We start from the raw sequence: 40,848 nt of genomic DNA, 5'->3' as shown, positions 1-40,848 counted from the left end.
ACTTGGATGACCTCGCTCAACTCCTGCGACGCTCATGCCGCATGCCAAAAGATGCCCCAAGCAGATGACGAGGCAAGCTGAGACCTTAGTCATCTCCTTGCAGACCAAGCTTTGGTGCGTTTGCTATATAAGGCCGGATATTTTCGGACAGGAAAAGTATGGGGCGGATCGGGAAAGCGCGGCCTTGGCGTCGAAGCCTCTTTTCGCCGCGCTGCAGGCGCGGCGCCCGGCCCAACGCGAGGACGGTTGTGCGCAAAGCGCACAGCTTGACGAGCGGCGGGAGAACCTCCGTTGCCCCGGTCTGCCGGGCGAGTATTTGTGCGGGGGCGGCGCCGTTCAGGCTTTTTCGAGTCGCAGGAAGGTAAATAGGCCCAGCGGCGCCAAGCGGCGTTCTTCGGTCACCTGCAGGGAGGGCTCGCCCATGATCCGCGCGCGGGCGAAGTCCGGGTGCCAGCCCAGCCGGTCGGCGAGCGGGGCGAAGCGAAGTTCCAGCCAGGCCAGCCAGCCCTCGTCGCGGGCGAAGTGGTTGACGATGATCACCTGCCCGCCGGGTTTGCAGACGCGCGCGATCTCGGCCATCACCCGCTCGGGTTCGGGCACGACCGAGACGAGGTACATCGCCACCACGGTATCGAAATGGCCGTCGGGAAAGTCGAGATGCCGCGCGTCCATCTGCCGCAGCGCACGGACTTGGGTCAGCCCCTCGGCCGCGACCCGCTTGCGGGCGCGGTCGAGCATGTCCTCGGAATAATCGATGCCGGTCACGTCGAGATGCGGCGCATAGTTCGAGAGCGACAGCCCGGTTCCGACGCCGACCTCCAGCACCCGGCCCTGGCTGCGATTGATCACCGCTACCGCGCGCTCGCGGCCCATGCGGGTGATCCGTCCGAAGGTGCGGTCGTAGACCGGCGCCCAGCGGCGGTAGGAGGATTTGACGGCTTCCAGATCCATGCGCGACGGCTCCGTTCCCTGCTGCGGCTACCGGGCGACAAAAGCAGGGGGTTGACCGCGGAAGTCAACCCCTGCGCGAAACACGCTTGCGCCAGAAGCGTCAGGTGTCCAGGTTTTCGACGCTGAGCGCGTTGCGCTGGATGAATTCGCGGCGCGGCTCGACCACGTCGCCCATCAGCTTGGAGAACAGGTCCTCGGCCTCGGCTAGGTCGTCGATCTTCACCTTCAGGAGCGTGCGCGCATCGGGGTCGAGCGTGGTTTCCCAGAGCTGGTTGGGGTTCATCTCGCCCAGGCCCTTGTAGCGCTGAAGCGAGAGGCCCTTTTCACCCTCGGCCAGGATCGCGCGCAGGAGGTCGAGGGGGCCGTGGATGCCGATACCGCGCTCCTTGCGCATCAGGCGCGCGGGGCGCCCGTAGGTTTCCTGGAGCGAGCGGGTGAAACCGGCGAGGCGCCGCGCCTCGCCCGAGCGCAGGATCGGCCCGTCGAGAACGCGCACCTCCTCGACCCCGCGGAGCATGCGGGACATGCGCAGGCCGTGGTCCTGGGTCGGACGGCCCTGCCAGCCCTTTTCGTATTCGGGCGCGATCAGGTCGAGCCGTTCGGCCAGGCGGTCGGCCACGCCCTGCGGGTTGGCATCCAATTGCCCCGGTTCCAGCGCGCCGGCGATGGCGGCCTGTTCGAGGATCGCCTGGGCGTAGTGCGTGGGGAAGGATTCCAACGCGCGGCGGACCTGGCGTGCCTCGGCCACGACGCGCTGCAGGTCGGCGCCGATGATCTCCTCGCCCGAGCCGAGCCGCAGCATCGCCCCTTCGACGCCCTGGGCGATCAGGTAATCTTCCAGCGCGGGCTTGTCCTTTAGGTAGACTTCCGATTTGCCGCGGGCGACTTTAAACAAGGGCGGCTCGGCAATGTAGAGATGCCCCTGTTCGATCAATTCGGGCATCTGCCGGAAGAAGAAGGTCAGCAGCAGCGTACGGATATGCGCGCCGTCGACGTCGGCATCGGTCATGATGACGATCTTGTGGTAGCGCAGCTTCCCGAGGTCGAATTCGTCGCGCCCGATCCCGGTGCCAAGCGCGGTGATCAGCGTGCCGATCTCCTGGCTGCCGAGCATCCGGTCGAAGCGCGCGCGCTCGACGTTAAGGATCTTGCCTCGGAGCGGCAGCACCGCCTGGTTCTGGCGCGAGCGGCCCTGCTTGGCCGAGCCGCCGGCGCTGTCGCCCTCGACCAAGAAAAGCTCGGACTTGGCGGGGTCGCGTTCCTGGCAATCGGCGAGCTTGCCGGGCAGCGAGGCGACGTCGAGCGCGGTCTTGCGCCGCGTCAGGTCGCGCGCCTTGCGCGCGGCCTCGCGGGCCAGTGCCGCCTCGACGATCTTGCCGACGATGATGCGGGCGGGGCCGGGGTTTTCCTCGAACCATTCCGAGAGTTTCTCGGAAAGGAGCGATTCGACGGCCGGGCGAACTTCGGAGCTGACCAGCTTGTCCTTGGTCTGGCTGGAGAATTTCGGGTCCGGCACTTTCACCGACAGCACGCAGGTCAGCCCCTCGCGCGCGTCGTCGCCGGTGAAGTTGATCTTTTCCTTCTTGGCGATACCGCTTTCCTGGGCGTAGCGGGTCAGCGTGCGGGTCAGCGCGCCGCGAAAACCCGCGAGATGCGTGCCGCCGTCGCGCTGCGGGATGTTGTTGGTAAACGGCAGCACGGTCTCGTGGTAACTGTCGTTCCACCACATCGCGGCCTCGATCCCGATGCCGTCACGGTCGCCGGTGATGAATATCGGCTCGGGCATCAGGGGGTGCTTGTGGCGGTCGATGTAGCGTACGAATTCGCGCACGCCGCCGTCGTAGTAAAGCTCGGACCGCAGGGTTTCGGCGGGGCGCTGATCCTCCAGGATGATGCGCACGCCGGAATTGAGGAAGGCGAGTTCGCGCAGGCGGTTTTCCAGCGTCTTGAAGCTGTATTCCAGGTTCGAGAAGGTGCTCAGCGCGGCCATGAAGCGCACTTCGGTGCCCTTGCGGCCGTTCGCGTCGCCGACGACCTTGAGCGGCTGGACAGTTTCGCCGCGCTCGAACCGGACGTAGTGTTCCTTGCCGCCGCGCCAGATGCGCAGGTCCAGCCAGTCGGAAAGCGCGTTGACGACCGAGACGCCCACGCCGTGCAGGCCGCCCGAGACCTTGTAGCTGTTCTGGTCGAACTTGCCGCCAGCGTGCAGCTGGGTCATGATGACCTCGGCCGCGCTGACGCCTTCGCCGGCATGGATGTCTGTGGGAATGCCGCGCCCGTTGTCGCTGACCGAGACGCTGGAATCGTCGTGGATGATGACGTTGACGGCGTCGGCATGGCCTGCCAGCGCTTCGTCGATGCCGTTGTCCACAACCTCGTAGACCATGTGGTGCAGGCCCGAGCCGTCATCGGTGTCGCCGATATACATGCCGGGGCGCTTGCGCACCGCGTCCAGGCCCTTGAGAACCTTGATCGAATCCGCGCCGTAGTCGTCGCGCGGGGCGGGGTTTGCACTCATGCCGGCTGTCCCTGAATTTCCTGCGCCACTTATAGGCGTCCGGCGGGGGATTGTCACGCGCCGACCACAATATTTGGGGTTTCAGGCCAGCGCGATGGCCGCCGCGACGCCGATCATCAGAACCCCGGCGACGCGGTTCGTGCGCGCCAGCGCGGCGGGCGAGCGCAGGAGCGCGCGGACGCGCCCGATCATGCCCGCCAGGATCAGGTTGCCGGCCATCGGGATCAGCACCGAGATGGCGAGGATCGCGGCGATGTCGGGCAAGGTGATGCGCGAGAGATCGAAGAAGCCCGGCAGCATGCCCATGTAGAAAAGGATCGCCTTGGGATTGGCGAGGATCGCGGCGACTCCGGCGAGAAACCCCGACCAGTGCCCCGGCCGGGTGAGCTGGCTGTCGGTCGAGATGCGGCGCCAGGCGTGGCGGATGAGTTGCAGGCCCATGACCAGGAACATCCCCACCGCGACCCAGCGCAGAACCTCCATGAAGCCGGCATAGACCGAGATGATCCAGGCCAGCCCGAAGATCGCCGCCAGCGGCCAGACGATGTCACCGATCGCCACGCCGACCGCCAGCGGCGCGGCCGAGGCGAAGCCGCCGGTCAGCGCCCGCGCAGTCAGCGCCACCCAGACCGGGCCAGGCGTCATGAACAGCAGGAAGATCGCGCCCGCGTAGAGGGTGAGTTGCCAGAGCGTGACGGTCATGGCGCAGTGTCTTCGGGTGGGGCCAGGCGACCGTTGGCATCGAGCGGCCAGAAGGGGTTGTGCGCCAGTTCCCAGACATGGCCGTCGGGGTCGGCGTAGTAGCCGGAATAGCCGCCCCAGAAGACCGCCTCGGGCGCCTTCAGCGGGGTGGCGCCGGCCGCGAGGGCGCAGGCGAAGGCGGCGTCCACGGCGGCACGGTCGGAGAAGTTCTGCGCCAGCGTGATCGCGCCGGTGCCGAGCGCGGCGCCCGGACGGCCCTGATCGGCGGCAAGGTCGGCCAGCCCGAACAGCGCCAGCTTCATGCCGCCCAAATCGAAGAAGGCGACGCCCTCGGCACGCTCGCTCGGGTGCCAGCCGAGGGCGGCGTAGAAGGCGAGCGCGCGATCCAGATCGGCGGTGCCGAGGGTGATGAGCGTGAGGCGTTGCGGGGTCATGACGGCTCCGACGGTTGGAGAAGGGACAGCCCGCCGGTGTCGGACAGGGCGAAGTGCTGTGCGCGCGCGCCGAGGGGCGCGAAAAGGTCGGGTTCGGTGCCGGTCAGGAACGCCTGCGCGCCCAGATCGCAGAGCGCGTCATAGAGCGCGGCGCGGCGCGTGGCGTCAAGATGGGCCGAGACTTCGTCCAGAAGCAGGATTGGCGGCGCGCCGGTCGTCACGGCCAGCGCGCGGGCATGGGTGAGCACGGTGGAGATGAGCAGCGCCTTCTGCTCGCCGGTGGAGCATTGCGCAGCGGGCATCGCCTTTTCCGCCCAGAGCGCCGCCAGATCGGCGCGGTGCGGGCCAGTGAGGCTGCGGCCGGCGGCCATGTCGGCGCGGCGCCCCTCGGCCAGCGCCGCAGCGAGCGCGGCCTCGTCCCCCGGGGAGGGATCGTCCAGCGTCAGGTCGGCCACCGGGAAATCGCCGCCCTGCCCCGCCGCCGCCGCAAGGCGGGCGAGCGTGGCGCGACGGTTGGCGCTGATCTGCGCACCAGATTGGGCCATTTGCGCCTCGAGTGCGCCGTACCAGGCGCCGTCGCGCGCCTGGTCGCGCAAGAGCCGGTTGCGCTGGCGCATGGCCTTTTCATAGGCGAGCGCCGCCTCGGCATGATCGGGGAAGAAGGCCATAGCCATCCGGTCGAGGAAGCGCCGACGCCCGTCGGGCGCCTCGGTCCAGAGCCGGTCCATTGCCGGGGTCAACCAGAGCATCGGCGCGATCCGCCCCAGCGCGGCCTGCGGCGCGGCCTTGCCATCGATGCGCAGGAAGCGGGGCGCGTCCGGGTCGGCGCCGGTCTCGACCTCGTGCAGCGTGTCCTGCCGGATGATCGTGGCGGCAAGCCGCCAGCCGATCGCCTCGGGCCGGCGGATGAGGTCTTCAGGCGCGGCACGACGGAGGCCGCGACCGGGCGAGAGAAGCGAGATCGCCTCGAGCAGGTTGGTCTTGCCGGCGCCGTTGGCCCCGGCGAAGGCGACCGGGCGGCCGTCGAAGTCCAGCACCGCGCGCCGATGCGAGCGGAAGTGCGACAGTGAAAGCGTGGTCAGGTGCAGCGCCATGGTGCAGCATTCCCGAAGAAAGGGGGGCGCTGCCCCCCTCCTGGCTGCGCCAGTTCACCCCCCGGGATATTTCCGGACAGATGAAGGGGCGCGGCGGTCAGACCCGCATCGGCATCACGACATAGACGGCGCTGGTGTCGCCGCCCTCGCGCACGAGGGCGGGGTCGCCGGCGGAGTTGAAGAGGAATACGGCGTTTTCGCGGTCGATCTGGCTGGCGATCTCGACCAGGTACTTGGCGTTGAAGCCGATCTCGAGCCGCTCGTCGCCATAGGCGACGACCAGTTCCTCGGTCGCGGCGCCGCTGTCGGGGGCGTTGACCGACAGCGTCAGGGCGTCACTTTCCAGCACCAGTTTGACCGCGCGCGAGCGCTCGGACGAGACCGTGGCGACGCGGTCGACGGCGCGGGCGAAGTCGTCGGCGTCGACCTCCAGCCGGCGGGTGTTGCCGACGGGGATCACGCGCGTGTAGTCGGGGAAGGTGCCGTCGATGACCTTGGAGGTGAGCGAAATCTCGGGCGTGGCGAAGCGGATCTTGGTCTCGGACACCGAGACCGCGATGCGGGCGTCGTCATCTTCCAGCAGCTTGCGCAACTCGTTCACCGTCTTGCGCGGCACGATCACGCCGGGCATGTCCGCCGCGCCCTCGGGCAGGGGCGCGTCGATTCTTGCCAGCCGGTGCCCGTCGGTCGCCACGCAGCGCAGTGCGCGGCCTTCCTCGCCCTCGGCGACGTGAAGATAGACGCCGTTGAGGTAGTAGCGGGTTTCCTCAGTCGAGATAGCGAATTTCGACTTTTCGAAAAGCCGCCTCAGATCGGCGGCGGGGGCCGAGAAGTTGGACATGTATTCGGTCGAGGCCATGACCGGAAAATCCTCGCGCGGGAGCGTGGCGAGCGCGAAGGAGGAGCGCCCAGCCTCGACCGTCAGGCGGCCGGTGCGGGGATCGTCGGCAAGGCTGACCAGGGCGCCATCGGGCAGCTTGCGCACGATCTCGTGCAGCATGACCGCCGAGACGGTGGTGGCGCCGGCGCGTTCAACCTTGGCGGGTGCGCGGTCGATCACCTCGATGTCCAGGTCGGTGGCGCGGAAGTTGACGGTGTCGCCTTCGGCCTCGATCAGGACATTGGCGAGGATCGGGATGGTGTTGCGCCGCTCCACCACCGATTGCGCCTGGCCCGCGGCCTTTAGAAGCGCCGCCCGTTCGATGCTGAGTTTCATCCCGTCCCGTCCCCTGGCGTCCGTCCATCGGTGCGACAGGCCGGCGCTGGCCCGCGCCAGCCCGGCCTGTCCGCTTTTGTTCACTGTTTGCGGCCCTTTGTGCCCGGCGTCAAGTTCAGCTTTGCAGAAGCCGGCGCAGCAGCTCCAGGTCCTCGGCCAGCTGGCTGTCGGTGGTGCGCAATTCCTCGACCTTGCGCACGCCGTGCATGATCGTGGTGTGGTCGCGCCCGCCGAAACGCCGGCCGATATCGGGCAGCGACCGGGTGGTCAGGCTCTTGGCCAGATACATCGCGATCTGCCGCGGCCGCGCGATGGTGCGCTGGCGCTTTGGCCCGATCATGTCGGACAGTCGAATGTTGTAATGCTCGGCCACCTTGCGCTGGATCTCCTCGACCGTGACCTTTCGTTCGGAGGTGCGCAGGATGTCGGCGAGCGTGTCCTGCGCGAGGTCGAGCGTGATCTCGCGCCCGACGAGGCTGGCGAGCGCGAAGAGCCGGGTCAGTGCGCCCTCAAGCACGCGGACATTGGTGGTGATCCGGTGGGCGAGGAATTCGAGCACGCCGTCGCCGATCGGCACATCGCCATAGCTGGCCCTGGACAAGGCGACCTTCTGCTGCAGGATGCCGAGGCGCAATTCGTAGTCGGTCGGATGCAGGTCGACGACCAAGCCGCTTTGCAGGCGCGACTTGATCCGATCCTCGAGATCCTTGATCTCTCCGGGGGCGCGGTCGGCGGAAATCACGATCTGCTTGTGATGGTCGACCAGCGCGTTGAAGGTATGGAAGAATTCTTCTTGCGTGCTTTCCTTGCCGGCGATGAACTGGACATCGTCGACCATCAGCACGTCGACCGAGCGGAAGAGGTTCTTGAAGTCCATCACGTTGCGTTCGCGCAGGGCGGTGACGAAGCGGTACATGAACTGCTCGGCCGAGAGATAGAGCACGCGCAACTCGGGGTTGCGGGCGTTGAGTTCCCAGGCGATCGCATGCATCAGATGCGTCTTGCCGAGCCCCACCCCGCCGTAAAGAAAAAGCGGGTTGAAGGTGACCGAGACGCCCTCGGCCACGCGCCGGGCCGCGGCATGGGCCAGCGCGTTCGGCTTGCCGACGACGAAGTTGTCGAAGGTGAAGCGCCTGTCCAGTCCCGCGGTCGGTTGTTCCACTTCCTCGGCGACGCGCCCGGCGTTGACCAGCGGGACCGCGGCAAGGGTGCGCTGGACCTTGTCGTTCGGGCGCGCGGCCGCGCCGTCGACGCTGATCTCGACCCGGCTGACCGATTCGCCGGCGGCGAGGATGCAGCGGAGGATCTGGTCGGCGTAATGCCGGTTCACCCAGTTCGCGACGAAGTTTGTCGGAGCGGAGAGACGCACGACGCCATCACGCGCCCCGTTGAGTTTCAGTGGAGCGATCCATGTGACGTAGTTGTTGTCCCCGATCACACCCTTGAGCGAGTTGCGTACCGTACTCCACGCCGCGTCTGTCATCCTGTTCGACCCCATCGCCGCCCGTTCGATGCGGGCGGGCTTTCTGCCCGTCTCGATTGCCGGCGCCCCAAGGCGCCGGGTGCGAGACACAGGATTCCTGAGAGGTGCTGCCGGGCATTGCCGGACAAACCCCTGTCGCGCGTTCGGCACGCGGCATTTGGATACGGGCGGTCGAATGTAGGCGCCGAAAAGACACCCAGCCTGTCAAGGCACGCACAACCCAAAAGCGATCGGACCAATATGGCCCAATTGCGCCTTACGGGACTCATGCGTCACATTCATCCCCCCCAGGACCATGTGAATCGCAGGCTGACGCTAGCAAGTCCGGTGCATGCTCGGCAACTGAACATGTCGCTTGACTCGTCATCAAATCGAAAGAATCGGCGGCGGCGTGGGCTTCTTGCCACATCTTAAGGTTGTGATAATTGCCGGACCGCACAAGCGAAAGGCGCACCGCGACGGTGCGCCTTCATCAAGTTCAAGCAGTGTTTGCTGGGCAGAAGCCGTCAGTTCGCCAGCGTCTTGAGGCGCGCGGACAGGCGCGACATCTTGCGGGCGGCGGTGTTCTTGTGCAGCACGCCCTTGGTGACGCCGCGGGCGAGCTCGGGCTGGGCGGCGCGAAGCGCTTCTTTCGCGGCGTCGGAATTGCCGGCGGCGAGCGCCTCTTCGACCTTGCGCAGGAAGGTACGGATACGCGAGCGGCGCGCCTTGTTGACGTCGAATCGCTTTTCGGACTGACGGGCGCGTTTCTTGGACTGGGACGTGTTGGCCATGGGCTTTTGAAACTTTCGGGTCTGTTGCGTTTCGTCTGCGCATATGACCCAAGCCCCGATCACGATGACCGGATAGATTCTTGCCTAAGCGGGCCCACGCGCATGTGGCGGCAGCCTATACGGCAAGGTGGACAGGAAGGAAAGAGGGAATCCCACCCAAACGCACCGGCAACCCTACCTGTCGCGGAACTGCGGCTCGCGCTTTTCCAGAAAGGCGTTCATGCCTTCCTTCTGATCTTCGGTGCTGAAGACCGCATGAAAGACCCGCCGTTCGAACAGCACACCCTCGCGCAGGGTTGTTTCGTAGCTACGGTTGACCGCCTCTTTCACCACCCGGGTCGCGATCAGCGACTTGTCGGCGATCTTCTGGGCGGCGGCCATCACCTCGTCCATGAGTTTCTTCGCGGGCACGACGCGGCTGACCAGGCCCGAGCGCTCGGCCTCCTCGGCATCCATGAAGCGGCCGGTCAGATGCATGTCCATCGCCTTGGACTTGCCGACGAATCGCGTCAGGCGCTGCGTCCCGCCGATCCCGGCCACGACGCCCAGGTTGATCTCGGGCTGACCGAACTTGGCGTTGTCGCCGGCGATGATGAAATCGCACATCATGGCCAGTTCGCAACCGCCCCCCAGCGCATATCCGGAAACGGCGGCGATGATCGGCTTGCGGACCGACAGGATCGCTTCGGTCGGCGCGGTGAAGAGGTCCTCGTCGAAGACATCGACGAAACCCTTTTGCGACATCTCGGAGATGTCGGCGCCGGCGGCAAAGGCCTTTTCCGATCCGGTGATGACGATGCAGCGCACCTTCTCGTTGCGATCGGCCGCCTTCAGCGCCTCGGCCAGTTCGGCCAGGAGTTGCGCATTGAGCGCATTCAGCGCTTCGGGGCGGTCGAGCCGGATCAGCGCGACGTGCTGCGAAATCTCGACGATGATGGTTTCGTAGGCCATGGGAGCCTCCGTCAGGGCGATGTCGAGCCGTGTCTAGCAGGATGAATTCGGGGATCAAGCTATCTCTGGCAGCGCGGACAGTAGTGAGAGGAGCGCCCGGACTGGACGATTCTCCGCACGGTGCCCGTGCAGCCGGGCGTCACGCAGGGCAGGCCCGCGCGATCGTAGACACGGAAGGCGTGCTGGAAATAGCCCAGTTCGCCATCGGCCTGGCGATAGTCGCGCAGGCTCGATCCGCCGGCCTCGATCGCCTCGACCAGCACATCGCGCACCGCTGCCGCCAGGCGCTCCAGCCGCGCCGCACTGATCCGCCCCGCCGGCCGAGCAGGATGGATGCCCGCGCGAAAAAGCGCCTCGCAGACGTAGATATTACCCAACCCCGCGACGATTCGCTGGTCCATCAGCAGCGCCTTGACCGGGGCCGAGCGGGCGCGGAAGAGCCTGCGCAGATGATGGGCGTGAAAACCGTTGCCCAAGGGTTCGGGTCCCAGCGCGACCAGCAATGGATGCGACTCTGCGCTCTCGGTCGCAAGCAGATCGAGCGCGCCGAAGCGGCGGGCATCGTTGAGCGTGACCCGCGCACCGGACTCCATGTCGAGAACGACGTGATCGTGGCGCGCAGGCGCGGGATGCGCATGGTGGAACTGTCCCGGCATCTGTGGCGTGCCGAGACCGGAAACGATGATGCGCCCCGACATGCCGAGATGCAGCAGCACCGTTTCGCCCGTATCCAGATCGCCGAGAATGTATTTCGACCGCCGCCGCAGGCGCAGGACGCGGGCGCCGGTCAGCCGCTCGGCCAACTGCGGCGGAAACGGCCAGCGCAGCCCCTCGCGGCGCACGTCGGCACGCGCGATGCGCACGCCTTCCATAGCGGGCACAAGGCCACGGCGGACGGTTTCGACCTCGGGCAGTTCGGGCACGGGCGGGGCCTCGGCGTCGCATTGTGCAGGGGGCGCAGCATCCTGTAAGGAAGGGCCAGACGCAAGGTCCGACAGGAGCGCCGATGACGACCGAAGACGAGCGAGCGACGCATTTCGGCTTTCAGACGGTCGAAGAGGCGCAGAAGGCCGGTATGGTCCACGACGTCTTCACGCGGGTCGCCGCGCGCTACGACCTGATGAACGACCTGATGAGCGCGGGCATCCATCGGCTGTGGAAGGACGCGATGATGGACTGGCTGGCACCGCGGCCGGGGCAGCGCCTGCTGGACGTCGCGGGCGGCACCGGCGACATCGCGTTCCGGTTCCTGCGGCGGGCGGGACTGGGCGCGACGGCGGTGGTCCTGGACCTGACCGAATCGATGCTGGAGGAAGGCCGACGCCGAGCCGAGGCCGAGGCGCTGGCCGACCGGCTGGAGTGGATCGCCGGCGATGCGATGTCCCTGCCCTTTCCGGATGCAAGTTTCGATGTCTACACGATCAGCTTCGGCATCCGGAATGTCACGCGCATCGACGCCGCGCTGTCCGAGGCGTACCGGGTCCTGCGTTCCGGCGGGCGGCTGATGGTGCTGGAGTTCAGCCACGTGACCAGCGCGCCGCTGCAAAGCCTCTACGACCTTTATTCCTTCAACGTGATCCCAAGGATGGGTCAGGCGGTGGCGGGTGATCGCGACAGCTATCAGTATCTGGTCGAATCGATCCGCCGTTTCCCCGATCAGGAAAGCTTTGCCGCCATGATCCGCGAAGCCGGTTTTGATCAGGTGAAGTACCGCAACCTGTCGATGGGTGTCGCCGCGCTGCATTCCGGCTGGAAGATCTGATCGTATGCGGGGGCCGCACAACCTCTGGCGTCTGATTCGCACCGGCGCCACGTTCGAGCGTACCGGCGCCATGCGCGTGGTACTGGTGGCGATGAACGCCCCGCCCCGTCTGCGGATGCTGGCGCGGATCCTCGGCTGGCCCTTTGCCTGGCTGGGGCTGAGGGGCGATCCGGCGTTGCCGCCGGTAACGCGCGCGCTGACCGCGCTGGGTCCGGCCTATATCAAGTTCGGCCAGCTTCTCTCGACCCGGCCGGATATCGTGGGCGCGGAACTTGCCGAGCAATTGCGCTACCTTCAGGACAAGCTGCCGCCGTTCAGCCTGACCGAGGCGCGCGCGATGGTCGCTGACGAATTGGGCCAGCCGGTCGCGACCCTCTTCTCGGAATTCTCCGACCCCGTTGCCGCCGCCTCGATCGCGCAGGTGCACCGCGCACGGATCGCCGACAGCGGTCAGGACGTCGCCGTCAAGGTCCTGCGCCCGGGGATCGAGCGCGCGTTTCGCCGCGACATCGACGCCTTCTACTTCGCCGCCGGCATGATCGAGTGGCTACTGCCCAAGACCCGACGCCTGCGCCCGAGCGACGTGATCACGCATTTCGAAAGCGTCGTGCTGGGCGAGCTGGATCTGCGTCTGGAAACCGCCGCCGCGGCCGAGTTCGCCGCGAACACCGAATCCGACGCCGGTTTCAGCGTGCCGCGGCCGATCTGGCATCTGTCGGCCAAGTCGGTGATGACGCTGGGATGGGCGGAAGGCGTTCCCTTGGGCGACAACGCGGCAATCGATGCGCTGGGGGTCGACCGGAAGGAACTAGGCGAACGCGTACTCCGGCTCTTTCTCAGCCACGCGCTGCGCGACGGCTACTTCCACGCCGACATGCACCAGGGCAACCTGAAGGTCGCGCCGAACGGGGACCTGATCGCCTATGACTTCGGGATAATGGGCCAGATCGACGAGTACTCGCGACGCGTCTATGCCGAGATCCTGATGGGCTTCATCCGCAAGGACTACCGCCGCGTGGCCGAAGTCCACTTCGAAGCCGGCTATGTCCCCGCCGACCGCGACATCGATGAATTCGCCCGGGCGCTGCGGTCGGTTGGGGAGCCGATCTTCGGCATGGACGCCACCCGCATATCGATGGCGAAACTCCTCAACTACCTTTTCGAGGTGACGGAGCGCTTCGGCATGGAGACGCGGACGGAGTTGATTCTGTTGCAACGCACGATGGTCGTGGTCGAGGGCGTGTCGCGCTCTCTCAATCCGCAGATCAATATCTGGAAGGTCGCGCGGCCGGTGGTCGAAGACTACATTCGCCGCAACCTGGGTCCCACCGCGTTGGCGCGCGATCTGGCGCGAACCGCGCAGGTGCTGGCCCGCTTCGGCCCGCACCTTCCCGCCACGGTCGAGGCTGCGCTTCTGCGCGCCCGCGACGAACACCGCGACCAACGGCAACCTTCCGGCAGGGATACGCGCGCCCTATGGTTTCTGACGGGCGCCGCGACCACAGCGGCACTGGCCGCCGTCCTTGCCGCCCTGAACTGAAGTGAACCGACGTCGCGCGGCTCAACCTTCGCGCGGACGGCGCAGGCCGCTGACCGAGGCGCTGTCCAGTAACGCACCGTTGCCGACGACCAACTCGATCCTCTCGCCTTCCCGCCGCGCTTCGACGACGGTCTGGTAGGCGGCCACCGGAACCGCATCGATCAATTCGTCGCCGCGGTAGGATTCCAGCGTGAAGCGATAGACGCCAGGTGCCGCCCTCACACCTTCCAGCGTCAGGCCGTCCCAGGTCATCCCGCGCGTACCCGGCGCCACCTCCAGCGTGGCAACGATCGAGTCGCGCTCGTCCCGGACCAGCACGATCCCGCGTTCCGCCCCGGCCGGAAGCACCGGATCGAGGTCCACGGGCGCCTCCTCGAACCAGGCGCCGGCATCGCTGCGGACCTCCATACCGACCCAACCGCCCAGATCGGCCAACCCCATCCGGCCCATTAGCGTCTGCAACAGTTGGTTAGTCTGCGTCTGCTGTTCGACGCCCGAAAAGGTCGCCAGCTGGACCGCGAAATCGCTCGAAGACATCGGATTCAGCGGGTCCTGGTTCTGCATCTGCACGGTCAGCATACGCAGAAAGGTCATGTAGTCCGACTGCGCGAAGTTGTTGGCCGCTGCGCCCTGACTGGCGCCGCCGCGCGCGCCGTTCGCCTGCGTGGCCGAGGTGATGTCCATGTCCAGTCTCCGTTCAGAGGCGTAGATCCAGGTGGTCGCGCCCGACCGCCGTTGAAATGGTGGCGCCAGTTGCGGTGTCGGCAAGGGCATCGCCGGCAGGCTGTGTCCCGCTGCCGGAAAGGTCGTTCTTGCCGTCCCGGTTGCCCGCACCCAGGCCACCCGCGCCCAGTTGCAGCGTCAGTTCGCGCTGCGCGATCTGGCGCAGTTCCTGCGCCAAAAGATCGATGTGCCGGCGGATCAGGTCCAGCGTTTCGGGGCGTTCGGCATTTACGCTCAAGGTCATGACGCCGTCGATTTCGCGCAGGGTGATCTCGAGTCGGCCCAACTCGGCTGGCGAGAGCGCCAGTTCGAACTGGCCGCGCGCGAGGGGCGTGATCCGCGCGCCGATCTGCTGAGCAACCTCGCGCGGCAGTTCCGCCGCGGCGGGCGCCGCGGGGCGCAGCAACCGGTCGGCCGATGCTTCGGTCATCATCGAAGGTGTCAAACCCTCGGTCGAGAACCCAGAGGCTAAGCCCTCGAAGGTGCGGAAGGAAGACCCATCGGGCAGCTTCCTTCCGGAAAGCTGCGCTTCCGAAAGCCGCGCCTGAAAAAGCGCAACGGTTGCCGCAGGAACAGGCGCGCCGGCAGGCGGTGCCTTCTGCCCGACCGATAAAGGTGCGGCTGCCTGCGCGTCTGTCACCGCGGGGACGGGTCGGTCCGCAGACATTCTTTGCGTCAGTTCCTTGCCTGGCGAGTCGACCTGAGCCTTGGCGTCCGCAGCCTGACGCACAGTCGCCGGATCGACAGGAGTGGGCGACTTGACCGACGGCTCCGCCCCGATCAGTCCCGCTGCGCCGGATCGTGTCCCGGCGACATCCGGATGGGCGGCCCGGAGTGGGGTCGGGTCGACCGCAGCCTGAGATGGGAAACCCCGCTGCCCCTCGATGGGCAGTCCCGCTGAGGCAGAAGTAGTCGCCACCCTGCTTGCCAGGGCTGGCGTGACCTCATTGGCTACGGCAGGCGCAGCCGTGGCAGGTGGGCTCTCCTTGCCCGGCGGATTAATCACGCGGACCGAAGACACGTCCTGATCATCTGGCGGCGTCTTTGCCGCAACGGGCCAAGCGGCGGTCTCGTCCCGCGTCTCGCCGGGAAGCGGCAGCTCTTTCTCGGGTTCGGTCGCCACAGAGCCCGCTTCTTCAGGCGGTGGCCAATCCGCTGTCGTCTCGGCATCACGCCCGCGGTGCATCGCCCCCTCGGCCTGCGCCAGAACGGAGCGGAATGAACCGGCTTCGTCGCCCAGCACGCCGGTAGCTGCCGGATTTGCGCCCTTGGCACTACGCGCGCCGGGGCCAGGATCTGGTGCGAAGTCGATCAGCATGGCGGGCCTTCTGGACGTTGCTGTCTTCGTGGTCCTAGCACGCGCCGGGTTACCGCTTCTTTACCGAAAGCGGAGAGTCTGTGAAAACACGCGCCCTGGTGACGGAGAAACCGATGATCCAGCCCCCTGCCCTGCCGGCCCTGTCACCGGCATCCACCGCACAGGCATCGACCTCGACCGACGCCCGCGCCCTGCGCGCCAGCGCCGAGGCCTTCGAGACGGCCTTCCTGGCCGAGATGCTCAAGTCCGCGGGGATCGGAAAGCCGCAGGAAGGCTTCGGCACGGGCGGCGCCGGAGAGGACACCTTCGCCTCGTTCTTCGCGGACATCCACGCCCGCGCCCTGGTCGCCCGCGGTGGCATCGGGCTTGCCGACCATATCGAGGCCGCGCTCGTCGCCCGCAACCGCAAGGACACGCCATGACCTCACGCCTCAAGGACCTTCGCCGCCTGGTCAGCCTTCTGGAGGAGGAACGCGCGGCCCTGCGCGAGACCGATCTTGCGCGACTGGATCGGCTTGCGCCGCGCAAGGCGCAACTCCTCGAGCAGATCGAGGACGAAGCCGATGTGCCCGCCTCGGACGACGAGATGCAGGAACTATCCGCCGTGCGTCGATTGGCGGGGCGCAACGCCCGGCTGATCGAGGCCGCGATGGCCGGACTGCGCGAGGTGCAGGCCCTTCTCGACCGGGCGCGCAACCCGGTTCAGCATTCCACCTATGGCCGCGACGGCCGGCGCGCGGCGCTAGGCCAGACGGCCGGACGGCTGGACGGACGCGCCTGACCGGACAAACCGCCTAACGCCCGGACGATCACGAAGGCGCAGCGCCCCGGGCATTGCGCCTTTCTTCATTTCCGGCCCCAAAGCGGCCGAAAACTTGCCTGAAATTTCATCGATTTTGAGCGATTCAGCCGGATCGCCGCCGCCGCGAGTTAAACCGCCGTTAGCGATTCGCGACCAGTCTGGCCGGGCACCCACCAAGGTGGCGCGCTCTCCGGCAATCGGAAGGCTGCAGGTCCAGAAAGGGCTTGATCCGTTCGAAAGCGAACGGCCTCTCAAACCGGCGCAAACGCGCCCAGCATGTAGGAATAAACATGTCCTCGATTCTGACGAACAACAGCGCCATGGTCGCCCTGCAGACCATGAAGCAGATCAACAAGAACATGGGCCAGGTTCAGAGCCAGATTTCGACCGGGATGAAGGTCGCCACTGCTAAGGACAACGCGGCGGTCTGGGCCATCGCGAAGGTCATGGAAACCGACCAAACGGCGTTCAAGACCATCCAGTCGAACCTCAATGTCGCCGATGCGACCGTCTCGGTCGCTCGCAATGGTGCTGAGCAGATCACCAACATCCTGAAAGAGATGAAGGAATTGGCAATCGGTGGCGCCAACGACGCCGCCGATCATGTCAAGATTGAGACCGATATTCTGGCAAAAAAAGCGCAAATCACATCGATCATCAACGCATCTCAACTTAATGGCGTCAACCTTCTGAAAACGAACCCCGTCGCGGGTGAAACGTCATACAACGTCCTCGGTTCGCTCGATCGTACGAACGGCACGGTCGCAACGGCACCCGGCAACATTACGGTGGCTTCCGCCAACTTTGAAGGCGGCTTGGACCTCACAAGCGTCGCCGCAATCACGGACCGTGCGACAGCGCTAACAGCAATCGGCACAATCGAAGCCCTTGTGGACATTGCAATTGTCGGCGCTGCGAACCTCGGTTCAGCGGGCAAGCGGATTTCGGATCAGGCCGAATTCATCGGCAAGCTGTCGGACTCGCTCAAGGCGGGCATGGGAGCGCTTGTCGATGCCGACATGGAGGAGGCATCGGCCCGTCTGCAGGCGCTGCAGGTGCAGCAGCAGTTGGCAACGCAGTCGTTGTCGATTGCCAACCAGCAGCCGCAGAACATCCTCGCGCTGTTCCGCTGACACTCCGGACGGGGCTCTGCGACGGAGCCCCGTCCCTCCCTTCAGCTCCCTGACCTCGCACCAAGGGGATTTCCATGAACGCCCACGCCTTCGCGCAGAATGCCTATGGGGCCAACGCGCGTACCGTCAAGACGCCGCGCGACATTGAATATGACGTCCTGGCCCGGATCACCGGGCAGCTACAGACCGCCATCGCCGACACCAGCTACACCGGCTTTCCCGCCCTGGCCGCCGCGATGGTCGAGAACCAACAGCTCTGGTCCACCTTCGCCGTCGATCTCGCCGATCCCAACAACCAGTTCCCGAAGGACCTGCGCGCGCGGCTCTTCTACCTCGCCGAATTCGTGATGCAGCATACCCGCAAGGTGCTCAACGGCACCGCGAAAGCCGACGCGCTGGTCGAGTTGAACATGGCCGTGATGCGTGGGCTGCGTGGACCGAGGAGCGTCGCATGACCGGACTCATCCTGAAACTCGCGCCACATGAGCGCGTGCTGATCAACGGGGCGGTCATCGAGAACGGCGACAAGCGCAGCCGTTTCTCGATCATCACGCCGGGCGCGAACATCCTGCGCCTGCGCGACGCGATCCATCCCGAACAGGCCACCACCCCCGTCCGGCGCGTCTGCTATATCGCCCAGCTCGTGCTTTCGGGCGATGCCGAGGCCGACGGCGCGCGCCAGCAGCTTCTGCGTGGGATCGAACAGCTCAGCCAGGTCTTCACCGATCATGACAGCCGCGCGCTCCTATCACGCGCGACCGAGGCCGTCTTGTCGGAAGATCACTACCAGGCCTTGCGCGCCCTCCGTGCCCTGCTCCCGCGCGAAGAGCGGCTGATGGCGGCGACACGTCAATGAGCTTCCAGCCCGTCATACCCATGACCGGTTACACGGGCTGGCGCTTTCTTCAGCGCACCATCGACAATCAGGCCGCGCAGCACGCCAGTACGCCGGTCGCGCAGCGCGACGAGGCGTATTTTCGCGACAACATCGGCAAGATCGACTCTGCGGCCGACCTTGTCGCGGACCGACGCCTGCTGCAGGTCGCGCTGACCGCCTTCGGCCTGGCCGACGATCTGCCCAATCACGCCTATATCCAGCGCGTGCTCGAAAGCTCGCTGGACGAACCGCGCAGCTTTGCAAACCGTCTGTCCGACAAGCGCTACGCCGAACTCGCCAAGGCGTTCGGCTTTGCCGCCGCGGACGGGCCGAAGACCGCGAAACCGGGTTTTGCCGACAAGATAATCGCTGATTTCCACGACCGCCGGTTCGAACTCGCGGTGGGCGAGCAGGACCAGACCATGCGCCTCGCGCTCGCACTCCAGCGCGAGCTCGCCGAACTGGCGACCAGCGATCGCAGCGACGAGGCGAAGTGGCTGCGCGTGCTCGGCACGCCCAACCTGCGCATGGTGTTCGAATCGGCGTTCCAACTGCCGAAGGAATTCGGCAAGATCGACCTCGACAGGCAGGTGAGCATCCTCAGCGACCGCACCCAGCGCCTGTTCGGCGAGGGCGGCCTCGCACAGTTCGCGGACCCGGACAAGATGGCCGCGCTGACGCGTCGATATTTCGTCGGCGAACAGCTGCGCGAGATCCAGTCGCAGACCGGCCCCTCGGCAGCGCTGACGTTGCTCATGGATGGGCAGGCTTCGTTCGCGCGGTTCCGCCAGGGCTGAGCGTATCGCCAGTCAGCCCAGCAGACTTCGCCAAAGCAGGCTCCCGCGCCGTTGAAACTCCGACTGGCCAAGGGTCCCTTCGCCAACCTTCGCAGGGTTTCGCGCCGCCTGTTTCAGGATCGCCCGGGAACGCCACGCCGCCAACAGCGCCGGGCGCGCCGCGGATGGCACGGGCCCGGCATCATCCAGCCGTGTCAGCCCGTCTCGCGCCAGCGCCGCAACAGCCTGCGGCCGTCCGTCCGGCAAGGGAACCCGCCCCGCCGCCTCCAGCGCCGGGACCGCGAGCAGATAGTTGGCAAGCCCCTGCGCTGTCCCATGGGCACGGGCCAGATCGTCGTGCGCATCGCTGACCGTCCGCACGGCCAGCGCCATGAGGTCGCCTGAGCTGGCCTCCAGATACCGCCACAGCGCGGCCTCTTCGTCAAACGGCACGCGCTCGGAATCGGTTGTGCGCGCGTCAATGATCGACTGGAAAACCGACGCCGGCAGGGATCTTTCGACGATCAGCGAAGCAAGCGGTCCGGCGACCTCATGCGCGCGCGGGGTTGCGTTGCCCGCCTCGGCCACGACATCGCGCCAGAACTGCAGACGCATCCCGGCGATCAGTGGCTCCGCGGTGATCCAGGCGGCACGCGCAAGTTCCAGGTTGAACGCATAGAGCACCATGAGGCCCGCGCGCAACTCGGGCCGAACGGCCATCACCGCCAGAAAACGGTCGGGATCCCCCCGGCGCACGAGTTCTGCGCAGGCATCGACATGAGCATCCGGCGTCATGGGCGGGCAGATAGTCCGCCAATCCCGGCGCCGCCAGTGCGCGATGCTGAATTCATCGCGGCGCGCGGTCGCAACTCATCCCACCGGCCTGACGTCATCGCGCAGCAGTTTCCAGACCATCGCCTCGCGCAGCGCCTCGAACGACGCATCGACGATGTTCGGAGAGACCCCCACCGTCGACCAGCGCAGCCCCGCACCATCCTCGCTGTCGATGATCACGCGGGTCACGGCCTCGGTGCCGCCCTGCGTGATGCGGACCTTGAAATCGACCAGCTTCATGTCGTCGATCGCCGCCTGATAGGGGCCGAGATCCTTGGCCAGCGCCTTGGCCAGCGCGTTGACCGGCCCGCGGTCCGATCCCGCCGGATCCATGCTTTCCGACACCGACAGCATCTTCTGTCCGCCGACCTTCACGACCACCACCGCCTCGGACAGGCTGACCATGTGGTTGTACTTGTTCTTCCGGCGTTCGACCGTGACGCGGTAGCGCTTGACCTCGAAGAAGTCGGGCAGCAATCCCAGTTCGGCGCGCGCCAGCAACTCGAAACTGGCCTGGGCGCCGTCGTAGGCATAGCCCTGTTCCTCACGCTCCTTCACGATCTCCAGGATCCGCGCCAGGCGCGGATCCCCCGGCTCAACCGTGATTCCCGCCGATTTCAGACGAGCGCGCAGGTTCGACTGCCCGGCCTGGTTCGACATCGGGATGATCCGCGCATTGCCGACACGCGCGGGGTCGATGTGCTCGTAGGTTGCAGGGTCCTTCAGGATGGCGCTGGCATGCAGCCCGGCCTTGTGTGCAAAGGCCGAGGCGCCGACATAGGGCGCGGACCGCAGCGGCACGCGGTTCAGGATGTCATCGACCTGACGCGAGACCCGCACCAGTGCCGTCAGCGCCTGCGGCGTGACGCCGGTCTCGAACCGGCCGGCATAGGGCTCCTTCAGCAGCAGCGTCGGGATCAGCGACACCAGATTGGCATTGCCGCACCGCTCGCCCAGACCGTTGAGCGTGCCTTGGATCTGACGCGCCCCGGCGTCGACCGCGGCCAGCGAACCCGCGACCGCGTTCCCGGTGTCGTCGTGGCAATGAATGCCCAGCCGCGCGCCCGGGATGCCCGCGGCGATCACCTCGGCGGTGATCCGTCCAACCTCGGCGGGCAAGGTGCCGCCGTTGGTGTCGCACAGCACGATCCAGCGCGCGCCGGCCTCCAGCGCCGCGCGCAGGCAGTCCAGCGCATACTCCGGGTTGGCGCGGTAGCCGTCGAAGAAATGCTCCGCATCGAACAGCGCCTCGCGCCCCATCCCGACCAGATGAGCGACCGAGGCGCGGATATTCTCCAGGTTCTCGGGCAGCGTGATCCCCAGCGCGGTCGTCACATGATAGTCATGCGTCTTGCCGACCAGACAGATCGAGGCCGTGCCGGCATTGATCACCGCCGCCAGCACCTCGTCATTGGCGGCCGAGCGCCCGGCCCGCTTGGTCATCCCGAAGGCGGTCAGCACCGCCCGCGTCTGCGGCGCCGCCGCGAAGAACTCGCTGTCGGTCGGGTTCGCGCCGGGCCAGCCGCCCTCGATATGGTCGACCCCCAATTCGTCCAGCGCGCGGGCAATCGCCAGCTTGTCGGCGGTCGAGAACTGCACCCCCTGCGTCTGCTGCCCATCGCGCAGGGTGGTGTCGTAGAGGAAAAGGCGTTCCTTCACGGCGCTTCCCTTTCCAATCGCTTCAACTTCTCATAATCAGCCTCTCGCGTGGAAAAGACAGACGCGCCAGCCTTTTCAATCTTCACCTCAAATCCCGCCGTGATGGCGGCGTCGCGAATTCGGTCCGACTTCGCGAAGTTTCGCTCAGAACGCGCAGCATCGATCATGTCCGCGATCCGCCGGGTGAGATTCAACTCTTCGAAATGGCGCTTAACGTCACGTGGTAAGGATGCCGCGTTTTGGCGAACGCCATCTAGTCCAAGAAGCCGAAGCGTCCGCACGAAAACCGCGACATCATCGGCTGAAATGTTCACACCACGCAGCCTTTCTTTTTCGAACTCCCTGAGGATTGTAAGCGCCTTGGGCGTGTTGAGATCGTCCGCCAAAGCGTCAAGAAAACCAGATACGACTGAGACGCTGTCAGCGACCCCTTGACCGAATGGCGAATGGACATACTCGCTTATCCAGCGCTTGAGCGTCTTCTCAGCGGTTCGCGCGCGGGATTCCGTCCAATCCATCGGCTTGCGGTAGTGCGTCTGCAGCATCACGAAACGGATCACCTCGCCCGGCCAGCCCTGGTCCAGCAGGTTGCGCACCGTGAAAAAATTGCCCAGGCTCTTGGACATCTTCTTGCCCTCGACCTGCACCATCTCGTTGTGCATCCAGACCCGCGCGAAGCCGGCGTCGGGGTGGGCGCAGCAGCTTTGCGCGATCTCGTTCTCGTGATGTGGAAATTGCAGGTCCAGACCGCCCCCGTGGATATCGAAGGCCGGCCCCAGCAGGTCCTGCGCCATGGCCGAGCATTCGATGTGCCAGCCCGGCCGGCCGCGGCCCCAGGGGCTGTTCCAACCCGGCTCGTCGTCGGAGGACGGCTTCCAGAGGACAAAATCCATCGGGTCGCGCTTGTAGGGCGCGACCTCGACCCGGGCGCCGGCGATCATGTCGTCGACCGACCGGCCCGACAGGCGCCCATAGTCCGGATAGGCGCGCACGTCAAAGAGTACATGCCCCTCGGCCGCATAGGCGCAGCCCTTCTCGATCAGCGCCGCGATCATGGCGATCATCTGGCCGATGTATTCGGTCGCGCGCGGCTCGTGCGCGGGGCGCAGGGCCCCCAGCGCGTCCATGTCGGCGTGATACCAGCCGATCGTCTCGTCGGTCAGCGTGCGGATGATCGCGTTCAGATCGCGGCTGTCGCCCGCCACCTGCATCTCGCGCGCGCGGGTGTTGATCTTGTCGTCGACGTCGGTGAAATTGCGCACATAGGTGACCGCGCCCTCGCCATAGACATGGCGCAGCAGCCGATACAGCACGTCGAACACCACCACCGGCCGGGCGTTGCCCAGATGCGCGCGGTCATAGACGGTGGGCCCGCAGACATACATGCGGACGTTGCCGGGATCGAGCGGCTCGAAGACCTCCTTGCGGCGGGTCAACGAGTTCTGCAGCCGGATCGTGACCATTGGAAGCCTCCGATAGCCCCAGGCAGCACCCCCTGCGCGGGATCGGGCTTTTCTTTCCAAGGGAAGAGAGGCGCCCCGCGCGACCGGTCGGTCAGCGGGTAATGCAGCGGCGGGACGTGATGCGCATGCGGTTCATGGCTGATCGCCTAGCATCCGGCGCGCGCCCGCGCAAGCGGCGAAACTCAACGGCGCCGCAGGCGCGCCTCCCGCCAGGCCATGAGCAACCCGCCCGCCATGATGATCCCCGCGCCGGTCAGGCTGGCCGCATCGGGCAGGATGCCGAAGACCAGCGTGTCGAAAATGGCCGCCCAGACCAGCGTGAGATAGAGAAACGGGGTCACATAGCTTGCGTCGGACCGCGAGAACGACAGGAGCAGCAGCATCTGCCCCGAAACCATCAGCAACCCGACCCCGACCAGCGCCCCCCATTGCGCCGCCCCCTCGGGCCAGTGGAAGAAGGGGATCGCCGCGGCGCTGGCGATCAGCGCGCCCATGGCGTTGTTGATCGGCATGATCTGCCGCAGCGGCTCGCGCCGGGTCAGGCGCTTCATCACCACGCCTTCCAGCCCCATGCAGAACGCCGCCCCCAGCGCCAGCAGCGCTGCGGGGTGGATCACGCCGTCACCCGGCCGCAGCAGCACCAGCGCGCCCAGCAGCGCCAGGATCGCCGCCCCCCAGCGCCACGGCCCGACCCTTTCGCCCAGGATTGGCACGGCCAGAAGCATCGTCGCGATCGGGCTGAGAAAGCTCAGCGCATTGGCATCGGTCAGCGGGATGCGCGCCACCGCCGCAAAGATCAGCACGCCGCTGAGCCAGCCCAGAACGGTGCGGAAAAGGTGCAGGCCCCAGGCCGGCCTGGGCGGCTTGACCGCCAGTTCCGGCAACCGCCGTGGCATCAGGCAAAGAAACGCCACGACCACCAGGAAGCCGACCACGAACCGCGCCTGCCCGATCTGAAGCGCATGGATCGGCGTGCCCAGCACACCCGACCCCAGCGCCTTGGCCAGCAGCGTGGTGCCGGCAAAAAAGCACGTGGCCGCCGTCATCGCGACGGCTGCCTGCGCGGCAGGAGAGGGCATTCAGAACCTCAACCGGAGTTTCAGCCAAGCCTAGGCGCTTCACAGGTGAAAGACCAGCACGCTTGACCGTCCGTGCGCCGCCGGTAACGATGCGGCATGGGTCAGAGTCGCGAAACCGTGCGCGCGATCTGCCGCGCCTTGCCGGGGACCGAGGTCAGCGACCCCTGGGGCGGCGGACACGATGCGTGGAAGGTCGGCGGAAAGCTCTTCGCCGTGATCGGCACGATGGACACGTGCGTCGCGGTGAAATGCGCCGATATCGACAGCGCCGAACTGCTGATCGACCTCGGCCGGGCCGAACGCGCGCCCTATTTTCACCGATCCTGGGTACACTTGCCGTGGGATCGGGTCGACGATGCGGAACTGCGCGACCGCATCGTCGGCTCCTACCAGGTCATCCGCGACAAGCTGCCCAAGAAGGTCCAGGCAGCATTGGCGCCCGCCCCTACTCGGCCGAGTCCGCCGGCGACGCGTTGAGCAGGCCGTATTTTTCCTCGCCCAGCTTGTCCATCAGTTCCAGCTGCGTCTCGAGGAAGTCGATATGCCCTTCCTCGTCGGCGATCAGCGCCTCGAAAAGGTCCTTGCTGACGAAGTCCGCCACCTTCTCGCAATGCTGGCGCGCCTCGATATAGAGGTTGCGCGCGTCATGCTCGCCGGCCAAGTCGCATTCCAGCGTCTCGCGCGGGTTCTGCCCGATGCGCAACGGGTCGAGCTTCTGCAGATTCGGGTGGCCCTCAAGGAAGATGATGCGGTCGATCAGCTTGTCCGCGTGGTGCATTTCCTCGATCGACTCGGCGCGGCTTTTCGCGGCCAGCCGCCCGTATCCCCAGTCTTCCTGCAGCCGGAAATGTAGCCAGTACTGGCTGACCGCGGTCAGTTCAGACCGAAGTGCCGCGTTGAGATACTCGATGACCTTCGGATCGCCCTTCATGTCCCTGTCCTTTCACGTTGCGCAGGATCGGCACCGCGGTGTCGGCCCGCCCGGCTGCGGATACCGGAAAACTCTCACATCTGCGCATCGTGTCAAGGAAGAGTGGAAGGCATCCACCGCAATCGGCGGTCTTGCCCAGCGCGCGATAGACCTTGCGCGGGGTGATGATCGTGTCGGGGTCGGCAGCGCGCATCCAGTCCACCGCGGCGTGGATGTCCTGATCGGCGATGTTCATGCAGTGGCAGACGATCATGCCGCACCTTTAGCCTACGTCCCGGCCCGCCATTCCCCGGACCCAGCGCTTTTCTGACAGAAACACTCAGCTATGTAAAGCGCGAAACCGGCCCCCGAAAGCGCCGGCCGCGAAACCCGGTACGGGTCAGGACTGCGGCGGCGGCGCCCGGCGCCCCAGCGACTGCAGCACATAGACGACGATAGACAGCCCCACCGCGCCCAGGACCGCGACGCCCAGCAGTATCAGACCGTCGATCGGCCCGCCGATATCGCGAAGCTGCGAATTCGTGACCCACAGCACGAAGGCGACCGCCGCAATCGCCCCGACCGGCATCGAGATCTGCGCGACCAGATACTTGCGCATCGACAGTTCCCGATCCCGCACCAGCACGTAGATCCAGGCCACGGTGAACACAGCGGCGACGGCCACAAGTACCCAGAAAAGCCCCGCGCCGAAGATCTCCTCGAACACGGCCAGAAAAGTGCGCAGGCTGAATTCTTCCATCTCGTCTCTCCTCAGGCGAGGCCGCGCAGCATGGCGATATAGGTGGGTTTCAGCGCAACTTCCTTCATCAGCCAGGCGACCCACAGCTCCTCCAGCGGGGCAACGACGCCGGGGAAGGACGGGACCAGATTGTCGTTGTAGTCGAACTCGATCAGCATCGCCCGCCCGACCCGCGTGATCATCGGGCACGAGGTATAGCCGTTGAACCGCCGCGTCCCCTCACGGCCCTGCATCTCGCTGATCAGATGATCCTCGACCACCGGCAGGTGCCATTTGACGCTGGCCGCTGTCTTGCCCTTGGGCACGCCGTTGATGTCGCCGATGCCGAAAACGTTGGGATACCGCGCGTGGCGCAGCGTCCCCATGTCGACCTCGATCCATCCCTGGTCGGTCCAGCGGTCCGCCCAACTCAGCCCCGACTCGCGCACCACCTGCGGCGCCCGCTGCGGCGGGATGACGTTGATGAAGTCATAGCCGGTCTCGACGTCGCCCTCAGGCGTTGCATAGGTGGCCACCTTGCGGGCGGGATCGATCGCCTTCAGCACATGGCCGAACCGCACGGGGATGTCCCGCTCGCGGAAGATCTGCCGCACGCGGTGGTCGACGATGGGCACGCCGAAAAGCGTCGGGTTGTGCGCGTTGTAGATCAGGCTGACCCTGTCCCGGCTGCCCCGGCGCGTCGCCATGTCTTCGGTCAGCATGGTGATCTTCAGGGGCGCGCCCGCGCATTTCATCTCGGTCTCCGGGCGGCCGAACAGGCCCACCCCGCCTTCGTCGATGAACCGGTCCAGCGCGCGGCAGCTGCGTTCGGCGTGATCGGGCCCGGCGTAATGCGCGCTGATCCCGTTCTCGCCCACCATGTCCAGTGAAAACCCCTCGATGGCATCCCAGTCGAGCGTCAGCCCCGTCGCCACGATCAGGTAGTCATAGTCCAGCCGTTCTCCGCCCAGCGTGGTGACGCGATTCGCCTCGGGGTCGATTTCGGCCGCGAAGTCCTGCACCCAGCGCACGCCCGCAGGCAGCCAGTCGCCGGTCGCACTGGTCGCGTAGCCGGCAGGCTTCAGCCCCGCCGCGACCAGCGTGAAGCCCGGCTGATACCAGTGCTGCATGCGACCATCGACGACCGTGATCTGCGCACCCTCCAGCCGCGCGGCCAGCCAGTTGGCCATGCTTGCCCCGCCCGCACCCGCGCCCAGGATCACGATACGCGCCGACGTGCGCACCGGCTGGGCGCGCGTCGCCTCGGGCAGTGCGGTCAGCGCAACGCCGCCGGCGGCCAGGCCCAGAAACCCGCGCCGGGTGGCCGAGAAACCCAATGATCCGGTCATGCAGTCCTCCTCTCGGGCGCAACCGCGCCGTGCCCTTCCCCCTTAAACATTCTGGTATTCATTTCTTTGATCTGCATCAAGGCACCGCGCTGCGCGCAATCGTCGCATCCCCGCCGATCGGAAGGGCCGGGAAAAGGCCCCCCCGCCCTCCGCGAAAGCTTGATCGAAATCAAGGCAATTGCCGGCGAATTGCCCACACTCCTCCAAACGCCGGATGGGGGGAGATATCCGAAATGCGCCTGACGACACGCACCGCGCTTGCCATGCGGGCGCTCATGGTCTGCGCGGTCAATCCCGACCGGGTCGTCCGGAAATCGGATGTCGCGGCGCTCATCAACGCATCCGAAAATCACCTGGCGCAGGTCGTGAACCAGCTGGGCCAGATCGGCCTGATCCAGACCTTGCGCGGGCGCAACGGCGGCTTCGTCCTCGCCCGCCCCGCGACCGAGATCAGCCTGGGCGAGGTCTTTCGCCGGTTCGAATCCGACGTTCCGTTCATGGAATGCTTCACAGACGACACGGCCTGCCCGCTCAAGGGCGTCTGCCGGATCGACCTGCACCTGGCGCGCGCGGTCGAGGCGTTCTACGCCACGCTCGACCCGCTGACGCTGCACGATCTGGTCGATTGCAACGAAGGGCTCACCGCGATCCTGTCGCTGGCCGAGGGCACGCGCACCGCAGCCCGCCTTGGCTGCAAACGCGTGGCCCTTTCCCGCGCCTGAACCGCGCCGCTCAGTATTCGAGCCGCAGTCGGTCGCGCGTCATCTCGATCCGGGCGAACCGGTTCAGATAGCCCATCCCCAGAAGCGACACGTCCAGTTGCCCCTCGTTGACCAAAGCGCGCACGCGACGATCCTCGCGTTCGCCAAGCTGGACGCTGTCAAGCAGCACCATCGCCGTCCGCACGACCCCGTTGGCCGTCCGCGCCGTTCCCAGGAAGGCCAGATCCTCGTCGCGGAATCCCAGCCGCTCGGCATCGGCCTTAGACAGGACCAACTCGGTCGCACCGGTATCGACGATGAACCGGATCTGCTGCGGTGCTGCGCCGGGCGGCCCGGTCACCTCGGCGGTCAGATGGAAATGTCCGTCGCGCCCGCGCTGCAACTCGACCGCCTCGCCGGTGCTTTGCTGCATATGCGTCGCAAAGGTGCCGGTCTGGGTGACCAGCCCATAGGCTGCGGCGACCCCGGTGATGATCAGCGCCCAGAGGATCAGATGCCGCAGCATCGTACCGATCCCCGCGCGCCCGCTGAGCAGGAAATACCCGATCAGCACGGTGCCCAGGATGCTCAGATAGACCAGCCGTTCGATCTGCGGATCGCCACTCATGCCGGACGCGCCCGGTTGAGTCGGACGCTGTGGAACAGGCGGCGCGGGTGAGTCTGACTGGTCATTCGCTCAATATAGGGGCCGCGTTCCGCGCTGGAAGAGGGCGCAGGCCGGCGGCACAAGGCTGTGAACCGATCCCCCGGTGACCTGCCGGCGCCGATTTCCGGCCATCGACCTGCACACGTCCGGCCGCATCCGAGCGCGCCGCAGGGTCTTCCCCGGCACGGCGACCCCTGTAAACCGGGTTGCCAACAGGTTAACAGAAAAAACTTTATGACATGATATCTGTTGGTTACGCGATTGTCCAAGCTTGGACACACCCTCGCCTCGCCGCGCCAACCGGGACACGTCCCGCCCTCTCAGACCAGTCCCGCCCCACGCAACCCGTTCAGTACGAACTGCACGGACAGCGCCGCCAGCAGTATGCCCAGCAGCCGCGTGATCACCATCGTCCCGGTCTTGCCCAGCGCGCGCTCCAGCGGGATCGCCAGCAGGAACAGAATGAACGCCAGCGCGATCACCGCCACCATCGCCAAATGCACCGCCGCCACCCCGGTCCATTGCCAGTCGGTCTCGCCCACCAGCAGGATCATCGCCGCCATCGCCCCCGGGCCCGCGATCAGCGGCATCGCCAGCGGGAACACCGACGGGTCATCCTCGGACGTCGCATGCCCCTCCCGGCGCTTGCTGCGCCGCTCGAACACCATGTCGAGCGCGATCAGGAACAGCAGGATCCCGCCCGCGATCTGGAAGGCCGGCATGGTGATCCCGATCGCACCCAGGATCGCCTCGCCCGCCAACCCGAAGATCATCAGCAGGACGACCGAGATGACGCAGGCGCGCAGCCCCACGGCCACCCGCTGCGCCCGGTCCATCCCCTGCGTCAGCGCAAGAAACAGCGGCGCCAGTCCGATCGGGTCGATCACCACGAAAAGCGTGACGAAGACGGTGATCAGGAAGGCGGGTTCCGGCATCGGCTTGGTCCTTTCGACCTCAGGCCCGGGCGCTCTCCAACGCTTCGGCGGCTTTCATCCACAATGCCTCGGCGCGCTCGATCCCGTCCATCACTTCCGCATACTTCCGGTTCCAGACTTCCAGTTCGTCGCGCCGCGCGTCATCGTAGAGCGCGGGGTCGGCCAGCTTCCGCGCCAGCTTGTCGCGCATCTCGCTCAGCTTCTCGACGCGCTGCTCGCATTTCCGCACCTCGGACCTCAGTAGCACAAGATCCGCCTTCGCGACGGGTTTCGCGGTTTTCGGTGCTTTCGGCCGCGCCTCGCGTTCGGGCGCGTCGGAGGTCAGCAGGAAGCGGCGATAGGATTCAAGATCGTCCTCCCAGGGCGTCACCGCCCCGTTCGACACCAGCCACAAACGGTCGGCCACAAGGTTCAGCAGATGCATGTCATGGCTGACCAGAACCACCGCGCCGGAATAGGCGGTCAGCGCCTCGACCAGCGCCTCGCGGCTTTCGATGTCCAGGTGGTTGGTCGGTTCGTCCAGGATCAGCAGATGCGGCGCGTCGATCGTGGCCAGCAGCAGGCTGAGCCGTGCCTTCTGCCCGCCCGAAAGCCGTTCGACCTCGGTCTCGGCCTGATCCGCGAAAAGCCCGAACCCCGCCAGCCGCGCGCGCAACCTCGGCTGTCCCTCGGTCGGGCGCTGGCGCTGGATATGCTGAAGCGGCGTCTCGTCCAGATGCAACTCATCCACCTGATGCTGGGCGAAATAGCCAACGCGCAGTTTCGCCGCCCGCGTGATCTGCCCGCCCATCGGCTCCATCTTGCCGGCCAGAAGCTTGGACAGCGTCGACTTGCCCTCGCCGTTGCGGCCCAGAAGCGCGATCCGGTCGTCCTGATCGACGCGCAGGTTCAGGCGCTGCAGCACCGGCACGTCGTCATAGCCCACCTTGACGCCCTCCAGCGCGACGATGGGCGGGGACAACTCTTCGGGCGCGGGAAAGGTGAAGACATGCCGCGCCGCCTCGGCGGGCGGGGTGATGGGCGTCATCTTTTCCAGCATCTTGACGCGGCTTTGCGCCTGACGCGCTTTCGATGCCTTGGCGCGGAAGCGGTCGACGAAGCTTTGCAGATGCGCGCGCCGCAACTCCTGCTTCTTGGCCTCGGCGACCAGCACCGCGCGCTGTTCGGCACGGGTCCGCGCAAAGGTGTCGTAGCCGCCCTGGTAGAGGGTCAGCCGCCCATCCTCCAGATGCAGGATCGCGCCGACCGCGCGGTTCAGCAGCCCGCGGTCGTGGCTGATGATGATGACCGTGTGCGGATAGCGCGCCAGATAGCTTTCCAGCCACAGCGCCCCTTCCAGGTCCAGGTAGTTCGTCGGCTCATCGAGCAGTAGCAGGTCAGGCTGCGCAAACAGCACCCCGGCCAGCGCCACCCGCATCCGCCATCCGCCCGAGAAGTCCGAGCAGGGCTGGCGCATCTCGTCCTCGGTAAAGCCCAAGCCCTTCAGGATCGAACTCGCCCGCCCCTCGGCCGACCAGGCGTCGATATCGGTCAGACGCGCCTGCACCGCCGCAATCCGCGCCGCGTCGGTCGCGGTCTCCGCCTCGGCCATCAGGCTGGCGCGCTCGGTATCGGCGGCCAGCACCGTGTCCAAAAGCGAGGTCGCGCCCGCCGGCGCCTCCTGCGCGACGCCGCCGATGCGGGCGCGGTTGGGCAGGCGGATTGCGCCGCCCTCGACGGCCAGTTCGCCCCGGATCAGGCGAAAGAGCGTGGTCTTGCCCGACCCGTTGCGCCCGACAAGGCCGACCTTGTGACCGGCCGGAATGCGCGCACTGGCACCCGCAAACAGCGGCCGCCCCTCGATGGAGAAATGCAGGTCTTCGATCACGAGCATGACCCGCGCCTTGCCCGATTGCGCCGCCAGCGTCAATCGGGGGATGCGCCGGTGATCGCGCCGGGCATCCCGCGCGCGGCCCCTTTCCATCCGACGCGGCAAGTGCTAACGGGCCAGCGGATTCAATGGGGTGGCAACGGCCATCCCCCCAAGCAGACATGAGGCACGCCGAATGGCCATCGAACGCACGCTTTCCATCCTCAAGCCCGACGCCACCCGCCGCAACCTGACCGGCAAGATCAACGCCAAGTTCGAGGACGCCGGGCTGCGCATCATCGCACAGAAGCGCATTCACCTGAGCAAGGAAGAAGCCGGGGAATTCTACGCCGTGCACCGCGAGCGGCCGTTCTATGACGAGCTGTGCGAATTCATGGCCTCGGCCCCGGTCGTTGTGCAGGTGCTGGAAGGCGACGGCGCGATCGCGAAGAACCGCGAAGTGATGGGCGCGACCGACCCCGCGGAAGCCGCCGAAGGCACGATCCGCAAGGACTTCGCGCTGTCGAAGGGCGAGAATTCGGTCCACGGCTCGGACGCGCCCGACACCGCTGCCGAAGAGATTGCCTTCTTCTTCTCGGCCCTCGAAATCGTCGGCTGAGGCCAAGCGGCAGGCGCCCCGATTTCTGGCTAAAGGCTTGGGCAGGCGTCTCGGGCCGGAGGGTCCGCATGCGGACCCTTTGTCAAACCATTGAGATCAGAGGCGAATTTTGCGCCGTTAACCGCAATGAAACTTTCTGCCCGGCCCCACGCGGGCCGGGCCAGCCCTTGCCCGGCCCGGCAATCCACGATGGCTCAAGACAGCCCGCAACCACGGGTCAAACGGGCCTTCATCGAATCCCCGCCAGACCCAGCGCCAGTCCAGCCGCCGCGCAGCCCAGCAGCACCGTCACCGGGCCGAGGCGGAAGCGGAAGACGGCGACCAGCGCAGCCAGCACCAGCACCGCAGCCGCCGGATCGAGCGACGTCCAGACCGGCAGGTCGATGTCGAGCCCGTAGGCGGTGACCGTTCGGACCTGATCGAACACCACGTGCAGGCCGAACCAGACCGCGAGGTTGAGGATCACGCCGACGACCGCGCCGGTGATCGCGCTCAGCGCCGCCGCCAGCAGCCGGTTGTCGCGCAACCGCTCGATGAAGGGTGCGCCGAGGAAGATCCAGAGGAAGCAGGGCGTGAACGTGACCCATGTGGTCAAGAGCCCGCCCAGTGTCCCCGCCATCAGCGGCGACAGCCCGCCCGCGTCGCGCAGCGCGCCCATGAAGCCCACGAACTGCGTGACCATGATCAGCGGCCCGGGCGTCGTCTCGGCCATGCCCAGCCCGTCCAGCATCTCGCCCGGGGCGAGCCAGCCATAGTTCTGCACCGCCTCCTGCGCGACATAGGCCAGCACCGCATAGGCGCCGCCGAAGGTCACCACCGCCATGACGCTGAAGAAGCCGGCGATCTGCGCAAAGACGTTTGCCGGACCGAGAAGCGCGAAGAGCACCGCCACCGGCGCCAGCCACAGCAGCAGGAACACCGCCGAGATGCGCAAAGCATGGGCGCGATTGACGGCGGTGTGGCCGGGCGATTCCGCGCCCAGAAGCGTGTCGTCGTCGTCGACCTGCGACTTGCCCACCGCGCCATGCCCGCCGCCGCCGCGAAAGGCCGGCAGATCCGCCCTGGCGCCGAAGAAGCCGATCAGCCCGGCGGTCAGGATGATCAGCGGGAACGGCACGCCGAATCCGAAGATCGCCACGAACGACGCCGCCGCGATGGCCAGCATCGCGCCATTGCCCAGCGCCCGCGTGCCGATCCGGATCACCGCCTGCACGACAATGGCCAGAACCGCCGCCTTCAATCCGAAGAACAGCGCCTCGACCGCGCCGACATTTCCGTAAAGCGCGTAGATCCAGCTCAACGCCATGATCGCCACGACGCCGGGCGCCACGAACAGCAGGCCCGCGATGATCCCGCCGAGCGTGCGGTGCATCAGCCAGCCGATGTAGACGGCCAGTTGCATCGCCTCGGGCCCCGGCAGCAGCATGCAGTAGTTGAGCGCGTGCAGGAAACGCCGCTCGCCCAGCCAGCGGTTCTCCTCGACCAGGATGCGGTGCATGAGCGCGATCTGCCCAGCCGGCCCGCCAAAGCTGAGCAGCCCGATCCGCGCCCAGATGCGGGTCGCTTCGGCAAGCGTCGGGTAGGAGCGATCCGACATGGCGGGCGTCCGGTTCTGCGCAAGGTCCGGCGGGCCTGCCCCTCCGGCGTTCTCAGCTGACACCCCCTCCTACACCGGCGGGCGCCGGAAGCGAAGCCCGCGCTTCGGGGGGGCAGCCTGCCTTCCGGGACCTGGGGTGAGGTCTTTCCGACGCGTGCGATGCCGGTCAGGGGCGACGCGGCGGCGACGGCGCCTTCCGCAATGCGAATCGGTTCAGCCGCAGCGGCGATTGACCTCGCGCGCGGCAAGCCCGGTCTGTACCAGCATGCAGCGGTCGCGCGCCTCGTAGTAGTAGCCGCGCGCATACCATTGCACCGCCCGGTCGATATCGCCATCCGCGACCAGCCAGGCGCCGCGCAGGTAGCGGCCCGCGTAGCGCAGGTTCACTTCGGGATCCAGCAGGTCCTGCGGCGCGCCGCCAAAGCCCATCGTCCGCGCGGTCTGCGGCAGGATCTGCATCAGCCCCCAGTAGGGCCCGTTGCGCGCCCCCGGCCGATAGCCGCTTTCGCGCTGAACGACGCGGTGCATCAGCGCCCGCGGAATGCGATGCGCGTCGGCGGCGCGGTCGATGCGGGCGACCAGTTCGGGCGTCGCGGTCGCGTAGCGGTCGATCCCCGTGTCGCCACGGCTGGCCACTTCGGGGGCGCTGCCGCAGGCGGCCATCAGCAGCGCAAGCGGCAGGGCCAGGAATTTCAGGCGCATGGTTCGGTCCCTCGGGGTTCAGCCGCGCCTCGTTCCGGGTCGGGGCGGCACCACCCCGATTTCATCCAGCACCGCCTCCAGTCCGGCAAGTCCCCCCTTGGAAACATGAGCGGATTTCAGCGCATCGAACCGCGCCCGCAATTCCGCCTTCTCGGCGCCCTTGCAGTCGTTCCACGGCCGCCCCTGCAAGCCCATGACCAGAACGTAATAGGCGATGAAATGCGCCCGGTGCCCGGTCTGCAGAAGCCGCGCATAGGCCACGTCCGGCCCCAGTTCGCGCAATTCCTCGGCACTGCCGATCCCGGCGCGGGCGAAGGCGGCCTCCATCGCGGGGCCGAGGTTGCGGATCGAGGAGATGGGCGTCGACATCGCCTTGAGATGCCGCGCGCGAACCGGCTTGGCAAGAGGGCGGGCGCAGCCTAGCCTTCCGCCCCGCAAACCACCGCGCAACCCTGGTGCCCGATGACCGATGCCGCCCCCCTGCCCTTCGACGGCGCGATCAGCCGCTACCTGGCCGACGAAGCCCCGGCCGAGATCCGCACCGCGATCGAGGAGGGGCGCAAGCGCGACATCATCACCCCGGATTTTCCCTACGACCGCTGGATGAAGCGCGACGACTACTACGCCCGGATGCGCGAACTTCAGATCGAGATGGTGAAGCTGAAGACCTGGATCGACGCCACCGGCACCCGGCTTGTCCTCATCTTCGAAGGCCGCGACACCGCCGGAAAATCCGGCGCGATCCGCCGCGTGACTGAGAACCTGAACCCCCGCACCGCCCGCATCATGGCGCTGGGAAAACCCGATGACCGCGAACGCAGCCAATGGTTCTTTCAGCGCTATATCGAGCACCTTCCGGCGGCGGGCGAGATGGTGCTGATGGACCGCAGCTGGTACAACCGCGCGGTTATCGAGCCGGTCTTCGGCTTCTGCACCGAGGCTGAGCGCGCGCGCTTTTTCGCCCAACTCCCCGAGGTCGAGCGCACCATTACCCAGGACGGCATCCACCTGATCAAGCTCTGGTTCAATGTCAGCCGCGCCGAACAGCTGCGCCGGATGCTGGCGCGCGAAGGCCATCCCCTGAAGCAGTGGAAACTCTCGTCCATCGATGTCGAGGGGCTGGCGAAATGGGATGCCTATACTCAGGCCATCGCCGAAATGTTCGCCCGCAGCCATTTCGACTTCGCGCCCTGGACGGTGATCCGCAGCGACGACAAGTACCGCGCCCGCATCGCTGCCTTCCAGCGCATCCTTTCCGCGTTCGACTATGACCGGAAGGACCCCGACGCCCTGGGCGCCCCCGACCCGCAGATCATCGGCGGGCCCGAGGTCTGGCCGAAAGGCTGAGCAGCGGCGCGGGCAGGTCGGCGGGCGCCGGCCCCTGCCCGGCCCAGACCAGCCCGCCGCGCCCGGCCAGCAGCGCGCCGGTCGCGTGATCGCCCTGCACCATCGCCAGCCGCCCCCCGGCCCGCGGCCCGAGGATGCGCATCATCAGATGCGCCGAGGTCGCCGCCGCCGGCGCCGGCTTCCAGATCATCCCGCGCCGCGCCCCGGCGATCAGCAACCCCGCGATCCGATCCACCGGCACCGCCGCCGCCGTCAGCAGGACCAGCGGCCCCTTGCCCGGCAGGTCCACGGGTTCGGGCGCGCGCAGCATCTCCTCGACCCCCTCGCCCGCCCGCAGCGCCGCCAGAAGCGCGCCCTCATCGCGAAGCGCCTGCCAGAGGACGGCGGGATCCGCCGCCTCCGCCGCCGCGCGCAGCTGCGCCGCCACCCCGCCGCACGCGCGGGCGATGTCGGAAGGCCCCGCACAAACGATGCGTCCCAGCGGCGCTCCATCGGGGCCGGTCACCGGCAGGTGCCGGTCCGACAGCGGCGCGCGCCAGGCGCCGGCGACGAAATGCGTAAACAGCCGCTCGTTGAGTTCGGCGGCAAACTGACGGTCCATGGTCCCACCCTATCCGCGCGCCAGTGCCGCGCCAATGGCCGCCGCGGGCGCCAGTTTCAGCCTTTCCGGCGTCCCCGGGGGCTTTTCAAGCGCGGCGAAACCGTCTATGCGCACGCGATGCGCGCATCCACCCTTGGAGGGGCGCGTACCACAAGCAAACTGGAGCAACGACAATGGCTGGTGAGATCCCCGATCTGATCGCCAAGGTACGCACGGGGACAGGCAAGGGGGCCGCCCGTCAATCCCGCCGTGAAGGCAAGGTACCTGGCGTCGTCTATGGTGGCGGCAACGACCCGATCGCCATCGACATGGACTACAACTACCTCGTGAAACGGCTGAAGGAGGGGCGCTTCCTCTCGAAGCTGTGGAACCTGAAGGTCGAAGGCCACGATGACGTGCGCGTCATCTGCCGCAGCGTCCAGCGCGACGTGATCAAGGACCTGCCGACGCATGTCGACCTGATGCGCCTGCGCCGCACGACGCGGATCAAGCTGTTCATTCATGTCGAATTCATCAACCACGGCCTGGCGCCGGGGCTGAAGAAGGGCGGCACGCTGACCGTGGTCCGCCCCGAGGTGGAACTGAGCGTGATCGCCGGCGACATCCCCGAAAAGCTCGTTGTGGACCTGACCGGCAAGCAGATCGGCGACGTCATCCACATCAGCGACATCGCCCTGCCGGAAGGCGCAAAGCCGACCGTCACGCGGAACTTCGTGATCGCCAACCTCGCCGCGCCGAAGGGCCTGCAGGCCGGCGACGAGGACGAAGAGGTCGAGGAAGAGGAAGAAGAAATCTGAGTTCCGCACCGTGACCTTCGCGCGGATGCCCCAGGGCGGCTGCGCGGAAAGTTTCATTGCGGTTAACGCGGGCTTTTCCTTCCCTGAAATCAAGACCTTGCCAAGGTGTCCACGCGTGGACACTGCGCCAGCCCCGCCCCCTCCGGGCGGGGTTCTTGCATTTCCGGGCGCGGGACGGCAGGGAAGGACCAATGATCGGGGGTGCGGATGAAACTCTGGGTGGGCCTGGGCAATCCGGGCACGAAATACGCCGGCAACCGGCACAACATCGGCTTCATGGCGGTCGACCGTATCGCCGCCGACCACGGCTTCTCGCCCTGGCGCGCGAAGTTCAAGGGACTGCTGGCCGAGGGGACGCTGGCGGGTGAGAGGATCCTGCTGCTCAAGCCGCAGACCTTCATGAACCTCTCGGGCGACGCGGTCGGCGCGGCGGCGCAGTTTCACAAGCTCGATCCGGTCGAGGTGACCGTCTTCCATGACGAACTGGACCTTGCGCCGGGCAAGTGCCGCGTCAAGCAGGGCGGCGGCCACGCCGGCCACAACGGACTGCGCTCGATCATGGCGCATGCGGGCGCCCATTTTCAGCGCGTCCGGCTGGGGATCGGGCATCCCGGGCACAAGGACCGGGTCTCGGCCTATGTGCTGCACGATTTCGCCAAGGCCGATGCCGACTGGCTGGACGACCTGATGCGCGGGATCAGCGACGGCGCGCCGCACCTGGCCAAGGGCGACAGCGCCCGCTTTCTCAACGCCGTCGCCGCGCGCGCCGCGCCCTCCCGAAATGCCGCGCAGACGCAACGGAAAGATCCTGCGCCGCAGGCGGATCCCGCCCCTCGCCCCGAACCGACGCCGAAGACCGAGACCGCCCCGGACACCCGCAGCGCCCTGCAAAAGCTGATCGACCGCTTCCGCTGACCCGACCGAACGCGCTCTCCGGTGCGATGAAGCGGGCAGTGCCCGCGAAACGGGGGCGGGCGGGTGGGCCGTTTCGCGGGCACTGTCCGCATCGGCCCGCGGTCAGAAAAAGGACCGCCCCGGAACCCTTCTCAGAATAACGACCCCTGCTCGGGCGGCTTCGCCGGCTTCGGCCCTCGCTTCGGCGCACCGCTGGGGGCAAGCGCCGCGGCATCGAACGCCCCGTCGCCCAGTTCGACAGTGAACTGCGGCAGGACGCGCGCGACCGCGGCGCTGGTTACCGGTGCGCCGTCCCCGTCGCGCAGGATCGCAAAGCCCCGCGCCAGCGTCTCACGGTAGCCCAGCGTCTGCCGCATCCGGTCCAGCGCCTCCAGCCGGTCACCGGCCCGGCTGAAACGCAGCGCCATCGCCGTGTCGCCGCGCCGGGTCAGCGTGTCCAGCGCCGGGCGCACGCGCGCGATCTCGACCCGCAGTCGCGCCGGGCTGAGCCGCAGCGCGGCCAGTTCGCGCGCCCGCTGCTCGACACCGCGCTGCAAGCCCGGCACCAGCCGCGCCGCCGACCTGCGCAGGGCTTCGGTGGCGGCGCGCAGCCCGGCGGTCAGCGTGCCGGGGCGCAGACCCGAGGCCGCCCGGCTCAGGTCCAGCCGCTTGCGATCGGCCAGCGCCCGCAGCGACCCGGCAAAGCGTCCCGCCGCCAGGTCGAATCGCTGGTTCGCGGTCGACAGCAGCGCCTCAGGGCGGGGCAGCGCGCGCGCGACGTCCCGCAGCCGCTGGCCGCGGTTCTGCACCGCCGCCTTGCCGCCACGGTCCAGCCGCGCCCCCAGCGCGGCCACCTGCGCCAGCAGCTCGGCGCGCACCGGCACCGCCATTTCGGCCGCGGCGGTCGGCGTCGGCGCGCGGCGGTCGGCGGCAAAATCGATCAGCGTCGTGTCAGTCTCGTGCCCCACGGCCGAAATCAGCGGGATCGCGCTTTCGGCCGCGGCGCGCACCACCGCCTCGTCGTTGAAGCCCCACAGATCCTCGATCGAGCCGCCACCGCGCGCGACGATCAGCACGTCCGGCCGCAGCACCGGCCCATCCGGACCCAGCGCGTTGAAGCCCCGGATCGCGCGCACAACGTCGGCCGGGCAGCGCTCGCCCTGCACCGCGACCGGCCACAGGATCACATGGCGCGGAAAGCGGTCCGCCAGCCGGTGCAGGATGTCGCGGATCACCGCGCCCGTGGGCGAGGAGATGACGCCGATCACCCCCGGCAGATACGGGATCGGCCGTTTGCGGGCCGGGTCGAACAGCCCCTCGGCGGCGAGCGCCTTCTTGCGCGCCTCCAGCATCGCCATCAGCGCCCCGGCCCCGGCGGGCTCGATGTTCTCGACCTGCAGCTGGTACTTGGACTGCGGCGCGAAGGTCGTCACGCGGCCGGTGGCGATGACTTCCATCCCCTCCTCCGGGCGGACGGTCATGCGGGCGACCTGCCCCTTCCAGCTGACGCAGGCGATCACCGCGCGGTCGTCCTTCAGGTCGAAATACATGTGCCCGGTGCGCGCGATCACCACGCGCCCGACCTCGCCGCGCACGCGGACGCGACCGAACTCGCCCTCGATCACGCGCTTGACGGCGCCCGAAAGCTCCGAGACGGTGAAATCATGCGCGTTCGACGGGGCGGGATCTTCCAGAAGGTCCATGCAGGCTCGCTTGTGTTGCCGGGCCCCCGACCTTAGAACGCGGGGCCAGAGCGGCCAAGGGGGCACATATGAACATTCTGGTTCTCGGCGGCGGCGGGCGCGAACACTCGCTGGCCTGGGCGGTCAAGCAGAACCCGAAATGCGACCGGCTGATCGTCGCGCCGGGGAATGCGGGCATCGCCGCGATCGCCGAATGCGCGACGCTCGATGCGGGAAAACCCGCGTTGGTCGTGCGTTTCTGCGAGGAAAACGCGGTCGATTTCGTCATCATCGGCCCCGAGGCGCCGCTGGCCGCCGGCGTTGCCGACGCGCTCGAAGACGCCGGGATCGCCGCCTTCGGCCCCTCGGCCGCCGCCGCGCGGCTGGAATCGTCGAAAGCCTTCACCAAGGAGGTCTGCGACGCCTGCGGCGCGCCGACCGCGGCCTGGGCGCGATTCACCGACCCGACCCCCGCCAAGGCGCATGTCCGCGCCAACGGGGCGCCGATCGTGATCAAGGCGGACGGGCTGGCCGCGGGCAAGGGCGTGATCGTGGCCCAAACCGTCGATGAGGCGCTGGAGGCCGTGGAGGCGATGTTCGCCGGCGAGTTCGGCGCGGCCGGCGCCTCGGTCGTGATCGAGGAGTTCATGGCGGGCGAGGAGGCGTCGTTCTTCGTGCTGGTCGATGGCGAGAACGTGCTGCCTATCGGCACCGCGCAGGACCACAAGCGCGTGGGCGAAGGCGACACCGGCCCCAACACCGGCGGCATGGGCGCCTATTCCCCCGCCCCGGTCATGACGCCCGACTTGCAGGAGCAGGTGCTGGCGCAGATCATCCGGCCGACCGTGGCCGAGATGGCGCGGCGGGGCTGCCCGTTTCGCGGCGTGCTCTATGCCGGGTTGATGATCGACGGCGGGCAGGCGCGGCTGGTCGAATACAACGTCCGCTTCGGCGACCCCGAGGCCCAGGTGCTGATGATGCGGCTGGGGGCGCAGGCGCTCGATTTGATGCTGGCCTGCGCGCAGGGGCGGCTGGACGACTGCGCGGTCAACTGGGCCGACGATCACGCGATCACGGTCGTGCTAGCCGCGCAAGGCTATCCGGGCACGTACGAAAAGGGGTCCGAGATCCGGGGGCTGGAGGCGCTGCCGGTGGATTCGCGGCGCATGGTCTTTCACGCCGGGACGGCGCGGGCGGACGGGCGGCTGGTGGCCAGCGGCGGGCGGGTGCTGAACGTGACGGCCCGCGGCGACAGCCTGGCCGAGGCGCGCGATGCGGCCTATGCGATGGTCGATGCGATCGACTGGCCCGAGGGGTTCTGCCGCCGCGACATCGGTTGGCGCGCGCTTTGATTCCGGCGGCTGGACCGGC

General features: G+C 67.2%; 43 protein-coding genes. 15 read left to right on the top strand and 28 right to left on the bottom strand.

Going from position 1 to position 40,848, the window contains the following annotated elements; all coding sequences use genetic code 11:
• Positions 1-336: 336 nt before the first annotated feature.
• From IM708_RS14550 to mutM, 10 genes are all read right to left on the bottom strand, one after another.
• The gene (locus tag IM708_RS14550; protein WP_209427305.1) at positions 337-951 is read right to left on the bottom strand and encodes a class I SAM-dependent methyltransferase; all 615 of its coding nucleotides are present in this window, start codon (positions 949-951) and stop codon (positions 337-339) included.
• 100 nt (positions 952-1,051) lie between these two features.
• Positions 1,052-3,469 carry a DNA topoisomerase (ATP-hydrolyzing) subunit B gene (gyrB, locus tag IM708_RS14545; protein ID WP_209427304.1) on the bottom strand — a complete coding sequence of 806 codons (2,418 nt, stop codon included), beginning with the start codon at positions 3,467-3,469 and terminating at the stop codon, positions 1,052-1,054.
• Between the two features lie 81 nt (positions 3,470-3,550).
• A complete protein-coding gene (locus tag IM708_RS14540; RefSeq protein ID WP_209427303.1) occupies positions 3,551-4,171 on the bottom strand; it encodes a LysE family translocator in 621 nt (206 codons plus the stop codon).
• Positions 4,168-4,605, bottom strand: a complete 438-nt coding sequence (locus tag IM708_RS14535; protein ID WP_209427302.1) for a VOC family protein — start codon at positions 4,603-4,605, stop codon at positions 4,168-4,170. The genes IM708_RS14540 and IM708_RS14535 overlap by 4 nt, the downstream gene beginning before the upstream one ends.
• Positions 4,602-5,699 carry a DNA replication/repair protein RecF gene (gene recF / locus IM708_RS14530; RefSeq protein WP_209427301.1) on the bottom strand — a complete coding sequence of 366 codons (1,098 nt, stop codon included), beginning with the start codon at positions 5,697-5,699 and terminating at the stop codon, positions 4,602-4,604. The genes IM708_RS14535 and recF overlap by 4 nt, the downstream gene beginning before the upstream one ends.
• A 97-nt stretch (positions 5,700-5,796) precedes the next feature.
• Positions 5,797-6,915 (bottom strand): DNA polymerase III subunit beta, encoded by a 1,119-nt coding sequence (dnaN, locus tag IM708_RS14525; protein ID WP_209427300.1) that lies wholly within the window; start codon positions 6,913-6,915, stop codon positions 5,797-5,799.
• A gap of 115 nt (positions 6,916-7,030) precedes the next feature.
• A complete protein-coding gene (dnaA, locus tag IM708_RS14520; protein ID WP_245243205.1) occupies positions 7,031-8,398 on the bottom strand; it encodes a chromosomal replication initiator protein DnaA in 1,368 nt (455 codons plus the stop codon).
• 506 nt (positions 8,399-8,904) lie between these two features.
• Complete coding sequence (rpsT, locus tag IM708_RS14515) at positions 8,905-9,171, bottom strand: 30S ribosomal protein S20 (protein WP_209427298.1); 267 nt, start codon at positions 9,169-9,171, stop codon at positions 8,905-8,907.
• A 174-nt stretch (positions 9,172-9,345) separates the two neighbouring features.
• Positions 9,346-10,122 (bottom strand): enoyl-CoA hydratase, encoded by a 777-nt coding sequence (locus IM708_RS14510; RefSeq protein WP_209427297.1) that lies wholly within the window; start codon positions 10,120-10,122, stop codon positions 9,346-9,348.
• A gap of 59 nt (positions 10,123-10,181) precedes the next feature.
• Complete coding sequence (gene mutM, locus IM708_RS14505; protein ID WP_209427296.1) at positions 10,182-11,045, bottom strand: bifunctional DNA-formamidopyrimidine glycosylase/DNA-(apurinic or apyrimidinic site) lyase; 864 nt, start codon at positions 11,043-11,045, stop codon at positions 10,182-10,184.
• Between the two features lie 83 nt (positions 11,046-11,128).
• On the opposite strand from mutM, the gene ubiE reads away from it, so the two are divergent.
• A complete protein-coding gene (gene ubiE / locus IM708_RS14500) occupies positions 11,129-11,884 on the top strand; it encodes a bifunctional demethylmenaquinone methyltransferase/2-methoxy-6-polyprenyl-1,4-benzoquinol methylase UbiE (RefSeq protein ID WP_209427295.1) in 756 nt (251 codons plus the stop codon).
• A 4-nt stretch (positions 11,885-11,888) separates the two neighbouring features.
• Positions 11,889-13,424, top strand: coding sequence for a 2-polyprenylphenol 6-hydroxylase (ubiB, locus tag IM708_RS14495; RefSeq protein WP_209427294.1), 1,536 nt, complete (start codon positions 11,889-11,891; stop codon positions 13,422-13,424).
• 21 nt (positions 13,425-13,445) lie between these two features.
• Here ubiB and IM708_RS14490 read toward each other — a convergent pair whose 3' ends face one another.
• Positions 13,446-14,108: a flagellar hook capping FlgD N-terminal domain-containing protein gene (locus IM708_RS14490; RefSeq protein ID WP_209427293.1), complete on the bottom strand. Its 663-nt coding sequence runs from the start codon at positions 14,106-14,108 to the stop codon at positions 13,446-13,448.
• Between the two features lie 13 nt (positions 14,109-14,121).
• Positions 14,122-15,465 carry a flagellar hook-length control protein FliK gene (locus IM708_RS14485; RefSeq protein ID WP_209427292.1) on the bottom strand — a complete coding sequence of 448 codons (1,344 nt, stop codon included), beginning with the start codon at positions 15,463-15,465 and terminating at the stop codon, positions 14,122-14,124.
• A 113-nt stretch (positions 15,466-15,578) separates the two neighbouring features.
• On the opposite strand from IM708_RS14485, the gene IM708_RS14480 reads away from it, so the two are divergent.
• The 6 genes from IM708_RS14480 to IM708_RS14455 all read left to right on the top strand — a co-directional run bounded on the left by IM708_RS14480 (position 15,579) and on the right by IM708_RS14455 (position 19,074).
• Positions 15,579-15,887 (top strand): rod-binding protein, encoded by a 309-nt coding sequence (locus IM708_RS14480; RefSeq protein WP_209427291.1) that lies wholly within the window; start codon positions 15,579-15,581, stop codon positions 15,885-15,887.
• Complete coding sequence (locus IM708_RS14475) at positions 15,884-16,246, top strand: hypothetical protein (protein ID WP_209427290.1); 363 nt, start codon at positions 15,884-15,886, stop codon at positions 16,244-16,246. The genes IM708_RS14480 and IM708_RS14475 overlap by 4 nt, the downstream gene beginning before the upstream one ends.
• A 311-nt stretch (positions 16,247-16,557) precedes the next feature.
• On the top strand, positions 16,558-17,400 hold the full coding sequence (locus IM708_RS14470; protein WP_209427289.1) for a flagellin: 843 nt from the start codon (positions 16,558-16,560) through the stop codon (positions 17,398-17,400).
• Positions 17,401-17,474: 74 nt separating this feature from the next.
• Entirely contained in the window at positions 17,475-17,855 is a 381-nt protein-coding gene (gene flaF, locus IM708_RS14465) for a flagellar biosynthesis regulator FlaF (protein ID WP_209427288.1), read from the top strand.
• Positions 17,852-18,256 carry a flagellar biosynthesis repressor FlbT gene (flbT, locus tag IM708_RS14460; protein ID WP_209427287.1) on the top strand — a complete coding sequence of 135 codons (405 nt, stop codon included), beginning with the start codon at positions 17,852-17,854 and terminating at the stop codon, positions 18,254-18,256. The genes flaF and flbT overlap by 4 nt, the downstream gene beginning before the upstream one ends.
• On the top strand, positions 18,253-19,074 hold the full coding sequence (locus IM708_RS14455) for a DUF1217 domain-containing protein (RefSeq protein ID WP_209427286.1): 822 nt from the start codon (positions 18,253-18,255) through the stop codon (positions 19,072-19,074). The genes flbT and IM708_RS14455 overlap by 4 nt, the downstream gene beginning before the upstream one ends.
• Positions 19,075-19,086: 12 nt before the next feature.
• On the opposite strand, the gene IM708_RS14450 is transcribed toward IM708_RS14455, so the two are convergent.
• The 4 genes from IM708_RS14450 to IM708_RS14435 form a co-directional block, all read right to left on the bottom strand.
• A complete protein-coding gene (locus IM708_RS14450) occupies positions 19,087-19,848 on the bottom strand; it encodes a squalene/phytoene synthase family protein (RefSeq protein ID WP_209427285.1) in 762 nt (253 codons plus the stop codon).
• A gap of 75 nt (positions 19,849-19,923) precedes the next feature.
• Complete coding sequence (gene cimA, locus IM708_RS14445; protein WP_209427284.1) at positions 19,924-21,546, bottom strand: citramalate synthase; 1,623 nt, start codon at positions 21,544-21,546, stop codon at positions 19,924-19,926.
• Positions 21,543-23,009, bottom strand: a complete 1,467-nt coding sequence (gene cysS / locus IM708_RS14440) for a cysteine--tRNA ligase (RefSeq protein WP_209427283.1) — start codon at positions 23,007-23,009, stop codon at positions 21,543-21,545. The genes cimA and cysS overlap by 4 nt, the downstream gene beginning before the upstream one ends.
• 182 nt (positions 23,010-23,191) lie before the next feature.
• Entirely contained in the window at positions 23,192-24,088 is an 897-nt protein-coding gene (locus IM708_RS14435; RefSeq protein WP_209427282.1) for a DMT family transporter, read from the bottom strand.
• A gap of 96 nt (positions 24,089-24,184) precedes the next feature.
• Between IM708_RS14435 and IM708_RS14430 the strand changes: the two genes are divergently transcribed.
• Entirely contained in the window at positions 24,185-24,565 is a 381-nt protein-coding gene (locus tag IM708_RS14430; protein WP_209427281.1) for an MmcQ/YjbR family DNA-binding protein, read from the top strand.
• Here the strand turns inward: IM708_RS14430 and bfr are convergent.
• The 4 genes from bfr to IM708_RS14410 form a co-directional block, all read right to left on the bottom strand.
• Positions 24,534-25,019: a bacterioferritin gene (bfr, locus tag IM708_RS14425; protein WP_209427280.1), complete on the bottom strand. Its 486-nt coding sequence runs from the start codon at positions 25,017-25,019 to the stop codon at positions 24,534-24,536. The two genes, IM708_RS14430 and bfr, sit on opposite strands and share 32 nt — an antisense overlap.
• A complete protein-coding gene (locus tag IM708_RS14420) occupies positions 24,967-25,272 on the bottom strand; it encodes a (2Fe-2S)-binding protein (RefSeq protein WP_209427279.1) in 306 nt (101 codons plus the stop codon). The genes bfr and IM708_RS14420 overlap by 53 nt, the downstream gene beginning before the upstream one ends.
• A gap of 126 nt (positions 25,273-25,398) precedes the next feature.
• A complete protein-coding gene (locus tag IM708_RS14415; protein WP_209427278.1) occupies positions 25,399-25,758 on the bottom strand; it encodes a DUF5368 domain-containing protein in 360 nt (119 codons plus the stop codon).
• A gap of 11 nt (positions 25,759-25,769) precedes the next feature.
• Entirely contained in the window at positions 25,770-27,086 is a 1,317-nt protein-coding gene (locus IM708_RS14410; RefSeq protein WP_209427277.1) for an FAD/NAD(P)-binding oxidoreductase, read from the bottom strand.
• A gap of 233 nt (positions 27,087-27,319) precedes the next feature.
• Here IM708_RS14410 and IM708_RS14405 point away from each other — a divergent pair, with 233 nt between their 5' ends.
• Positions 27,320-27,808 carry an Rrf2 family transcriptional regulator gene (locus tag IM708_RS14405; RefSeq protein WP_209427276.1) on the top strand — a complete coding sequence of 163 codons (489 nt, stop codon included), beginning with the start codon at positions 27,320-27,322 and terminating at the stop codon, positions 27,806-27,808.
• A 10-nt stretch (positions 27,809-27,818) separates the two neighbouring features.
• Here the strand turns inward: IM708_RS14405 and IM708_RS14400 are convergent, their stop codons facing one another.
• From IM708_RS14400 to IM708_RS14390, 3 genes are all read right to left on the bottom strand, one after another.
• The gene (locus IM708_RS14400; RefSeq protein WP_209427275.1) at positions 27,819-28,415 is read right to left on the bottom strand and encodes a TIGR02281 family clan AA aspartic protease; all 597 of its coding nucleotides are present in this window, start codon (positions 28,413-28,415) and stop codon (positions 27,819-27,821) included.
• A gap of 359 nt (positions 28,416-28,774) precedes the next feature.
• Positions 28,775-29,389, bottom strand: a complete 615-nt coding sequence (locus IM708_RS14395; protein WP_209427274.1) for a MarC family protein — start codon at positions 29,387-29,389, stop codon at positions 28,775-28,777.
• Positions 29,390-29,408: 19 nt separating this feature from the next.
• Positions 29,409-31,262, bottom strand: a complete 1,854-nt coding sequence (locus IM708_RS14390; protein WP_209427273.1) for an ABC-F family ATP-binding cassette domain-containing protein — start codon at positions 31,260-31,262, stop codon at positions 29,409-29,411.
• A gap of 172 nt (positions 31,263-31,434) precedes the next feature.
• On the opposite strand from IM708_RS14390, the gene ndk reads away from it, so the two are divergent.
• Entirely contained in the window at positions 31,435-31,857 is a 423-nt protein-coding gene (gene ndk, locus IM708_RS14385) for a nucleoside-diphosphate kinase (protein ID WP_209427272.1), read from the top strand.
• Positions 31,858-32,086: 229 nt separating this feature from the next.
• Here ndk and chrA read toward each other — a convergent pair whose 3' ends face one another.
• From chrA to IM708_RS14370, 3 genes are all read right to left on the bottom strand, one after another.
• A complete protein-coding gene (gene chrA, locus IM708_RS14380) occupies positions 32,087-33,454 on the bottom strand; it encodes a chromate efflux transporter (RefSeq protein WP_209427271.1) in 1,368 nt (455 codons plus the stop codon).
• Between the two features lie 213 nt (positions 33,455-33,667).
• Entirely contained in the window at positions 33,668-34,156 is a 489-nt protein-coding gene (locus IM708_RS14375; RefSeq protein WP_209427270.1) for a lytic transglycosylase domain-containing protein, read from the bottom strand.
• Between the two features lie 18 nt (positions 34,157-34,174).
• Positions 34,175-34,525: a TfoX/Sxy family protein gene (locus IM708_RS14370; RefSeq protein WP_209427269.1), complete on the bottom strand. Its 351-nt coding sequence runs from the start codon at positions 34,523-34,525 to the stop codon at positions 34,175-34,177.
• Positions 34,526-34,618: 93 nt separating this feature from the next.
• On the opposite strand from IM708_RS14370, the gene ppk2 reads away from it, so the two are divergent.
• Entirely contained in the window at positions 34,619-35,503 is an 885-nt protein-coding gene (gene ppk2 / locus IM708_RS14365) for a polyphosphate kinase 2 (protein WP_209427268.1), read from the top strand.
• On the opposite strand, the gene IM708_RS14360 is transcribed toward ppk2, so the two are convergent.
• A complete protein-coding gene (locus IM708_RS14360) occupies positions 35,469-36,104 on the bottom strand; it encodes a hypothetical protein (RefSeq protein ID WP_209427267.1) in 636 nt (211 codons plus the stop codon). The genes ppk2 and IM708_RS14360 overlap by 35 nt on opposite strands.
• 173 nt (positions 36,105-36,277) lie before the next feature.
• Between IM708_RS14360 and IM708_RS14355 the strand changes: the two genes are divergently transcribed.
• Complete coding sequence (locus IM708_RS14355) at positions 36,278-36,901, top strand: 50S ribosomal protein L25/general stress protein Ctc (protein WP_209427266.1); 624 nt, start codon at positions 36,278-36,280, stop codon at positions 36,899-36,901.
• A 207-nt stretch (positions 36,902-37,108) separates the two neighbouring features.
• Positions 37,109-37,816 carry an aminoacyl-tRNA hydrolase gene (gene pth, locus IM708_RS14350; RefSeq protein ID WP_209427265.1) on the top strand — a complete coding sequence of 236 codons (708 nt, stop codon included), beginning with the start codon at positions 37,109-37,111 and terminating at the stop codon, positions 37,814-37,816.
• Positions 37,817-37,947: 131 nt separating this feature from the next.
• On the opposite strand, the gene xseA is transcribed toward pth, so the two are convergent.
• The gene (xseA, locus tag IM708_RS14345; protein WP_209427264.1) at positions 37,948-39,498 is read right to left on the bottom strand and encodes an exodeoxyribonuclease VII large subunit; all 1,551 of its coding nucleotides are present in this window, start codon (positions 39,496-39,498) and stop codon (positions 37,948-37,950) included.
• A gap of 68 nt (positions 39,499-39,566) precedes the next feature.
• On the opposite strand from xseA, the gene purD reads away from it, so the two are divergent.
• On the top strand, positions 39,567-40,829 hold the full coding sequence (gene purD, locus IM708_RS14340; RefSeq protein ID WP_209427263.1) for a phosphoribosylamine--glycine ligase: 1,263 nt from the start codon (positions 39,567-39,569) through the stop codon (positions 40,827-40,829).
• The last annotated feature ends 19 nt before the right edge of the window (positions 40,830-40,848 follow it).

The organism is Pararhodobacter sp. SW119, assembly GCF_017811755.1.
GTDB lineage: Bacteria > Pseudomonadota > Alphaproteobacteria > Rhodobacterales > Rhodobacteraceae > Pararhodobacter.
This window is presented reverse-complemented; position numbering and strand designations above follow the sequence as displayed.

Excerpts from the sequence above, each read along its gene's own strand:
- IM708_RS14490 (WP_209427293.1), bottom strand. The coding sequence starts at position 14,108 with ATGGACATCACCTCGGCCACGCAGGCGAACGGCGCGCGCGGCGGCGCC.
- cysS (WP_209427283.1), bottom strand. The coding sequence starts at position 23,009 with ATGGTCACGATCCGGCTGCAGAACTCGTTGACCCGCCGCAAGGAGGTC.
- IM708_RS14485 (WP_209427292.1), bottom strand. The coding sequence starts at position 15,465 with ATGCTGATCGACTTCGCACCAGATCCTGGCCCCGGCGCGCGTAGTGCC.
- dnaA (WP_245243205.1), bottom strand. The coding sequence starts at position 8,398 with ATGACAGACGCGGCGTGGAGTACGGTACGCAACTCGCTCAAGGGTGTG.
- IM708_RS14420 (WP_209427279.1), bottom strand. The coding sequence starts at position 25,272 with ATGATCGTCTGCCACTGCATGAACATCGCCGATCAGGACATCCACGCC.
- IM708_RS14470 (WP_209427289.1), top strand. The coding sequence starts at position 16,558 with ATGTCCTCGATTCTGACGAACAACAGCGCCATGGTCGCCCTGCAGACC.
- ppk2 (WP_209427268.1), top strand. The coding sequence starts at position 34,619 with ATGACCGATGCCGCCCCCCTGCCCTTCGACGGCGCGATCAGCCGCTAC.
- flaF (WP_209427288.1), top strand. The coding sequence starts at position 17,475 with ATGAACGCCCACGCCTTCGCGCAGAATGCCTATGGGGCCAACGCGCGT.
- xseA (WP_209427264.1), bottom strand. The coding sequence starts at position 39,498 with ATGGACCTTCTGGAAGATCCCGCCCCGTCGAACGCGCATGATTTCACC.
- IM708_RS14405 (WP_209427276.1), top strand. The coding sequence starts at position 27,320 with ATGCGCCTGACGACACGCACCGCGCTTGCCATGCGGGCGCTCATGGTC.
- pth (WP_209427265.1), top strand. The coding sequence starts at position 37,109 with ATGAAACTCTGGGTGGGCCTGGGCAATCCGGGCACGAAATACGCCGGC.
- IM708_RS14430 (WP_209427281.1), top strand. The coding sequence starts at position 24,185 with ATGGGTCAGAGTCGCGAAACCGTGCGCGCGATCTGCCGCGCCTTGCCG.
- bfr (WP_209427280.1), bottom strand. The coding sequence starts at position 25,019 with ATGAAGGGCGATCCGAAGGTCATCGAGTATCTCAACGCGGCACTTCGG.
- flbT (WP_209427287.1), top strand. The coding sequence starts at position 17,852 with ATGACCGGACTCATCCTGAAACTCGCGCCACATGAGCGCGTGCTGATC.
- IM708_RS14480 (WP_209427291.1), top strand. The coding sequence starts at position 15,579 with ATGATCCAGCCCCCTGCCCTGCCGGCCCTGTCACCGGCATCCACCGCA.
- IM708_RS14540 (WP_209427303.1), bottom strand. The coding sequence starts at position 4,171 with ATGACCGTCACGCTCTGGCAACTCACCCTCTACGCGGGCGCGATCTTC.
- ubiB (WP_209427294.1), top strand. The coding sequence starts at position 11,889 with ATGCGGGGGCCGCACAACCTCTGGCGTCTGATTCGCACCGGCGCCACG.
- ndk (WP_209427272.1), top strand. The coding sequence starts at position 31,435 with ATGGCCATCGAACGCACGCTTTCCATCCTCAAGCCCGACGCCACCCGC.
- IM708_RS14475 (WP_209427290.1), top strand. The coding sequence starts at position 15,884 with ATGACCTCACGCCTCAAGGACCTTCGCCGCCTGGTCAGCCTTCTGGAG.
- IM708_RS14450 (WP_209427285.1), bottom strand. The coding sequence starts at position 19,848 with ATGACGCCGGATGCTCATGTCGATGCCTGCGCAGAACTCGTGCGCCGG.
- IM708_RS14415 (WP_209427278.1), bottom strand. The coding sequence starts at position 25,758 with ATGGAAGAATTCAGCCTGCGCACTTTTCTGGCCGTGTTCGAGGAGATC.
- IM708_RS14535 (WP_209427302.1), bottom strand. The coding sequence starts at position 4,605 with ATGACCCCGCAACGCCTCACGCTCATCACCCTCGGCACCGCCGATCTG.
- rpsT (WP_209427298.1), bottom strand. The coding sequence starts at position 9,171 with ATGGCCAACACGTCCCAGTCCAAGAAACGCGCCCGTCAGTCCGAAAAG.
- IM708_RS14375 (WP_209427270.1), bottom strand. The coding sequence starts at position 34,156 with ATGCGCCTGAAATTCCTGGCCCTGCCGCTTGCGCTGCTGATGGCCGCC.
- IM708_RS14390 (WP_209427273.1), bottom strand. The coding sequence starts at position 31,262 with ATGCTCGTGATCGAAGACCTGCATTTCTCCATCGAGGGGCGGCCGCTG.
- IM708_RS14435 (WP_209427282.1), bottom strand. The coding sequence starts at position 24,088 with ATGCCCTCTCCTGCCGCGCAGGCAGCCGTCGCGATGACGGCGGCCACG.
- IM708_RS14455 (WP_209427286.1), top strand. The coding sequence starts at position 18,253 with ATGAGCTTCCAGCCCGTCATACCCATGACCGGTTACACGGGCTGGCGC.
- ubiE (WP_209427295.1), top strand. The coding sequence starts at position 11,129 with ATGACGACCGAAGACGAGCGAGCGACGCATTTCGGCTTTCAGACGGTC.
- IM708_RS14355 (WP_209427266.1), top strand. The coding sequence starts at position 36,278 with ATGGCTGGTGAGATCCCCGATCTGATCGCCAAGGTACGCACGGGGACA.
- dnaN (WP_209427300.1), bottom strand. The coding sequence starts at position 6,915 with ATGAAACTCAGCATCGAACGGGCGGCGCTTCTAAAGGCCGCGGGCCAG.
- gyrB (WP_209427304.1), bottom strand. The coding sequence starts at position 3,469 with ATGAGTGCAAACCCCGCCCCGCGCGACGACTACGGCGCGGATTCGATC.
- recF (WP_209427301.1), bottom strand. The coding sequence starts at position 5,699 with ATGGCGCTGCACCTGACCACGCTTTCACTGTCGCACTTCCGCTCGCAT.
- IM708_RS14395 (WP_209427274.1), bottom strand. The coding sequence starts at position 29,389 with ATGCCGGAACCCGCCTTCCTGATCACCGTCTTCGTCACGCTTTTCGTG.
- IM708_RS14510 (WP_209427297.1), bottom strand. The coding sequence starts at position 10,122 with ATGGCCTACGAAACCATCATCGTCGAGATTTCGCAGCACGTCGCGCTG.
- IM708_RS14550 (WP_209427305.1), bottom strand. The coding sequence starts at position 951 with ATGGATCTGGAAGCCGTCAAATCCTCCTACCGCCGCTGGGCGCCGGTC.
- IM708_RS14400 (WP_209427275.1), bottom strand. The coding sequence starts at position 28,415 with ATGAGTGGCGATCCGCAGATCGAACGGCTGGTCTATCTGAGCATCCTG.
- IM708_RS14370 (WP_209427269.1), bottom strand. The coding sequence starts at position 34,525 with ATGTCGACGCCCATCTCCTCGATCCGCAACCTCGGCCCCGCGATGGAG.
- IM708_RS14360 (WP_209427267.1), bottom strand. The coding sequence starts at position 36,104 with ATGGACCGTCAGTTTGCCGCCGAACTCAACGAGCGGCTGTTTACGCAT.
- IM708_RS14410 (WP_209427277.1), bottom strand. The coding sequence starts at position 27,086 with ATGACCGGATCATTGGGTTTCTCGGCCACCCGGCGCGGGTTTCTGGGC.
- chrA (WP_209427271.1), bottom strand. The coding sequence starts at position 33,454 with ATGTCGGATCGCTCCTACCCGACGCTTGCCGAAGCGACCCGCATCTGG.
- purD (WP_209427263.1), top strand. The coding sequence starts at position 39,567 with ATGAACATTCTGGTTCTCGGCGGCGGCGGGCGCGAACACTCGCTGGCC.